Consider the following 49863-nt stretch of genomic DNA (forward strand, 5'->3'; position numbering starts at 1 on the left):
GTATCAAAAGTAGTGGGGGGATAGTTAAAATTAGCTTTGTTAATAATCAATACTTGGCACATGTAACTATTGATTATTAACAAAGTTTTATATTTGATTTGTTCAACAGTTTCGCACCGCGAACTAGACTAGGCAACAAGAAAAGACTCAGCAACGCTGAGTTGAAAAGAAACAGACTTCAGATATGAAAATCTACAGCACTAAGCAGATTCTGATTGCTCTTTGCGAGGCTTGGTTGTAGTTTTTTTAACTATGGGGTAGCGAATTCTACGTTCAATACTTTTCGGTTAAGAATTAAGCAGTATTAATAATGGCAAAATTGAGTGGCTGGCGTTGAGTACCAGTGCCACGATGAATAGGCTTTTTGGATGGAAACTTGGAACGAGTTTTTTTGACTAGTCGAGGATTGCTTCTATCTTGTCGAGGCGGAATCTTCTCAATCCTTTATCTCCACGATCAACCATGACCAAAAAAAGGGAGTTGTTCGCTGGAGAGATGCTGAAACTCAGGAATTGCAGCACGAATGACCTTGAGAGTACCAGTAAAACCCAAGCGCAGAGGGGAGATACCTGCTTGCTGGGAGGCTTGGAACATTAAAGACCGTACAGTACATACTCTGTGTTAGGCGAAAAGCAAATATTGACCCGCTTCATTGCAACTATGTTTTGGCTCAAATCAGGCGAAACTACCAAAAAGGCTGAAAACTATACAGGGCAGGCTTTTTCAGATTATCTTGCTTAAAATTACACATATCTCGGCTCAACCTCTAGTAGAGTGCTTTTACTTTTTAACTAGTATTTTTTCGGAATCGCCTTTTTTACATTTGTAGATTTGTGTGAGAATTACCTACAAAAATATCAATGTAAAAAATGCACATTAGCATCACGGATGACTTGAAGAAGCGGTTCCATGCCACCTGTGTCATGCGGGATAAGAAAATGAGCCAAGTAGTAATTGAGCTAATCGAGCAATGGCTCGAAAGCAACGAGTGTTCCCCAACTGGGAAGACAAAGAGCTAAGAAGCTAGTACCGAATTGATTGTCTTGCTACTAAAACCAGTTGAGTAAGAAAACTTTGTCAATTTATATAATCAGGTGCAACCAAAAAAAGTTATGTCCATATCTATATCACCCACTGGGCCTATAGAAGTTTTCTTCTCCTCCCCTACAAATGATTGTCATTCTTGTAAATGGTGATTTTATTGCTTGGAAGTCCCTAAAGATCAATCATGACGACATTTGAGGATGCATCGGCGGCAACCTCCGCATCCATCGTAAATGCCTGCGCCTTAAAGTGTTTCATTGCCTCCTTACTTATGCCTTTGCTTTGCTTGCCACTTTCGTCTGGGTCTAAATCGGGCTTTGTGTGCAAGCTAAACCTGGTATTAAAGAACCCCTCGCTATCTGTGTAGGTTTCATGCACCCAACGTTGGTCAAGAAGATTCCACAGGTCTACACTTACCCTCTGGTTGGCTAGGGCTGGCTTAATTGAACCAACCAAGACAACAGTCTCTTTAGAGGCTTCTCGTAGCCTAAGCTGGACTTCAACCCGTTTCATCACCGTCACACGAGCTGAAACACCACCAATGGGCAAACTAGTTGATGCTACAGGGTTTTTGTTAGCTAATAAATCGGTATACTGCCGAGGGATGTCACCAACAACACCAATTTGGGCGTGCGGTTTGATCCACTTATTCTCCTGTTTATGATCGCGGTAGACGCGATCATAATAGGCATAATCTTCAGTTGGCACGATAGTGAGTTGTAAATGCTTCTCACCCAAACCAGGTAAGATGACCCATCGGTGTGGAAAATGCACTAGAAATCCTTTGGGCACATTACGAACACGGAGCCAGATCAGTCTTTCTTCTTTGTGCGGATTACGAACGGTTACGGGGAGGATAATCGGGTCAGCAGGGCTACCGGACGCAGCTTGGAAGTCAAAGACGTTTTCTTGGGCGATGTTGTTGCCAAAAGAAATCTCGCCGAGTTGAGCTTCAGCGTAGAGCTTCAAGCAGGTATGTTGCCCTAAAATGGGTACCCAATTGACCATTACATCGGCGAAGTTGCCGTGAGTAATGGAGGAAACAACCTTGGTTTGCAGTGGTGTCCAGTTGCCGTTATCCCCAACTCCAGGAGGTGTCACTGTGTAGAAGGTGACTCGAACATTTTGAGCATCGTCACTCCCGTCATTGTGAACCCGTCCGATCAAGTGATTAATCGCCTTTACTTTGGGGCGGTCGCCATTGCCCTGTGGACGACCTTGGCTATCTAACGGCTGATCGAAATTACCAAATGGAATCCGATCAATCCAGAGATCAGGGGTTTGGTAGCTGGCATCCCACGGATCAATTCTCAAATCAAACCGACCACTTGGATCTGGGCTGAGATTTTGTGCCCACTCTACACGCACTCTACACACCAGAGGACTGGCTTGGACATTGTCATTCACCACAGAGATATTGAGAGTACGGGCTGGGTCGGTCGCTACGTCTCCCTGTTTCAACACCACCGAGTCATGCAGCAAGCTGATAAACCGCATTTGTTGATTGTTGTTGATGGTATCCGAAATGATTTTATAAACCACAATTCCACCTTGGTTTGGTGCAGTACCAACTGGAATATTCGGATCAAACACTTGACTAGTACTACCAGGGCGCTGGCGCACTTCGATGTAGTAGTAAAGCCCATTGGATACTCGAATACGAAGCATATGGTAGCGAGCGCCTGCTGTATTTTCACTCGTTCCATGCGCGACCAATTCGTATTCTCGACTGAAGGAATTGCGATCCCACTGTAAGTCCAAAATGTTTGAACTGTTGTACCAGCCAAGTTTGTCTAAGTGGTACGCCGAAAAGCAGGGATGAGAGTCGTGGTCGCCCATTATTTCAAATTTTTGGGCACTGGCGGCAGCGGGGTCTACGAGATCGGAAGCATAGACATCCTCGCCTAGAGTGGCAGCAGCATTTCCGATAGCAGTGAAGTTGGGCGATCGCACCAGATTGTGCCCCGTTTCATGGGCAAAGCGTCCCCAATCTGCCGACTCTTGAATCCAGACCAAGTTGACTTCATTCGTTGTTGTGATGTTGATGTGGGTATTGGTAGCATCATCATCAAAGCGGAAGTTTTGCGATGCCCCACCGCCCCAAGCTCGAATAAAATCACCATTGAGGCAAATCACCACACACATAATGCCGTAGTTATTGAGATTGAAGCCCTCATTCACAGCTCCTTGAGCGGCTTCTGCGGCAAGACGATCGCGCTTATCGGCGGCAATGTTGTCGATAGAAGCGTCAATGTATGTAGCTTTGTTACCTAGCAGCGGATTCCAGTTTGCCGTGACATCCACCTGCACATTCAGGCGGTTGTAACTAGTCTGTTGATAAAAGGTGCTGACGCTGCTCCATCTATTCAACAAATTCTGCCGTGCGGTTGCGCTTGGTGTGACATCCGATGGAGTCACTAAAGCGACTAGAACTCTAAGCGTACCTGTCGAGGGTTGATCACCTTGGGAGGGTAGTCCTGTTCCCTCAAAGCTAATCGGAGGTCCATCTTGCCCTGCACTTGCTTCTGGATAGGGCAGAATGGTAAATGGGTTTGTACTGGTTGCTGTTCGTGTCCCAACTTTGGCACTGACAAGTCCTGTTTTGGTTTGCGAACTTGTAATCACCATTAGCCGATTGGACTCAGCCTGAACAACAACTGCCGCTTCACCGCCGACCGTAACTTCATTTTCCCAGCGGGTGGTGGAAAAGTTGGTTCCATTGATTTCTAGCATAGTGCCCGGTAAGCCTGCCATTGGCGAAAAATCGGTAATGGATGGTCCGAGTACAAAAGGTATGAAATCGCGAAGATATTTCCACAATTCTAAGGGACTATCTAGGAGTTTTATGGCACTCTCTTTGAATTCAGATATTGTGGATATTTTTTTTTGTTGCATATGTAACCTTTTATTTCGAGTGGGTTAATATCTAACGATTCAACTGATTAATAAGAAAGTCCCTCAAATACTCAGGGCAAACGCACCTAATTTCTGAAACCATTGCTGGACAAGGATATTGATGAAAAAATAGCCTAAATTCTGGAACGCCCAAACCCTTGCTATTAAAGGATTCTTATACTTTAGATGCGTTTGCCCTGGATGAAAACCGGGATGAATATATTGAAGCAAGGCGCACGCAAGTTCACCGCGCCCGACTCCGACATAGACGAGGAGATCGATATCGTCTTTGCTACACTGCGCCTCATCCAAAGCCTGATTCACTGCATTGCAGAGAATTCCAATCGGTGTTTCACCGTGTAGAAGTTATTACTTATTTGTATTTGTTTAAAAGTATATTTAATAGTACCCTCAAGGGTACTATTGTTGGGGTAGTAAGTAAGCGGCAATAGACAGAGTTCACAATGTAGGTAAAAGTCTGCCATTTCTCCTTAAAAATTCTGTAATTAAATAGACATATCCTTAATATAAACAAAGTGGGATAATGAAAAACGGAGTAAAAATCAATACTTTTCACACTCCCTTTTTCGCGGACACCGGACATGAGACACCACAGACACTAAAGCTCCAAACCCTTATATAGTATAGACATCAGCAGACACAATCCCAGATACCACCGAGACACTTCGTGTCTGATACGTGTTTGCTAGACACCAATAATAAATCAGTCAATAAATAACCTCTTATCAGTTATCAATTTTTAACATTTTTACTCCAAAAATCATCAAGATCCCAATCATCATAAAAGACAAAATAGTGATTGTGGTGTTTGCACCTAAGAGAAAGCTAATGTATCCCGCTAAGGCTAAACCCAAAGAGCGAAAAGTGAATGACAGACTTGATTGGATTGCGAATACACGTGATAAAAATTCATTGGGTACTTTTTTTTGTAAAATAAAAGTCCAAATAACCTCAAATATTCCTACAAAAATGCCTTGAAAAAAAGCAACTATAGCTATTAAAAAAATATTCAATTGAAGAGTATAAAAAAGAGAAAAAACACACAAAAATATCAGGCTTATAAATACAGTAAATCCTGTTAGTTTCCAAGATACATAATTAGTGAGAACACTGGCACCTATTAAAATACCACAAGAGAATAGTGAAAAATATGCACCAAGAGTTTCTGAACCTAAATTACTATTACTGATAAGAACAGGAACGAGTACAGACTGAGGGGCAACTACCAGTAAATTTACTAGCGTCACGACTATAATTCCTGCAAACAGCCAACTCTTGCTACTAATTACTTTAAAACCCTCTACTATTTCAAGAGTAAATGAAGTTTTAGAGTATATGTTTGCGAGATGATCTACTTTGGCAGGCAGAAAAAATAAAGCAGCAAATAAAAAGGATAGACAATTTAAAATAAAAAAGCTTTTCGCACCTATCCAAGGGATAACAACACCAGCTAGCATTGGAGATACTATCTTTATAAACTGACTACTTGAGAAGCGCAGAATATTGGCTTGTTGTAAGTCATCCTTATCAACTATTGACGGTATTATTGAAGTAGAACTAGATTCAAATAAAGAAGTAGAAATACCTGCAATAAAAACAAAAATCAGTAGTCCTGAATATGAGAGCAGATTAAATGTAGAAAATAACCATAACAGGAAGAATATTAGACTGGAAATAAAATCACATATAATCAACATTTTTTTTCGGCTATATCTATCAGATAAAACTCCGCCGATGATTCCAAAAATAGCTTTGGGTAATGATGATATTAGAAGAACGATACTAATATATGCACTATTATTGTTTGATTCTAAAATATACCAGATAAGAGCAGTGCTATATGAAAAACTACCAATATCTGAGACTAGTTGTGAGAGCCAGAAACGAAAGAATTCTTTATGTTTAAGAGATTTAAATAAACCTATCATTGTCTCTTTCCTTAAAAAATATAGAAAAGCCAGGAGAAATATTATTCTCCTGGCTCGCATTTTATCTGCCGATATTAGCTTTCCTAGAGAGATTCTTTATCTGCACAGTAAGCTTTATGAAGGAGAGGAGGAGAAACATAGTTGAGGTTAGCGGATTTCGTATTGATGTACTTATCCTCTGAAGTAGCTGCCATAGGTATCTCAACTACTATGACTTCCTGTTGATAAGTTTCTGAGATTGTTTCAGATGTAGATACGGTCTTTGTAATTTCTGACATATTTAGCTCCTTTCTATGCTGTATGTAAAGGAATAATTTCCTGGCAATTTTCGTGAATTTCTAATTTTTTCTGTCGCCAATCACCTCCTCTGCTGTATCTAATAAAAACTTATAGGAGTTGAGAGTAGAATCAAAGCGTTTTATTAAGCTCCTATAAAAATCTTCACGGTAACTGCTAGGACAATCATTTTGTTGCATTATTCTTGTATGTATAAAATGATTGAGATGACATTTGCCGCCACAAAGATATTTCAAATCGCAAGTTCTACATAGTGGCAATCGCTCGACTGATGCATCATCAGCTTCCTGTGCGATTGCCTCAAATAGTTCTCTAACTCCATTTCTTAGAATATTTCCCCTTATAAACCGTGGTGAAAGACAGGGGGAAACATCCCCATTGGCATACACGGCAAAAGATTTTCCGTATCCACAATTTGAGCGTTTGGGTGTCGGGAAAGGCTTCCATTTATTACGTAGAAAAGGCTCTACAAGATGACTTAAAATTTCTCTGAATTCAGATGAAGATAATTTTTCGTCAGGATTATCTTCTCCACGCCCCTCAGCTACATAGTCTCCTAAGTTAACATCTACTTCAAAATTGAATGAGGATACTAGACTGTGCAAATGTTGTACTAGATCTTCTTTATTACGTTGCATTACAGTAATATTGAGAGCAATCCTTATTCCAAAGGAATTCATCACTTCTATATTTCTAATAGTCTGCTCAAAAGTGCCACGTCCTCTAATCGCGTCGTGTATTGTGGCACTCGCCCCATCTAAACTAACAGCAGCAAAATCTAGATATGGAGCCAAAGCCTCAGCTTTTTGTTTCGTCCACAATAAACCGTTAGTAATGATTGCTGTTTCAAAATTGTGCTTTTGTTTAGCAAAGACTAGCAATTCATTTAACCAAGGAACAGTTAATGGTTCACCACCGCTTATCGTTACGTGTACTTTCTCAAATTTTTCACGCATGACATTGAGAATGTCTTTGCACTCTTGTAAACCTATTTCATAAGAGAATGGTTTACCTGAAGATACGTAGCAGTGTGGACAACTTAGATTGCATTGGTTCGTTAAATGAAGTTGTACAACTCCATATTCTGTCTGCTCTTTTTGCGATGCATCTTGAGTGAAGTCAAAAGCAACTAATAATCGCAGGAGTGACTTTAACTTCTTCGTAGCTGCCTCATTCTCGAAACCATAAGATTGAAGAACATAAAGCGAATCTTTTAGATTTGCTCCCCTGTGCATACGTGTAATTACTTCAGTAAATACATCATCTAAAACGATCCAAGTCGGTACTGTGGTAGCGATAAATAAATGTCGATTATCAATAAAATGATGCGTAATATCGCTTGGAATAGGAAAGGTTTGGTTCAAATCTAAAGTCAATTGATTGGTTATCATATACTTATTAGCACTTAACTTTTAAGGTTTTTAGGTTATTTTTAGGGAGAATTAATAGTAAAATACTAGTTTAATAAACTGCGTAATCGAAAATTGCTAAAGTTACAAAACCCCTATCCTAATCTTTTAAGTAACTTGAGGTGATTATTCATTATTTCTAAAGTAACACTCGTAGTTTTACCGTCGAAATAACCGACATTGTGGTTTTGTGTTTGAGATTTAGCCTGTTGCAGCAAAAACAGATTTTTTACCTTGCTTTAAATATAATTAAGGCAAAAGTATTTGGATAAATCTTCCATCACTCATTGGTACGCGGTCAGTAATCTTACTGTTGAATATGAGTTATACATTAAATTAGAAGTTAATGTTACACATCCACATTTTCTGCATATTTGCGTGCAGTTTTCATACCTGAAGAATGCACAAAAGTGATCGCCTGATTGCAGAAAACTGCATAATTAGCGGTGGAAGCTGTTGTCTACAGTTGATATCACACACTGATAGCAACAATTTATCAACCGAGGGTATAGAAGCGAGTGTAGACAATTCGGCCGCAACAGGAGCAAAACCCCAATATCCAGGCCCCCTGTGCTAGATAATGTGTGTGGTATTGGAAAATTCCTTTTTCAATACCGTAGCCTGGGTCTGACTTTTCACGGGATGTGGAAAAGGAGAATTGGTTCGCGGATATTATCCGCGAACCAACAAGAGAGAAAAATGACTTGTGATTTTAGATATTGTCGTGGTCTGACTTTTCACGGGATGTGGAAAGTCAGTGAGGCTGAGTCTCTTGTTCTGGCATTTTTTTAATATTGTAATTAGTTTGATGGCGATCGCGTTTTAGGGTGCGATCGCCATTTTCCTCTAAGAAATTGCCTGTTCTACTACATCAAGTAACTTTCTTGATAGCTCTAACCAACGCTTTACCCTTGGATTTGTTTCGACTGCTGAGTAAATTGTGGAGGGGTCAACTTCCCAATTCTCATAGGCTGCAAGTTTAACAACAAATACATGCTCTAGTTGGTGACGTTGTTCTGAAGTGTACATTTTAGTTGAGTGCAGCTGCGATCGCATAACTGTTGCTCATGGTAACTTGCCGCGATCAACAAACTCACCAGCAGCCAACGAAAGTTCAAGCCTTTTTTTCCGAGCTTGATACTTTAACCAGCCCAAAATTTTTAATTCAACGTAGTTGGCTTCGACGTTGTGCTGTTTACATAAGTTTTCAATGTAAGCGTCGTAAATTTGATTTATTCCAGGATTATTTGCAAATAAATTCAAAGCATAAGTCAGCAAATCTGATTCAGTAAAGCCTATCTCTTTAGCTTTTTGCAAAGCTAAATCATAATTGTTCCCTGGCACAAAGCAAGGAAACTCAGTGGTATACCATCCTGGGTCTGCTGGCTTAGGGATAATCTGCCTACTATAAATCGATTCGTCTGTCAAAAACAGAGTTAGCGCAGATTCCGCTATTTGGGATTTGGAATAGGTTAAGACTGTTCCTCTAAGAACTGCTTTATAGTAAGTATCTTTAGGAACAAAAATATTAGAAAGCTCTATTGTGTTCTCTCTGACAGAAACTACTTCTTCTCCATTAATTTTTCCGAAATCCTCGTGAGTTTCTAGAAAATGTTGTAGTTGCTCAATAGTTCTGGGTACAGGCATTGTGTTATTCCTTGCGATATTTCCTTGTTGGCAACTTACTCATTATTTTTAGACTCATTCTCTATGCGTTGCTTTCTTGTCCGGCGGTAAATTTCTACTTTGTTCCGGCTTTCTGCTTCTGCATAAGCTCCAGCCTTTAAGCAATCAGCAGCCATAGACGAAAGCGACTGCCCACTATCAGAGGCTAATTCTTCCAGCAATTTTTTCAAGTCGTCCGATATGGTTACATCGATTTTTGCCATTATTATTTTAATCTACCGTCATTCTACAGCTTATATGCTTCAATATGATTAATTGTGCCTCAGATTAGCAGTACAGTGCTAAGATAGTCCACAAAAGTTAAAGCGATCGCACCCCTGACAAGACTGCGATCGCTCCCGCTCGTAAGCAGTTCCCCCAAAAGCACTTGGAGGCAGTTTTATTATGGAACAAAATAGCGACTTTATTGTAAAAGCCTTATCATTGCAAGATTTCCTCATTAAGCACCCAATGAAGCATGAGGATTTGGCAAGGTTGTTAGGCGTATGTGTTGATGCAGTCAACTCCTGGTCATGTGGTAGAAGAACTCCACGACCTCAAATTTTGACGCATTTAGCAACACTGGATGAACGATTTATAGAAAATCCATTGATGAGAGAAAAGTTTATTAAATCTGTACCTTGTACAGTTTCTTAGAGGATTAAATCAAAAATTGTACATTGTACATTGCTGTCATAAGACAGCTTTTTTATTGTTAAAGCAGTCTAGAAATAGAATTGCTTATGTCATTAACATTCAGAGAGGCAAAAGCCCAATTAGAGGCTAATAATGTTGGAGAACTCCGCGCAATTTTAGAACAAGTTGGTAGACCAACTACTGAGCCAATTTCTACAGAAGATTTTGAGATGTTGAGGGCAATCTACCCCAAAACTTTGCAGGGTGTCACTGTACAAGATGCGCTTAACTCATACAATGAAACACCTCAAAATAATGTACCTGCTGTCAATGAAATGCTCAACACTTTGAGACAAGAATTTCTTGCAAGTGGTGTGGAGGATGCTTTACGGCGAGATGCTAAAAGCTTTTATATGCTCTACTTTCAGATGTGGGGCGACGCTGTGAGAAGCCCAGAGATCCTAAACGATCCAGATATTAAAGCAGCTTATAAAGGTGCGACAATTTCCACCTTAGAAGCTATGCAAGAAATTAATCCTACTTTTTTGATGAGCTTCAGAAACAGGCTAAGAAACAAAGGCTTTCTACCATCAGTAAATCAGCCTCAACTGATAGAGGCAGGGATAGATATTCAGGAGGCGGCTTGATGGAATTTCTAGTTATTAGTGGTGCGATCGCTCTCTCAATTATTCTTGTAAATTACATCATGACCAAGCCGCAGGAGGCGCAGCAATGGCAGATACAAAGCTTAATCAAATAAGCGAAAAACGCGGTCTTGGGGTTTCCCCAAGTGGAGCGATTTTTCAAGAGAAGTTAACTTACACAGCTGTAGACTTGGCGAAAGAATTGGGAACAAGTGACACAAATATTAGAACTAACTGGCTTCCCAAACTTGAAGAGGTTTTCTGGTGGAAGGTCGCAGACTTAAAAGATAGTGACAGGTTTACTGCCTGGGCTAGAGAAGAATTCTTCAATCTTCAGGCTGCTATTAGTCCTAAAGTTCCTATGCGATCGCCTGACTCCATTATCCTCCGTGATGATAGTGGAAAACCTCTAATGAAGTCTAACTCTGACCGCATTGGCATTGAGGCATATAAACAGCAGATTTGGGAACGATACAACCGCCGACCTGAAAAACGGGTGGACGCTCCGGCTGAAATTGTACCTGTAGAAGTGCTTGATGCTGACATCATAGAGCGTGAAGAAACAGCACTTACTAATATTGACAGTTTAGGTAACTTTCTTGACTTAAACCTCTCAAATTGCATGCAATCCGGCAGGGCTTTAGGCAATGAGATCGGGGCAATTTTCTTAGAGGAAACTGCGAAGTCCGCAGATGAAACTATTAGAAACGGGTTGAATACTTTGGGAAAGGCTTTAAACCCACGCTCCCGCCGCAAATCTTAAAGTGGTTTTTCTTACAAAGTTGGGCGCACGGAAACCGTGACACACCCACTTTGCGCTCTGCTCACGACTTTGTGCTTGCGATCGCACTTGGTCTTATTTGGTTCTGTCAATTCACCATCTCAGGTTACTTACACGCCTGGGGTCAATCACTTTATAGGAGTTACGAACATGGCTACAGCAAAAACTCAGACTCAATCAACTCAAACTGAATGGATTGATGAAATGACTTATCAAGCTGGTGTACATATTGAAAAGGGGAAACAGCGCTCTAATACTCTTCGTGGAGAACGTGCCAAAACTCGTACAACTCAAGTTTGGGCAGATAAGCAGGAAGTGAAAACTGAACGCCAGGAAACTCAACTTAAAACTGAGCAAACTAAACTGCAAACTGATAAGGAAAAATTAGCGATCGCTCAAACTAATCTCAAAGGTACTCAGGCTGCGGGTGTACTCAACGAGATTGGATGGCGACAAAGATTAGTTAAGAAATCCTATGCAGTTGGGATAAATCCCTGCTCTATGGCGAAAGCGATCGCTCCTACTACTGCTGAGGTGATTGATTTAGTAGGAACTGTAACAAGTAAAACCAAGGTTAAAGAAGAAGTTAAATAGCGAAAAGTCTGCCGGGGGGATACTCCCCCCGGAGAACTTTTCAAGACAAATCTTCTGTAATGAAATGAATCCTACTTTATATGTGGTGGTACTAACCACCACTTTCTTAATGCTTGCATCCTTAATATTTGATTTATTTACTTGGGTATCACTAACTAACAGAATGCTGCTTATCTCCCTGATTCCTAGCACAATTCTTATAGTTTTAGGCTTGATTATATCGCTTAAGAAATGACTATAAAGCGACTATTACAGTACTTCCTAGCCTCAATCAATATTGCTGCTGCTGTTGCTCATCCTATTTTGAATGAGGAGTACAGTATATATACTCGTGGTTTAGGAGTATTGTGTGGGTTGTTGTATTGGAAAACTTCACCCAATATATTTGAAATTATTAATAATCTTAACAATCATCATTCTAACCTCAAGAAAGATATTAAACGGCTTAATTCAGAACTAGAGATATTACCTCGAAAGCTTGATGATTTAGCACGTATAAAACAGCAAGAATTAGATAATAAGCAAGCTGCTATTATTGCTCGTGAAGAACAGTTACACTCATCAATAGAGGCAGCTAACAGAGCATTAGCTAAACGTGAACAAGAATTATTAGAAAGTATTGAGGTTACTAATTCTGAATTTGAAAAGGATAAGCAAAGATTCTTAGAGGAAACGGATGTTGCGATCGCTTTGGGTCAATCTAAAATTGACCTCTTGGAATCTGAAATTGATGAACTGCGATCGCTTCTTGCACAGTATGAGGCCCCAGCGCTGCCAGAAGGTTCCAGCTTTGAAATGATTCTTGTCCGTCACTGTATGGAACTATTACTTAATAAGCGGGTGGTTTGTGAATTTAAGGGGGTATCCCTTGACCCTGATGGCTATGTAGTGGCACGGCTTAAGCCCCAGGATGGGGGACAGAAAGCAATTGAGAAATGGGCTAATTATTTGCATATTGAAATGGAACTCGCCGAAGCTCCCAAGTTTGCAACTCTGCGTGGGGCAGTGCAGATATGGCTAAAACCGCAAGAAATGGTCAGGCTACCATCTTTACCCTTCGACGGAGAACCCCCAAACCCTTCGCCGAACCCTCCACCGAATCCCCCAAACCTTCGAGTAATAAAGACTGAATCTTATGATAATTTTGCTCAAAGTCCTATGCAGCAAACATTTACACAAAGTTCGCCCCAACCCAATAAAGAGTTCGATGAAAGGCTGATGGGGTTCGTAGAACCAAAGGCGAAGCTTCCCCCCTATGGAGCAATCAGGCAAATAGAGCGTGATTGGGTCGGTTATTTGTGGTGTTTCCACGACCCAGTTATCAGAAACCAAAAGGAAATTATCTTCAGGACTTGGGGTTATAAGTCGGGCGATGGTGATGGCTTCCAATCGGCGCGGGCGCGGCTGCACCAGATTTTGAGAGATGCAGGTATTCAACCAAAGACACGAGACAGGAGGATTATTAATGAATAGTTTAGATTTTTGCGATCGCTATCTCCCTGATTACTGGGCAGAACGAGATTTACAGCTGCTTATTCAAAAACGGCTACAGCGTTGGTGGTTTCTCGCTGCCCCTGATGAGGTGAGGGTCAAAACTCCTGCATCAACAAGGCGAATTGACATCAGCACTTGGTTAACGGTCTATGAAATTAAGAAGTGGTTGACCCGTGACAATATTTTTCATGCTGTAGCTCAAACTGAGCTTTACACTTTCTACGGGCCTAAACTGATGTGGGTATTTCCTAAACGCCGCGTAGTTGTAGGTCTTGCACCAACAGACGAGTCAGAGTATGAGCAAGCCTCACGGGTGGCGCGAGATTTCCGACGTATGGGTGTAGAGGTTATTTTCCTCAATGAAGTGGGGCTAGGGTTTGAAGTGCCGGAGATTGGAGGAGCATTGTTAATTGCAGGAATAATTATTTTAGTAGTTGCGATCGCAATCTATTTTCTATCGGGAAAACTAAGCTTATAAACAATTAGTTATTAATACTATGACAACTGCATTAGACCTTTCAAAATTATTATACTGCCGCAATTGCGAAATGAAAACCCATCATTACAAGGATTTAAAATATGATTGGGGCTACAGCTGTCGCATTTGCCAAACTTGGCAACATCAGAGTCAATTGATATCTATTCAACTTTCTTTATGCAGCTAAAGCAATTATTGAGGCGATAGGTAGTGAATATGTTAATTACTGTGACGGCACATTAGAAGAGTTTATCGAAGCTGCCCAAGCTTTAGATATGGAATATGATTATCAAAAAACTATCGACGGGTACGATTTTAAGGCATGGTATCCAGGTGATGAAGATAATGAAGCCAAGATATGTTTTTAACTAATTTCTAATTTCTTTATTCCAAAGGAAAGGTAAATAACTTGTTAATACTAAATGAAAAACAACTTGAATTTTTGATAATTGTAGATATGCAGGATGATTGGCATCCAGCCTACTTTCTTGAAAAAGTTGCAGAACATTATGAAAATAGTGAAGAAAAACCTTTTGATAGACCTGACTTTGAAAATATGATGACAAGGCTAAAAACGCTCACGACAGAAAGAATTGTTAATCTTCAAATTGCACTGTGCGCTTTTGGAAATATATGATCGAATTATCTGACGCCTTAACAATTCTCGCAACCAGCCCAGTCGCTAAGGATAGAGAAGTGATCGCAATTTGCACCACATATAAATATCCATATCAATATAAAGAAGAAAGCCCATGCTTATATGATGGAACAAGATATGTCGGCAAAACTAAGAAGCAATTAGCGATGTCTACGGCGGGCTGCGCCTACGCTACTCCTCACTTTTCCTCTAAGAAAATATGAAAGCACGAACGATAACAGCAACATTTAAATACTGCAATTCAGGTACTCAAGAAATTAAAACAGTTAACTGCTTATTTACTGACAGAAATGAAAAGTATGAACTGACAAAGGTTTTTGTAGTTGAATTTGGATATGAAGTATTATTTTCAAAGGATGATAATACATTTTTAGTTAATGACTAGTTGTAGTGCGATCGCTCTACCAAAGCGTTCGTTACTCATCCTCTAAGAAAAACGACACAGCACACTATTACAATCTTCTATAACATCTTCGCCTTCTGGCTTGAAGACAATTAGATACCAGTTAAAGTTTCCCTTCTCTCTGTAGCACTCACAACGAGCAGGAAACCATTTTTCTGATATCAAAACTTCCAGACAATCACCTGCATGGATAGGTTTATCCATCAAATAAAGGCGGCTTCCACCGCTTTCTTGCCGTAGCTCTAGGTGTTCCATAATGCGTAGTTTACCACCGTAGGTATCGCTCCTCCTTTCCTCTAAGAATCTTGGCATGAAAAAGCCTGATAGCATTGGTTATGGTCTACACAAGCGATCGCTCCTATCTTTGCTGCCCTGCTATCCGGTTGCAAGGAAAGTGAGCTTTTATTTAAAAGGGCTGGGAATTGAGTACCAGTTCCAAAAGGGGACTTGTCAGCTTCCCTCAAATCAGCCACAGAAGTAGGATGACGTAATCATCAAGATGCAAGCGCGTAGGCGTAGCCCATCGAAGATATCGCTTCTCATTCTTAGAGGATGGAGAGCGTAGGCGCAGCCCGCCGTAGGCATCGCTCCCCCGATTTACAAGCGAGGAAAAATACTGAGTGCGAATCATCCCGTCAGCAGTACGATTGTGGATTACTTATCAAAATATTACTGTGCGAAACATGGTTTCCTAGAATGCCTATTTTGATAAGTGATGTCTACTAGTACCGTTGCACCATTGGTTTTGAGGATTCCGCCACCACTGACGGAACACCCAGCGGGCGTTTACCTTTCTTCACTTTCGCCGGGGTCGGAACCGACGATGAAGCGATCACTCTCCCTAATTGCTCAACTCTTGACTAATGGTGAGGCTGATTACCTAACTCTCGACTGGGCAGAATTACGCTACAAACACACCGCCGCCATTCGTGCAGCACTTATCAAAAACTATGAACCCGCAACGGTTAACAGGGTGCTTTGTGCGCTGCGGCGAGTTCTCAAAGAAGCGTTGAGATTAGAGTTAATGTCACCCGTCGATTACGCCAGGGCGGTAGACATCCAGAGTGTGAAGGCTAGAAAGGAGTTAAGGGGACGGGCATTAAGCCAGGACGAGATTGATTCTTTGATGACGGTTTGCTTTGGCGATCGCACCCCTGCCGGATTCCGTGACGCTGCCCTGATTGCCATTCTGCGCGGTGCTGGTCTGCGTCGGTCTGAGGTGGTCAAGCTGGATTTAAAGGATTTCAAATCTGATGATGGGGAAATAAAGGTTAGGTCTGGTAAGGGAAAGGTTGACCGGACGCTTTATTTATCCCCAAGCGCGGCTGCATCAGTTGATGATTGGATTGAAATTAGAAATAAGGCAGCTGGCCCACTGCTGTGTCAGGTTAATAAATCTGGTCGTGTTGTTCAGCAACGACTCACGCCCCAGGCGGTGTTATTCATCTTGCAAAAGCGGGGTGAAGAAGCTGGTGTAGAGGCATTCTCGCCCCACGATTTACGGCGCACATTTGCATCAGATTTACTAGATGCTGGAGTGGATCTTGCTACTGTTCAAATGATGCTTGGTCATGCTACCCCAGCCCAGGCTGCACGATATGACCGTCGGGGAGAGGAAAGAAAGCGCCGTGCAGGTGCTGTATTGCAGATTTTAGAGCGGGTAAGGGCAGTTTCTTAGAGGAAAAAGGCGCAGTTTACCGCCGTAGGTATCGCCGATTTATTCAGTACAAAATGTTATTTTACCGGATGGTAAAGTTCAGTTCTAGCATCCCATTCCCACCCCACACTCATCGGGTCACGGTTACGCGACCAGCTGATAAATTCTTTGGGGCTTAATTTTTCTGTTTCTACAATCAGGCTTTGGGGACTAACAGCAAGTCTTGGGGCAAGACTTGAGCTTGTCCTGGGTTGTAGTTCAACTTTGGGCTGTTGGTTAAATAAAGCTTGTCTCTTCGGTCTGGCGCTGTTATATCTACCAGAAGCTATCGCCCGTTCCATTTGTTCGAGCTTCTTAGTAATCACCTCTAATTTGGTTTCTAGCTTCTTCTCCAGCTGCAAAACCGATTTACTGCTTGGGGCAACATCGATATCAATATTGCTATCAAATTTTGATATTAATTCTTCTAAACCTTGCAGCAAGGCAATTGTATACCCTTGGCGATGCAGCCGCGATAGTTCTTTGACTACTGGAATTAGGGCAGTAGGGACGCGAATCATTTCGCTTGGTGGGGTCTTGTCGTCAGCCATTTGATATCAAATTTGATAGCAATGAAATAATTGTAGAGCCAAAGCGATGTCTACTTTAAGGGGCTGCTCGGTGACGCTATTTTCTTAGAGGAAATTTGAGCAATAGGGGGAGCGATCGCTCTTGTATTGAAAAACTGGACATCCCCTCCAAAATGGTGATGATTAATTTAATCTGCGATAGTAGCTAAAATTTATGCGTTTAATCAATCATTTTTGGGCTTTGGCTGTTGCCACTGGGCTAGTTGCTCTGTTGGGGTGTTCGCCAGCACCAAGCCAGCCACCAACATTAACTCAGTCGCCAACACCGACAACAGAAAAACCATTACAGCCAACGCCGATTGTACCTACTAAATCCTCAATAAGCCCTCACCTGCTGTTGGGAAATCCCAGCAGTGCAACTCCCACAAAGCTTACGCCTGATAATTACCTCATGGTAAAAAATCAATATGCGCTCTCTTACAACAACAGTAAGGGAACTGCCAACTGGGTGGCTTGGCAGTTAAATAAGTCATGGCTGGGTGATGCAGAGCGCCAAAATAACTTTCGTCCTGATAATACTTTGCCTGCGGGTTGGGTGCGGATAACTCCTTCTATGTACTCTGCTTCTGGATATGACCGGGGTCACATTGCACCATCGGGCGATCGCACCAAAACGGTAGAGGATAATTCCTCAACTTTCCTGATGACCAACATGATGCCGCAGACACCGGACAACAACCGAAACACTTGGGGGAATTTAGAAGACTATTGTCGAGAACTGGTAAGTCTTGGAAAAGAACTTTATATTGTAGCTGGGCCTGCGGGAAGTCAAGGTGAACCCCTCAAAGGTAAAGTGACGGTTCCTCAAACTACTTGGAAAGTCATTGTTGTATTAGACACCCCAGGCTTTGGGCTTAACGGCATTACTGCTAATACTCGTGTCATCGCGGTTAACATCCCTAACCAGGAAGAATTAAATAATGATTGGAGAGCTTACAAAGTAAGTGTTGATGAATTAGAAAAACTCACAGGCTATGATTTTATCTCTAATATTTCCCCAAATATTCAGGAAGTTATTGAAAGCAAGGTAGATTCGTAAACAACTCAAGTTTCTACAATTTGTGTAGAAATTCCTGCTAAATTTCCTGTCGGGGTTTGGCCAACTACATAAACATCAATCTCTTTGTTGCCGAGGCGATACACCTGCAAATTAGTCAGGTTTTCCTTAAGTGTCTGCACAAGAGCTTGAAATTTGTTGACGGTTGCTTTTTCTTCTTCGCCGTGCCATTCTTCAGGAGTTGTCACCACTTTAAAAAAATCGTCAACCCCCACAATTTTAATGGGTGTATCTTCAGGGTGATTTGTCTGTTGTGCAACTTTCTCTGGTGTAGCAGGCGGTGTAGCTGACCATAAGAATGCTTCTAAGGGGTACTCCGACTCACTCATCATAAGTAAACCATTCGCTGCTGTACGAAGCTGGTCTAAGATTTCTGAATTAGTTTTAGTCATAAGCACTTAATAGAGCATAGTTTACCGCCGCAGGCATCGCACATAAAATAGTATCCATCTCGCCGTGCATCCACCACACCCGTAAGCCGCATTTAACCGAGGCGATCGCTGCTTGGCAGATTTACAGATGAATTACTGACTCATTGGGAGGTAAATAAAACTCTACGGAATACGTGCCATCATAAGGCAGTTTTTATCCATGCCTCTTAATCTACCATCTCTATGTACCTAAATTTTTCGGTAACGTTTTAAATCCTGTGAACGGTTACAAATCTTTTACTGCAATCCTGCTATACTTTCCCAAGTTTTTCCTGTACTCAAGTTATTAGGAAGTCCACAATGTCAACATCTAGTGATGCACAGCAGCAGATGTATGAGGCTTATGCTTCGTCATATGCCATTTTTTTAAAAAATTGGCAAACCCAGCGACAAGCAGCTTTAGATATGCTTGAGAAGCATTTTAAAAGCAACCTTTCTAAGCAAACTGAAGTTTCATCGGTGCTAAGTGTTGGCCCTGGCCCTGGAGAGTTCGATAAGCAACTTATCCACTTCCTTCAGCAATATATCCCTAAAGGGCAAACTTTAAAATATGTAACAGTAGAGCCTAATCATGTTCATCGGCAGATATTTGAAGCAACGATGCAATCTGCTGGTCTTGGTGAAGTGGACTTAGAAATGCATCCAGTTACTATTGAGGATTTTCATACTTTGGAGCAGTTTGACTGTATTCATTACACGCATTCTCTTTACCATATGCCTGGGTTCGAGAGGCAATTAATCCTTGAGTCGCTTAATATGCTCAAAGACAGAGGAGTTCTTGTCATCACTCTAGACACAGAAGAAGCAGTGATATTCAAATTGATTGCACAATACGCCGAAGTAGTTGGTAATCAGGAATACTGGCAAGGGGATTCATACATAGAAGCAAAGAAGTTACGTAAAATCATAGATGACATCGGTCTGTCGTATAAATTTGAAAGTTATCCCGAATATTTGGATGTTTCTGCTTGCTTTGAGCAGAATTCCTCTGAAGGTAGAGTGTTGATGGATTTCCTCTTTCAGGCTAACTTACGTAACGCTTCTTGGGAGTTGAATCAGCGGCTACTTTCCTTGGTTGACGAAGTGGCGTTTGAGCAGAATGGCCGCAAAATGCTGTATTTGCCGACTGGCACATTTTTGATTCCAAAGCAATAGGCCAAGTGCAAAGCACACCGAATGTGGTAAGCGCAGCTAGCGGGAGCAGGCAGGGCGATAGCACTTCCCTTATTTTCGGTCCTGAAGGGGTGAGCGCTTCGCGTTATTGGTTCGCCCTACACCGAGTCATCCAGAAAGCCGCACTCCGGGCTGTGTAGTCGCGGTCAAACTCATACCCGCACTGGGGACACTTGCCAGTAAACATAGGATGGGTATCTAGCAGTTCTAGCTGTTGCTGTTGCGTCCGGCGCTGTTGTGGTTGGGCAATCAGTTCGCCGTTATAGTAGGTTGCGCCTTCTGGCTCCCACAGTTTCTCTGCTTGGGCGTTTGGGTCTTCTCGAAAGTCTAGGCAACTGTTACCATCTACCCCACCAGGATGGACAAGACAGACAATGTGCGGGTTGTGAGTGTAGAGGAGGCAGCGATGCCTATGGCGGGCTATTCGGCGTCGCAGTCTGGAATTTTCATAGTACCAGTGTACTGAAGAAGGGGCAAGCGATCGCTCGTGTGCAACTTTGACTCTAAGAACGGGCGGGAGCGATGCAAAAGGTGGACTGCGCCTACACCTTACAGTTGTGACACGTAATCTGTTAACAGTGACATCAATTTGTTAAACATGACATCAATTTGTTAACAGTGACAAATAATTATTTAATATATGTTTCGGCATATCACCAGTTTATCCAGTACAAGTAGCGATCGCATATTTTTCCTCGCTTGAATTTTGTGTGGGCTGGAGCCTTATGACTAACTGATGCCTTGGCAATCCGCAGTAACTATTGACTATGGACTGTTGACTATGGACTAATGACGGCAGGACTAATTACCATGTGACCAATGACTAACCGCTCAATTCATGTTGTAGCTCCTGAATGTGGCAATACCTAATAAAGTAGAACAACTCAAAGCAATATTATTGGGACTGATTGAAGAAACTTTACTTGAAGCAGGTGTGATTAAATATGAACTTTTACAAAATCAATCAGATCCAACAGATTTTACTTTTGTAGAAGAGTGGGAAGGAGCGGCAGCACTGGATACTCATTTAGCGTCACCCCATCTGCTCTTCAGCAATAGCCAAGCTAGAAGGATTAATAGCTGCGCCACTAGAAGATATCCGCCGTTATTCTATTTTGGCTGCGATCGCCTAGTATCCAAGGAGTGGAATCTTGAAATGGTTGCAGACAGGACAGTTGGTTCTTTAATTCTTCTCACCGGGGCAATAGGGCGATGCCTCCGGCGGGCGGGTACGCTATCGCTCCTCGGTTCTGGGGGAATTGCGGGGGCGATGCAAAAGGCGGTAAACTACGCACCAAAGGCAATTTTGACTCGCTTGATTTCCAGAGGTAAACTACGCCCTATTATTCCCCATCCTTAACCTCTAACTGATAAATCCGCATCGATGGGTATTCGTTCATCATCCGCCAGTAATACCCAGTAGGCAGCGACGACACCCTACCACCGCAACGGTACAAAAAGATTGGCTCACCCCGGTGCATAGCTTTTTTCATCACTTGCTCTAAACTGGGGTCTGGGCGATCGCTGTTGTACCAAATAATATGCGCTTTTCCCAAGTAACCCGCATTTAGCAGACTAGCAAACAGCCATTCCATCAGCGATTGAATTTGCTCTTGGCTAACGCCGCAGCTTTGTTGTCCGTAGCTATCAATTGTTGGCTGGGCTGGTTTGGGTTTGAGGAAGTTTAAGAATTTCATGAGGGTGAGAAACGCAACTATTACCAGAGTTCCCATTTGTTGAGGCGATCGCTTCGCTCTTAACTGACTTTCCCCTAGAACTAGCTGCGATCGCTATCCTTCTTCTTTTCTACTCTAGTTCTGCCTCTAATTCCTTGAATTCTTTGTACTGCTTATCTTTGTGCTGCCAGTATTTATTTACTGTTTCTTTAGCTGCAACTGCACTTTCATATTCTGTTCCACCTTGGAGAGTTAATCTTTCTCTTACTTTTTTCCGAAGGTCAGAGATGATTTTACCGTTAACTTTGCGAGTTTTAGCCCAATCTAAAATAGTTTGTGGATAAGAACTAGTGCCAATATATTTACCTTGAATAATTTCTGGTAGACTGTAACCTTTTAGTTCGCTTACCCAATAGTAAATAAATTTAAGTTTCTACAGCATTACCTTCAAATAATATTAGTTTGCTGCCTAATTTTTGTAAATTACTATCTAGATTTTCTAAAGACTCAAACAAAAACCGCACCCGTGCTTTACCGACATCAACCCATTGATAAAACCAAGGGTCAATAATGAAGAATGGTAAAACTGCGGCATTATTAGCAGACGCTAAAGCAACAATTTCGTTGTCAGTCAAACGTAAGTCTCGACGAAACCACAGAAGGTGCATAACTCAATTTTCTATATCAATTAATAATACAATTGTACTAACAAATTTTAGTGGTGGAACTAGAACCATGACCTACGCCTACAGTATGAACGATGCGGTGCAGGTAGCCAATCAGGCGGCTACTGACGTTGAGGCGTGGTTGTGGGGAAAGTCAGAAACAAGGAGCGTTGTTAATGTTGAAGATGACCCAGACTACCAGCGCAGAGATATTGACCTCATTTGGACAACGCACAGTAGCGAAATTTTGATTGAGATTAAGGGCGATAGGTGGAATAAAACTCGTAACCTGTTCTTTGAAACCCACAGCAATTTAGAGAAAGGAACCCCCGGCTGCTTTATGTACACTGAAGCAGATTGGCTATTTTATTACTTTGTTAATACTCGCCAACTGTACAAGCTACCGATGCCAAAAACGCGGGAGTGGTTCTTGATTACTATGCGGCGGTTTCGGGAGCGCTCGACTACAACGCCCGTGGGGGGCAGTCACTACACGACTGTGGGGCGGCTTGTGCCGATTACTACGGTGATGCTGGAAGTGGCGGGGATTAAGATGGAGCAACTGTAGGGGGCGAGGGGGCGATCGCTATTGCTTGTATAAGTTCTCTTACCAAACAGCGTAGGCGTAGCCCGCCTTCGGCATCGCTTGCCTCCTGCCACTGTTTTATATAGTACTGTTGTATCAGCAAAGCTGCTTAGAGAAACCTTATAGTCCCCACCGATTAAGTGTGGGGATTTTGCTTTGTTGGCAAGGGTGATAGGGTTAAGTTGCATTCCATACCTTTTGATTGGACGAAATTGCTTTAAATTTTGTTAACCCAAAAAATTTACGAGTTTTTGCGGAGAGCGCACAAGCCTGGGTGTAGTTAAGATGTGTCAAATGATATATCATCTGCTACGTCAAGTTTGTTCTTTGGGTTCACAAGCTTAATGACCACAAAAAAACCTTTGGAAATAAATCAGTCAGAAGTTGGCAAGTTCATTCGTGAACTCAGGCTATTGACTGGGTTGACGCAAGAACAGTTTGCAGCTGCTCTGGGTGTCACTTATCCCACAATCAACCGTTGGGAGAATGGACGCGCTAAACCATCGCCCTTGGCGATGAAGCTGATAGAGCAGAAGCTACGGGATTTGGGTGAACCAGGTCAGGATTTAAAGCAGAAGTATTTTGGTGAGCAAAGGTCAGGCCGTAGAGCAATAGGAAGCAGAGATTGACGATAGGGCGGCTCATCTGTATAAGCTGACGGCTGAAGAAGTGAAGATTATTAAAAGATAAGACTTATGCAATATATTGAACACAAAGTTGGCGAATTAGTTGTTAGCCAACGTAAATCAGATGGTTATATTAGCGCAACAAAATTAACAAAAGCGTATGAGCAACAAGTTGGCAAATATAGAAACCCTAATCAATGGTTTGAAAAAGATAGAACTATTGAGTATTTAGAACTTTTATTTAGTAAAACTGGAATTGAGGTTTATGACCTTGTGCAGAAGAAAGGAGAAGGTAAGAGCAGGGAAGTTTGGATTCATCCTAAGCTTGCTGTTTCCTTTGCCATGTGGCTCTCACCTGAGTTTGAAATGATGGTATCTGAATGGGTAGAGCAATGGCTTTTCACTGGTCAAACTCCCACTCAAGAACCTGTAAATTTACATCCTTACCAGCGTGTTTGGTATGAACGCTTAATGATGTTTGAGCAAAAGACAACATTACCAAAGGGTACATGGTGCGTTTTTGAAGAAATAGGCAAACTAATGAGGAAATTAGAGGCTAAAGGAGCGCCTTTACACGATAGAGCTACTGTTGATGGTTCAGTAGGTAGAACGTGGTGTCATTGGCTAAGAAAGAACGGAAGTGACACTGATTTTGAGCAATATATTCATTGTTACCCAGATAGCAGGGGTGAGCAGCTTGCAAATATTTATCCCTATGAATTATTAGGAAAATTTCATGAATGGTTAGAAGAAACTTACATACCTGAAAAGTTCCCTGAATATGTCAGGAAGCTTGTTAGTCCAGAAGAGTGCAAGTTAATTTCAGAAGCTATTGGTTATGAAATTAAACCAATTATTAAAAGGCTTAAATCAAGTAATTCCTCAGATAATAATAATTAAATTTAATTCTTTATGTATAGCAATGAACTTAACTCTCAACAAAGTGCGATCGCCAAACATACCAAAGGCTCAATTTTAGTACTTGCTCCAGTTGGTACAGGCAAAACCCGTGTTTTGGCAGAGCGAGTTCTATGTGCAATAAATAGGGGCATACCTCCTCAAAGGATTCTGTGCCTAACGTTTACGAACCGAGCCGCTAAAGAAATGAGTGAGCGGCTATCTCAGTATTGTCCAAATCAATTATGTGATTTGACAATTAAAACTTTTCACGGTTTGTGTACCTCTATGCTGCGGATCGAGGCTCGTCAGCTTGGATTACCAGCAGATTTTGTAATCTACGATGATGCCGACTGTATTGAACTAGTCAAGGAAGTTTTCGATCTATCGAGTGATAAAGATGCTCAACAGTTATTTTTTAACTTGGCTAACTGCAAAACTGTGGCTAGCGATCGCCAATTATCCCTGGATTATCCATTAGAAAAACTGTATGCCCCATTAGGCTCTAACTATGATGCCAAACGTGCTGCTCAGTATCAATCTGTTCTACAAAAACGTCACGCTTTAGACTTTGCTGATCTGGTGTTTTATGTCCGGGTGATGTTACACCATGAACCGGAGATTAGCCAACGTTGGGCAGATAAGTTTGATTTTGTCCAGGTTGATGAAGTTCAAGATACTCATCTTTCGGAGTACGGCATCGTTAAGCATCTAGCAGCTAACAGTGGTAATCTGGCGATGATTGGAGATTTAGATCAGACCATTTATGAATGGCGAGGATCTGAGCCGGATAAAGTAATTGAGCAATTTAAGCGTGACTTTAACCCCGCAGAGTATTCCCTAACCTGGAACTATCGAGCAACAAAAACACTGCTAAACGCGGCTTCTGGGTTTGCAGATTCATTTGAACACCGAAAAACAAAGATTACACCTGCTCCTGATTGTGAAGTAGGAGAACTGATTCAAGTTCATTTAGCGAACAATGAGCGAGCAGAGGCAGAGTGGATTGGTAGACAAATCCAGCAACTAGCAGCCAATGGGAAGGATTTTGTCTACAGCCGAGTAGCAATTCTTGCCCGCAGTCATAAACGCACAGAAGTTGTCAGTCAGATGTTGGAGCGCATGGGTATTCCTTGCGTCACAGTTGAGCGATTCCAATTTTTTATACGGCAGGAAGTTAAAGATGCACTTGCTTATTTGCGTCTTATCTTGAACCCTTTTGATGCAGGTTCGATGCGTCGAATGTTGCTTCGCCCCAGTCGTGGAATTGGTGACGCAACCATAACAGGAGTAATTGAAGAAGGAAAGAAATGCGGCTTTAATTTGACTGATATGGCATCGAGCCGGACGTTTATTAACGGTGATCCGTTCAGTGAACTTTTGACAACCTATTCATCTAGTACAGTAGTTGTTTTTGATGTAGAGACAACAGGATTTTCGGTCAGCAAGGATGAGGTTGTAGAAATTGCCGCAATCCGTCTATTTGAAGGGAAACCACAAGCTGAGTTTCATGCTTATATTGCTAATACTGTCAGTGTTGGTGACTCAGAGCAGATACATGGACATAGCGATCGCTTTCTAGCAGAACACGGTAGACCTGCTAAAGATGTTTTCTGTGAGTTCTTCGAGTTTGTCGGGAGTTCCATACTGGTTGGGCATAATGTGGGCTTTGACATCAAGATGGTGACTGCCCAAGCCCAAAAAGCTGGTATCACTGCTCCAAAACTGCAATGGGAGGACACGCTAGATATAGCAAATCGCTTTATCGAATCTGACCGTTACAACCTAGAAGCATTGGCAAAGCATCTAAATCTTGCACACCTGCCTAGTCACAAGGCAATGGATGATGTGCGAACCACAATTGACTTGCTAGCAGTACTAATTCCACTTATTGAGCATAAAGCCGATTACCGTCAGGCATTGGTGTATCGCTATGGAGAGGCGTTTGAAGGATTCGCCGAACAGATAGATAACTGGCGGGATGCTAGCCAAAGGCTACGACCTTCATATCTACTGGATAAATTGCTTGTAGAATCTGGACTCTACAGTTATTACCAAGTAGAAGAAAAACACCTCAAAAACCTTCTCCATCTTGTACGGATTTTTCAGGAACGGGATGAGCCAGATTTGCACCCTGATACGGCTTTACGTAGCATCCTTGAATTTACTGCTCTGGCCAAAAATTTAGATCAAGTTTCTCAGGACGATAACCAAGTTCCTATGATTACGGTTCATCAGTCCAAAGGTCTGGAGTTTGACAGTGTTTTCATTGCAGGTGCTACCGAGGGTGAATTCCCTAATTTTTTCAGTGTTCGTGACAATAAGTTAGAGGAAGAAAGGCGGTTATTTTATGTCGCAATGACGAGGGCAAAGCAAAAGTTATTTATATCAGCTTACTCAAGAGATACAAGAGATTTTCAGAAAAAAACTAGTAGTTTTATAAGTGACATACCAAATCTTTTGCTCCGCTATAGCTAATTTTTAAAAAGTCTTTATAACAATTGACATAATATAAAAAAATGAGCCGTACACCTAAAGAACACTTTCAACGCACAAAAGAGCTTGCACAAGCACTTACTAAATCAGATATCTACAATTGGTTAGTAACTAAAGGCTATTTTCCAGAATCTTACGTGCTACCACCGTGTTTTACCGTGACTAAATCTCCCACATTTGGTAAGGTTTACTTTCCATATACGGAGAAAAAATTTAAACCAAAAATTTCTGAATTCCAACAAGTACACTTCCCGAAAACTGAGCTAACAGATAGAACATTTGGAATCATAGACCCAGAAATTCATTCAGATATTGCATTTACGATTGCTGACAACTGGGATGATATAGTAACTTGTATTTTCCATAAAGACAATAAGGTTTCCTCTTATAGTTTTCCGATTCCTGTAGACGATAAAAAACCAGGAATGATTGGTGGACTTAGAAGCGGGAGAATGATCTATGAGTTTATTGAAATGGCAGAGAATGATGTAGCATCCATTGCATTTCGATACAAGTATTTGATCAAAACAGATATCAAAAACTTTTATCCATCTATCTACACACACAGCATACCGTGGGCATTACACGGTAAATGTTTGATTAGAGACCCAAGTAATCGACAAAACTACGATTTTATTGGAAATCGCTTAGACAAACTATTTCAAAATGCTAATGATGGATGTACTAATGGAGTGCCAATTGGCCCTGTAGTGTCGGATATAATCTCTGAACTGGTTCTGTCAGGAGTAGATAGACAACTATCAAAATTACTCAACAATGATGTGGTCGTAGTTAGGTTTAAAGATGATTACCGTATTCTTGCAAAGAAGGAAGCTGATGGTCGTTCATTCATTAAATCTCTTCAAGCAACCTTAAAGGAGTATCGCCTTGAACTTAATGACGGAAAGACTGAAATCCATCGTCTACCAAATGGTCTATTTAGAAATTGGGTATCAGAATATCACGCTGTGAATCCTCAGCCAAAAAAATATTACGAATTTAAGCGTTTCAAGGAAGTATATTTATCAGTTATTGAAATTGATAAAAATAACATAGGCTGTGGAGTTATTGATAGGTTTTTGGCAGACATTACAACTAAAAAGTACAAAATTCGTATTAACAAACTAGATACTAAATCACTAACTAAAGTTATCAGCCTACTGCTTATGCTTGCAGATTTACGAACAAAGTCATTTCCAAAAGTTTTAGCGATTATAGAAGCTATTTTAAAGTCTTCTTTTGGTTCAAAGCATGTAGACTCAATAATTGAACATCTTGAAGAATTTCTTCAAGATTTAAATCAGCATGAAATGAATAACAGATACTTAATTACTTGGATTATTTATTTTATCAAATCAAATTATCTTGAGGATAGGCTTAAGGGTACTTATAATTTCAGTGATCCAATAGTTTGTGCAACTCATGAAGATCAATTCACCATGTTTGATATATGTCAATATTTTAAGATATTCTCGGATGTGCAAATAGTTGCAAAAAAAGTGACCATGCTGCAACACCTTGATGTTTTTAAGCCACAATAATAAGTTTAATTATATCCATAATTTATGTGAAACCTCTTGTTTACTGTAACTACAGAATTAGGTAAAGTAGCAGCCAAAGTAATTTAATTGATAGTCGAGCGCTCGCTCCCCCAATTCTTAGAGGAAAAAAGAGCGATCGCCCCACCCAATTCTTAGAGGAAAAAAGAGCGATCGCCCCACCCAATTCTTAGAGGAAAAAAGAGCATAGGCGCAGCCCGTCGTAGACATCGCATACAAAAAAGCCCAGTCATCTCATAACTGGGCTTTCATTATCTCAATCAATCATTGGAGGTAGAGTAATTTCAGACTATACAGCAGGTTGTTCTAGATTCACCTTGACAACTTTGTTCTTTTCTTGCTCAGTTTTTGGCAGTGTCAAATTCAATATGCCGTCTTTATAATCTGCGGTGACATTAGTATTTTGAATCCGAGCAGATAGAGGAATTACACGTTGGAATTTACCGTAGTAGAATTCGCTCTTGGTAGTGCCATTGTTTTCAGTTTTAGTTTCAGACTTGCGCTCACCACTAATGTGAACAGCATCTTCTGTGACTTGAATATCTAAGTCTTTAGCTGACAGTCCTGGCAGTTCAAGCTTTAGATGAATCGCGTCATCAGTTTCTTGTAATTCAGCAGCCGGAACTCTGATAAAGCCTTTTTCCAACCGTGCAGATGGTACTCTGGTATCTCCAAGTAAGCCGTTGATGTGACGTTCTAAAGCGTTCAATTCTTGCCAGGGGTTGTAACGAACTAGTGCCATAACTCTTTCTCAGATTAATTAGCTTCTGTTTAATTGTTTTTGCACTTGGTTTTGTGCTTATGTATTCATAATAAGTATGGTTAAAACTCCTGTAAATTCGGTTCTCATCACCTAATAATATGATGATTACCGCACTAAAGTAGAACTAAAAAAAGATTACGGTTTACTCTAATGTTGCGGTTCGGTAAACCAGAATAATAACTATTAAGACCAATAATAATCAACTAATTATTCTGCTAAGAAAGTCTCAACTCCTCAATAAGATTTGCTACTTTCTTCATTAGTTTGCAATATTTGTGAGACTTTCTTTAACATGTGCAGTACCAATGCTTCTCTATTACTGTTCCCCTTTAATTTTTTTTAAAAAGTTTTTCCTATTCCATTTCTCTTTTTTTACTTGCTTTAGCACAAAAACAAGATCCTTGTAAAAATCTGTTTGTTCAAAGTGAGCGGTATGAGCTTTACTAACAGATTTACCGCTATCATACAAATCATCAAATACTTCTTCAAAAAAAGGTTCAGCAGTAAAACTTAGGTAATCATTATCATCCCACAGATTCCACCATATATTCAAATATTTATCAGGGAATGGGATTTTTGTTTTAGCAGGGTTATTGCTGTTAGCACGGAAAAGCTTCATCTCTTGAAACAATCCAACTTGTGATGCAGCGGCACACCAAAAATCAATATGTATATCTTTTATATCTTTAATGGTAAACCTTTCTCCTGTGCTTGTTTTAAATTCAGTATTTTCCGGCATCTCGGACATTTTGGGGAGAAAATAGCTAACGACATCATAAACAAGTTGACCACCCATACTATGACTGATTACAATTAGTTTCTGTTGATTATTTCCTTCCTGTTGATTTTTATGTGCTTTACTTAGAGCATTAAGAAGGTTTTTAGTGATTTCTCCAGGCTCTTCTGGCGTTCCTCTTTTATCTAAATAGGTGAATATATCACCAAGAAACAAAGTTGCTTGTGCATTTAAAGACTCTCGACGTGAATCTACTACTCTTGTAAGAAAGTAACCTACTACATCTTTTAACCGCCCAAAAGTATCTGGTAAAAAATCTTCATCAAATTCCCTAGCTATTATCTTACGTAATATCCAACTTTTCTTAATTTCAAAGATTTTTTCGACTTGCTTGTTATCGGGAATACTAAGTTTTATACTAGGGACACCATCATCTCCCCAATAGGCTTCCTCAATCCATACCTGATCATGAATGCTAGCTATCTCTGGAGCAACACGCTCTTTGAGTTTTTCTTTAATAGTTGCCCAAACCTTATCATGGCCTCCTTCTAGGCGAGAGGCAACTCCATGTACAAACACAATTGGCATAAGTTTTCTGATAAAAGATTGATAACTCAACTATTTGTAACTTTTAACCTTTTAATCTGTCAATGACGAACAGGGGTAATTGTAGCGACCTGCAATACTAATCGCTCAAACCTGCAATCAAGGTATTTTAAAGCCAGGATTATTTGCAACCAACCTGCAATGATAGGTTTGAGCCAGGATTACCTGCAACTATAAAGTTAAAAAAAACGAACGTTTTCTTAACTGCCGTACTGGTGAGCCTTAGAGAACCTGAAACCGTATGTTTTCTAGTTAAAAAAGCCGGTAAAGAATTCAAAGTTAACCTATCAAATTCACCAGATGAGTTTTTTAACAACCTCTATCAGTCCTCACAGCCTAGTATTGATGATTACCGCCAGATTCATTCGGGGGATTATCAGGTGTAGGAAACTGCAAAATTATTGGTTCGGTAAACCCTATAAATGCTAAGAATACAGCAATATTTAAGTTCTCTTTGTCCTACCCAAATGGTTACCCCCAGCGCTCCCAGTTTTCTTTATTGAACGGCGATCGCCACTTCAAAATTAAACTCAACTCCAACTCTTGCCGTGCGCGTCGGTCAACCGGAGCATCCCACCAAAACGCGGCGTTTACTGCTGTCTTCATCCCATAGCGATAATGTAAATCCTGGTAGCTGGCGATGTAATCTTTGCAGCCGTGTATACCCTGCCACCGCTTGTTACTACGGCAGGTTTCCCCCACATACAAAATTAAGCCAGCCGCCGAGTCAACAACAAAGTACAGACACGCATCGCCGGGGCTGTCTGCTGGCATCCTCCAGAACGAAAGCGATGCCTACGGCGGGCTACGCCTACGCACTGACAATTGCAACGGATCAATCCGGTCAGGGTCACAGTGGTTGGGTGCAATATTTTTCTCATGTTTTGATTCAAAGTACATTTTTTCCCCCTCATATCACTCAAGACAATTTAAACTTTTTAGAAATTCTTCTAAGAAGAAATCTATGTCACCTGGATTCAAAGTCCCATGAAAAAATTTGATGCTGCAAGGAATCTGAAGTCGTCCTTGTAGCAAATCTCTGAGCGCATATTTTTTTTTTATAAAACCGGATTTCAATAAATTCAGAAGTAGGTTATTCAATGAATATTTATTTTCGTCAATAGTTTCAACAGTTTCAATAAGTTCAGGAAAAAACCTTGTTCCAGGAAAATATCTTTTACCAAAGTAAAGAGAGATATTTCCTACCCAAGTCCCAGGAAACCAATGCAAATGAAAGGATTCAAAGGGCTGGTTTGGTAAATTTCCAAACAGATGGGACAAGCTATAAATATATGGTGAAACGCGATGTGTTGAACCGGAACGAGTCTGTTTCACTGTTTGTATATAAATATCCATCCATTGTGATAACGTTTCTATTTGATAAACATTGGGAATAATAGCATCTTTTATATCATCTCCACTGAGCAGAAAAACTGGTATGATAATTGTGGGATTGTTAATAATGTACCAATTGGTTGCAATTTTTCTAAAATGGAAAGCTTTAAATACCCTCTCTGGTCTTTTTAAGGTTTTGATAAGATGCCATAACAAAAAACCAAAAAAAGTGCTTTCTTGTTCAGGGTTTTCTCTTTTCCATTTTGAATAGGATTTGTAGCCATGATGCACATCCAAATGCTGACTGAGATTTAAGTATCCATTACCTGAGGGATTGAGAAAACCATCAGCCGCAAGCTTGTGCCAAGAAGTCCAAAATACATCAGATTCTGGGTCAATCATTTTTGCCTGAAGTTGCGTTAAAAGATTTTGACCATATTCCGAATTTACCCATTCTTCTGTAAGAGGGTTATTCCAGTCTTCTGTAAAAGTAGAAGGCTTATTAATTTCTTCACTGAATTCCACAGATTTTACTCCTTAAAAAAACACTAATGTTGAGCCGTATTTATTACTACTAATCCAGACCTAAAGCACGCTTCACCTTTGGATTATAAGTCAGCAATTTTAATATCTCCGTAACTGGAACCTTTGCCTCATTCAGTTCAATTACCCGCTCTTTAAGATGCGATCGCACATAAGTTTTTCCCCTTACTCCCCTATACTCCCATTCAAAATAAAGTTGTTTGATGGCTTTTTCTTGGCGCTATTAGCATTTGCTCCCGCCCCAGGAGAGATTACCCTTCCAGCGCTTGTTAGAGCGGCACGTCTCACCCACATACAGCACAAGAGAAGCAGCAGAGTCAATGTTGAAGTACAGACACGCATCACCGGGGCAAGAAGCTGGCATCCTATGAAACGACATTGGCACAAGCCGCAGCAAGAGCGGATCAATCCGGTCTGGGTCGCAGTGGTTGGGTGCAATGTCGAATAACGTCGCCTGCTGCACTGGCTTGGTTTCCCTCACCCGTTGCTGATAGTCCAAAATTTGCGCTTTCCACTTCAGCAGGGCATCAGCACCCATCACCAGCGCCTCTGTCAAAAGTGCTGGTGTGAGGGGTAAATCAAAAAATAGGTTTAGCTGATTGGGTTCCAAGGTATTACGCCTAGCTTACCGACTAGCTGATTATCCCCCAGAACTGAAATGCAAGAAACCTGTTAGCGGGTTTAGGAGTGCGTAGGCATCGCCACACTTTACTTGTTTATTGATATTAGACGTTAATGTGCAGCAGGCTTGTTGTAAATATATGAGTATCAACTGATGTAGAATCCAACAATTAGGATTGCTAAAAATGGACTTCGACCAGATTAAAGATTTAGAGATTGTTGCTCATGTCATGACAATTGCTAAAACTCATAAAATTAGTGCCAAGGAAGCTTTAGAGTTCTATTTCAAAAAAAGGGAATTTGAACTAGAACAGCACAAGGAAAAAAATACAAGTTTATCTGACAGTTTAAAATCAAGCTTAAGTCCCCAAAATTGGGAATCAGTGATGAATTATGTACGTCATCATCTCACCAATGAAGAACTTTCTCAAGCATACTACCAAGCTAAACAAGAAGGAAAATTGAAGCCAGCTAAACTGTTAGTGGGTGGAGATTTTTATTTTAGAAATTCTGATTTTGTAGGTAGTAAGTATCTAGAACCAGGCATTATCGTTGAAGCAGAAGTGTACGATAACACAATTGGTCATGTTTGGCTATCTCCAATTGAGTGCGAATTTGTTTTTATAGATGAACTGGAATTTATTTAAGATTTGCTCGATACTACTTACACCAGACATAGACTTTCTGGAGCGATCGCTCCTCATTCAAGCGAACGCGCAGAGCGCGTCTCGTAGAGAGGAAAACGGGAGATCAATGCCTATGGCGGACGGGTACGCCATCGCACTCATTTATGAGAACACTATTTGCCCTATGCTGAAGCGGAAAGTAAAAACAACAGCTATGAAATTTGCACAAAATCTCACCCCCCGCCAAGGCTTACTGAAAGCCCTGACTCTAGCAATCCTTGTATTGGCATCTGTAATGCCCCCAACTGTTCTAGCCAACGAGAGCGAGAAAGCGACATTCAACAGCACAACCACGCTCCAAACCATACTCACCAGCAGTCATCGCTCAGAGCAGAATCGCCTCCGAGACAAGTACCGCCACCCAACCCAGACCCTCGAATTCTTCGGTCTGCGCCCCAACATGACCGTGGTTGAATTATGGCCAGGGGGCGGCTGGTATACCGAGATATTAGCGCCGTTTCTAGTGGCAAAGGGACAACTCATAGTTACTAACGGGAGCAACGCGAGTAAACCCGCTTTGGCTTTCCAAGAAAAACTAGCAGCTAATCCAGAGGTTTTTGGTAAGGTCAAAGTCGCCCAAATCAATCCCCCAAATGAACTGACCCTGGCCCCAGACAATTCTGTAGACCTAGTTCTTACCTTCCGCAATATTCACAACTGGGTCAAAGCTGGCTATGACGAGCAGGTTTATGCGGCGGCTTATAAAGCACTCAAGCCAGGGGGCATTCTGGGAGTGGAAGAACACCGGGCCAAACCAGATATTTCTTTGCAAGAGAGTATTAAAACTGGCTATATGTCTCTTGATGGGGTAATTGCTGCTGTGGAGAAAGTCGGCTTCAAGTTGGTGGGCAAATCAGAGATTAACGCCAACCCAAAAGATACCAAGGACTATCCGAGCGGAGTTTGGACACTACCTCCAACCTTGAGCCAAGGTCAAAAGGACAGGCAACGCTTCCTCACCATTGGAGAGAGCGATCGCATGACCCTCAAGTTCGTCAAACCCAAACCCAAAGCCTCCTAAGAGGGAGATGAGGGGATGGGGAGACAACTGTTGCCTCCTGACAATGACTAATTACTATTGACTGCTGAGGCGATCGCACGAATAGCAGCTTGACTCGCTTGAAAGCACAGGAGCGTAGTTTACCGCCAACTCTTGGAGACGCTCCGCGTAGCTTGCTTCCACGAAGTGGTACGGCATCGCCCTGTGGTTTGTGCTTTTTATGCTCCAGATAGCAGCCAAGGCAACCGCTTAGTTTTTCAAGCGAATCAACTTGAGTTTTAAGCTTTTCCTCTAAGAATTTTTCTAGTATCTATTCATACAAACAATACTCATCCTCTAAGATGAGGAGGGAAGCAGATCAAGGGGCGACAATGGAGCGAACGCATAGTCTGCTGCATGAGACATACCACTGAGAAATTTGTATTGCTATACCTCCAAATACTCTGCCACTGCTGCCAAATCTTCCATTGCCCGATTCAGGCGATTTAGCAAAGCTTGGGCTACTTCCGGTTGAGCGCTGACAGTTTCTAGCTTTTCTGTTAGATGACGGTCTAGGGCTTCTATCCACAGTGACAATTCTGTGTGACGAATTGCTGCCAGTAGCCCCATATTTCTTAAAACAGCTAAATGAAACCCAAGTTGGTTTTGGGAGCCGTAGCCCAGGTATCCGTCCCACAGTTCCAACTTTTCTGGAGTAAATTCTACATACTGCTCAAATGTAATTCCCGCTCTTTCTAGTTGAGGTTGTGGCAGTGGAGGTTGAGAGTTAGTCATAGTAATGTTTCCAATAACTGATATCACTTTTACTTACTACTCTAAATTCTCTAGACCATCTACATTAGGACACAAGTGGTGTGACTCGCACCTTACTTTTTAGCGATGGACTGAAACTCGCTTACCTGGGTCTTGCTTTCTTACCCACGCCAAAAACTTTTGCATTTGCGGCTCATTACTGAGTTTTTCTAGAGTATTGAGTTCTCTAGCAAGTAGTTTGTTGTCAAACAACGCATGAATCTGACGATGGCAGGCAGAACAGATATTTGCTGTTGGGCCTGGGTCTTGTTTTTTGCGTTTGGTATTTTGTCGCGGAACTAAGTGATGGACAGTTAAATGTTCCATCTCTCTGTGGCACAGTTGGCATTGCTCTTGTTGGTTGTTAGACACCTGCTAAAGCTAAAACCCTATCTAAATAGGATAGCTATTACTCAATACATTCTGCACGCGATCGCCCTTTTTCCTCTGTTGAAACTGGAACTGGGGGGGCGATCGCCCTACCCATTTAGCGCTGCTCCTCATCTACTGAAAAGCTTGGAACAGTTCTACTATTTTCGCTTTGAGTGCTGAAATTGCCTCTTCTAAAGTATCACTTGGTTCCGTATCTACTAAATGGGCATCGCCTACATCAGCGCTCGACCACAAATAGCTGGGTTGCCCTATCGTTAAACATCCTTGCCACTTGGATTCATAAGTATCGAGTGTAATAAAAAAACGTCGTGGCATTAGTTCTTCGGGGTTAACAACTAATTGTCCCCAAATAGAGAAGCCGAAATACTCCTCATTTTTTTCGTTATTGTATTCCCAATCAGTCAAGTTGGGAAAAGCAACTTTAACTTGCTCTAAAACTTGTTGAATTTCCGGCTCTGTTAATAGCATCGCCCCTCATCCTCTAAGAAAATATCAATATAAAAACAGGGTGGCTTGGCACATAACCACCCTTTTGAATTAATTTAACTTTATCCCTTCTAGAAACTCTACCTGTTGCGGCGTTGACGGCTTGATTTCATACACTCCAGGCGTGAACCTCATGTGCCAAATTTCAGCAGGCATGAAACTCAACCCGGCTGCGATCGCTGCCTTCTCATCCTCGTCTCTATCGCCTATCATCCACGACTTAGTTAAATTTAAAGCAAAATCAATACTTGCTCTAAATATCATCCCTGCCCCAGGCTTACGGAACTTAAATTTATCCTCTAAGAATTTACTATCTAATGTGTAATCAGCTACTTTTACAACATCATTTCTAGTGACTTGATAACATATAAAGCCTTTCATGTCTGGACAGAAATAAATTGCTTCTAGTTGAGGGATTAATTTAAGAGTGTAGCGTTGTTCAGCGATGCCTGCGGCGGTAAACTACGCATCCTCAATACTCTTCAACGGTTTTCCAGTATCACGGTTAATAGTGTCACACCCACCTTGATTAGTTACACCAATGATTGTGTAACCTTGGGCTTTGTGGTGTGCGATCGCATCTTAAGAGCGGCGACAACCTTGCGATCGCACTACAAAAACCCATTTTCAACACCAATAACCTGTTTTTTATATCAAAATCTGGAATATCCCATACCAAATCTGTATGAAAATGTAAGTCAAGACACCTTACTTTAAAAATCATGCCCCAGGACTTCTCTGCTAAAAAACTTCGAGGGCGCAACTTTGCGAGACAAGACCTTACTGGAGCAAATTTCAGCCATGCTGATATTCGAGGAGCAGACTTCACAAATGCAATTTTAAGGGGAGCAAACTTTAGAGGAGCAAAGACCGGTTTGCAACAAAGATGGAGCTTAACACGGCTGTTTTTCTTACTATTTCTTTCGCTTACTGTAATGGATTTGACAAAATTTTTCTACTATAACTCGTTTAGTGACTTTCCTTTAAATGTTTCTAGTTGGATTGATTTTGTTTTTTTAATTGCACCTGCTTTTATCTTTTATACGGTTTTGTTTTTCACAATTATTAAACAAGGTTTTACTGTTCAATGGTTTAGAAGAGTCTTGAAAGTTATAGCATCTATTTATGCAGTAAAATATTTGCTTTCAACAACAATTAACTTAGGCCCAATCAGATTGGGAATTCCTCTTTTAGGCGATGTTAATCTTGCCTCAGTTGTCATAGCAGTCACAAGCATAATTGTTCATGCAACTATGATTGTTGTTTTAGTGGCAATTATTGGTGTCAATCAGGCTATTGTTATTGGGGTATGTTTAATTGAAATAGCTGTATTTGTAACTTTTATTAATTTTCAATTATGGGCTAATAATCATGTACAGATAAGTTTAGCCATACTATTGAACAATCCTTTACTATTGTTTAATATATTCCTTTCAGCCTTGATCATATTAGTAAGTGGTTATATAGGCTGGCTTGCTCTTAATGGCAATGAAAGATTTAAAGTAATTCGTACACTTGGCATGATAATCTCCTCGATAGGAGGTACGAACTTTCATGGCGCAGATTTAACTGAAGCAAACTTTCTAGGAGCTTTGTTGAGAAATACTGACTTTGATGAAGCAAATCTTACTCGAACTTGTTGGTTTAAGGCAAGTAAGATTGATTTTGTTATTCCTGGAGAAACTTACCTGAAATTTGCAAGTGTACGAAACTTAGTCACAACTTTAGAAGGGACATCTCAAGATTTTGCCCGAAAAGATTTAAGAGGTATCAACTTAAAGGGAGCAAAATTACAAAATGCTAACTTTATTGATACTGACCTAAGTCAAGCAGATATACGGGATGCTGATTTATCAGGAGCCATTTTAGTACATACTCGACTTGAACAAGCAGACTTAACAGGTGCAAATTTAACAGGAGCTTGTATTCAAGACTGGGTAGTTACAAGAACTACTAAGCTTGAAGATGTTAAGTGTGATTATGTTTTTCTAAAATATGTAAATGGAGGTAAGCGTGACCAAATGCCGCCAAGAGACAATTTTAAACCTGGAGAATTCACAATTTTTGTTAAAAATGTTTTAGACACTATCGACCTTTACCATGACCCTAATATTAATCCAAGAGTTGCTCTTCAGGTTATTGAAAACTTATCTAAAAAATATAACGCCAGACTGGAATTAGTAGGAGTAAAAAGAGCAGAAAATGCAATAACTTTAATAGTAAAATCTTTCAACTCCATCGATGAAGAAAAATTCCAAGAAGAATACTATGATGAATATAATCAAACATTAAGCTTGAATTTGGTAGACCATCACCAAATATTACCACACTATGAAAAAATTATAGAAAAAGTTACAGACATGGTAGAAGACGTAAAGATTCGTCCTACAAATCATATTGAATATCTTGATAATAAAGGACTATTTGTCGGAGGAAATCTTTCTTCAAATGAGGTTATAAATATGCCAAATAATTCCGAATACAATTTCAACAATGCCAAATTTGGTGGTGGCTTCGCTGGTACTGGGGGAACCCAAATAGGTGGCACTTTCTATGACTACTCCTTAAACCAAAACCTAACTGAAGCCGCAGCCCAAATTCAGCAGTTACTCAAGCAACTAGAGGAAACGAACCCCACTACAACCGAGACAGAAAAAATGATAGTTGCGGCTAAGGCTGCTGATGAAATTAAGAATAATCCAACATTAAAAGCACGGGTTATCGGTGCGCTCAAGTCTGGAGGTAAAGAAGCGTTTAAAGAGGCAGTTGATAACCCACTCGTTAACGTTTTGATAGCAATTATCGAGGGTTGGCAAGAAGCACAATAGTCTGGTAGATGTTGGTGCGTGCATGGGCGATGATCGGTCATACTCTGGATGTGGCTACACAGCAAGTGTGCGATCGCTTTTTTCACGCCTATGATGCACTTCGTTCCTTCAACTCCCTTTCTCAATCCACTCCCGCCCCGCCTTTTCTGCCGCTTCTGGCGTGTAATAAATTTTACGGAAACCAAACACCGCACCACCAGGACTAATCACCCGAAACTGCCAGCAATGGGTATCAGTGTAGAACACCACTAAAGTACAATCCTGGGTGCTGACGACTAAGTGAACTGTGGTTTTAGTCATGGTGCGGGTGTCGCAACGGTATCATTGTGTTGCTTTTTACTCCACATTCAGCACTTCATCTTGTAATACACAAAGATTTCCAATATTTGGCTAATGGTGGTTAGATAACAATGCCAATCTTTCCTCGCTTGAAAATTGCTCCTTCGATTTTCGCGGTGAAATAGCGATCGCCTCTCCTCCTTGGATTCAGAATCCTTTGGGTGATCGCCCGTTGCTCCCGTTTCAAGCGAGGAAACTTGAGCAATAGGGGGAAGAGCGATCGCACTTGGGCAAGCGAGGAGAATAGCGCGATCACTCTAGTTTCATCCTTTATTCTTTGACCGCTTTATAAATCCGATAATTTCCTCAATAGGCACTCCAGATTTTTGCATTGATTGAATAAGGGCGATCGCTCCTAATGGCACCGAGCCAATACTCCGCCCCTTCCACTCACCGTCTATCTTCTCTTCCCAGTTAAATCCCCACCTCCAATGAGTAGGATTATCAGGATTGCGGTGGCCGATAACACGAGGGTAGGAAGTGATCGCTCCACTCTTCAACTTCTTATTTTCTAAGTATTTGTATAAACAGCCCTTACGCTGTCTGCGTTTAGATGAGGGTGATCGCTTCTTATCCTCTAAGAAAATCTCTGGTGTTAATTTATCGGGCGATTGAGTTAAGGTAAAGGATTCTTCTAAGCCCAATACTGGCGACTTTCCAATCAAGGGCGTTTCCGAGGGCTGCGCGGCGATTACGCACAACTCCATTTCCGCTACTAACTCCAATGCCGATCTGTCGTCCTGTGGGTCTGTCCAACCAATAGGCAGATTGAAACTGCTCTCTAGAAATTCCGGGTTGCAGACTTGCCCCTTGTGTAAAGTTCCTTTCTTCTTCAACTGCGCTTCTAACTTGCCCTGCCCAGGATTGCGGCTGTTCTTTGAACTTAATGCGCCTGGAGAATCCAACCAGCAGTAGCCTTTCTCTACGGAAGGGACTTCCAAGCATTCCGCTTGATACGGTGAGCCATTCGACATCATACCCGCACTCGGAAAACTGATTAAGCAGCCAAGCGAAGTAGAAAGTGTTGGTTCCTGGTTTAAATCTACAGTTAAGGAGTCCTGGCACATTTTCGATTGCAAAGAATCGGGGTTGGTACTCGGCGATCGCTGCTGTAATGAAGGGGAAACAGTCTCTAAGGTCTGCTGCTCCAAGTCGCAAGCCTTGGATAGTAAAGGGCTGGCAGGGTGGTGAAGCAGTAATAATTCCGTCTCGTTTAAGTCGGTCAAACCAGTAGTTTGATGTTCTTCCTGTAATGCCTTGCACGTCTCCGTAATTGCGGGTGTTGGGGAAACGCAAGTTGAGGATGTTTGAGCAATACTCATCTGTTTCAGCGACTCCCCAAAGCTTGAATTGCTTAAGCATAATTCCAGCGAGGGGGAATCCTGCCCCAACTCCTGAGCAGAGGTCAAGTTGTTGCATTCTGCGATCGCCTCCTCATCCTCTAAGAATTTCACTTGATTGGGAAAAACCCTGATTTGTAAATCGTAATTATCCAATTTGACCCAAAATTCGGGGCTATCTTTTGTGTGATATCCAGACAAATAACCTTTCTCACCTAAGTACTTTTTATGATTACTAATCTCAAAGCGATCGCCTACTTTAAAAAGTCGTTCCTCTAAGAAATTGAAATTGCCATAAGGTGAAAATACCTGCCTAAATCTCGACTGATTCTTACCCCAATAAATTAAGCAATGTGATTGCCTAGCAGGCATTTTAGGCTGATATTTTGTATCTAAAAACTTAATTCTGCCCTTCCAAAAGCAGATTAAATTTGATGCAATTAATGGGTGAAACCATTTAGTATCAGTTGCAGCTGGGACAAGTGCGATCGCTTCTTCTACTCGTCCACAATTGAATTCTTCTTGTAATTTAGCAATCCATACACCAGGGTAACTATAAGGCGGATTCATGAAAACTCGCCCAGACCATTGCTGAGAAAGCCCATCATCATTAGCAGTAAAGTGGTGACAAGCTTCGATATGCTTGCCATCGTCGGCGCAAGGATCTAATGTAATTCCACTTAAACATTTTTGTACTAAATCAACAATTTGAGGCGGTGTATACCAACAATCAGAAATTTTAGCTTTCATCTTTTTTTACCCTATTTCAACAGATTTTTGAACTGAGTAAACTGTGCATCAAACAGCAGTTTTATCGTTCCTGTTGGCCCACCCCTATTTTTGGAAACAATTACCTCTGCAATACCTCTATCAATCGTATCGGGGTGGTAATATTCATCCCGGTAAAGGAGCAGTATTAAATCTGAATCTTCCTCAATTCGCCCTGATTCGCGCAAATCTGACATCATAGGACGCTTGATAGTGCGGCTCTCTACACCACGATTTAGCTGCGACAACATGACAACAGTTGTGTTGCACTCGCGTGCTAATTGCTTTAACTGTCGAGTAATTTTTCCGATTTGAAAAGCTAGGTTGTAGCTATCACCATCCGTCCCTTCCATTAGTTGCAAATAATCAATACCAACGATGCCGATGCGGCCGTGTTCTGCAACAATTCGCTTAACTTTTGAACGAATTGAATTGACAGTTATCACGGGTGAATCGTCAATATAAACGGATAACTCGCTTAACCTACCGATTGATTGTGCTAAAGGTTCCCACTGGTGTTTGTTAATCTTGCCCTGTTGCAAATAGCTTGAATCAATTCTTGCATCTTGGGATAAAAATCTATCTCCCCATTCTTCTTTAGTCATTTCAAGACTAAAAATAAGAGTTGGTAGCTTTTCAAGTTCAGAAATATTGAAGGCTAAATTGCCTACAAATGATGATTTTCCCATTGCGGGACGACCAGCAATTGTTATGAGCTTTCCCGGTTTAAATCCTCCTATCATTGCATCTAGGTCATAAAATCCAGTTCTAACCCCAGATGGTGATATACCCATACTTTTTTCTTCAATGCTAGAGTAGGCATTTATCAAGATTTCGCTCAGAGGGGTTGGTTCAGATATTGATGCGATCGCGCTGTTATTTATCTCTAAGATTTTTGATTCAGCCGTCTCTAATTGTTTGTTAATTTCTTCGTTTTGGTCGTGTGCTAAATGGTAAATCTCACTTGCTGCCTTAGCTAATTGCCGACGGTAATATTTTTCCATCACCAACTCGGCTAAAGCGTCAATGTTCACAGCTGACACTGTGCGGTCTACCAAAGTTGCTAATTTATTTCTCCCGCCAATGCGAAATAGTAAATCATGGTCAGTCAGCCAACTGGTGACAGAAAGTAAGTCTGTGGGTTTACTCTGTTGGTGAAGGCGCAGCGCTGCTTGATAAATATCTTTGTGAGCGCTGATGTAAAATGCTTCGGCAACAAGGGTATCGCTCACCCTGCTGATTGCATCTGGGTCGAGCAAGATACCACCCAAAATGGCCTCTTCTGCTTCGATATTTTGGGGAGGCAGCTTGTTGCTGTCACCAAAATTTAGATTCTCAGACATTATTTGCTCTCGCTTTTGCTGGATTTTATGTAGGTATCGGGTTGCTTGCTAAAAATTCGCGCACGTCCTTGCGGGCAGTTTTCGCCCAATTGAGCCAGCTACTGTAAAAGTCGTCTTTTAAAAATTGTTCGAGCCTCGGACTGTCGCCCGATTGAGTAGCCCCGCAAACTAAAGCTTGTAGTTGCCCATACCACATTTGATGCTGCGGTTCACTGTAAGCCGCAAAATTGTACTTTTGGTTTTTTTCATCGCGGGTTTGGAACCACTGGTCTGCTAACTCTTCCCAATTCTCCTTAATCCACTTTCTTGGTAACTGAATTGGTGGATTTTTCAGCTGTGCAGCCTTCTGTTCCCCAAATTTTAAAAAATCCTCTCTCTCCTGTTCTGAGAGAGAGTCTTTAAAGTCTGAATAAGTCTTATTAATCTTAGAGTTTTCAAACGCTTGTACAGTATGCGTTTCAGCCTGTGTTGACGACATCTGTGACGCTTCGGCGACATCTGTGACGCTTCGGCGACATCTGTGACGCTTCGGCGACATCTGTGACGCTTCGGCGACATCTGTGACGCTAGGCGACATCTGTGACGTTCTCTTACAAAGTTGCTCCTCTCCTATCGGAGACACTACGCGAACGGCGGAAGCCGTCAAGACCGCACTTTGCGCTTTTCTTTTGACCTTGGCCTTAGTAAATTCGACCTCGAAAACTTCATTTTCTTGGATCGTTTTTAAAGCCCTTTGGACGCTGCGACGACTTATTCCAATCTCTTCAGCCAGCTGTGATGTATCAATCTCTAATGCCCTACTGTTATCAAAAGGCAGATGGACACTTAGCCAGCACCAAACCTTAATTTCTGATTCGCTAAGAGAGAAAATCAAAGGTAGATCTGCCTCTGATAATTTATAAAATTTCATAGCTGTACCTCAGCTACAGCTAGCACTTGCTTAAAGTCTCGAATTGTCATATCATCCTTATTAGGTTTAGAAATCGCCCCGAACAGAGTCACATTTGTCGGGGCTGTTTTATTTGGGTTAGAATTGGAATCTAATCAACCTGGTAAATTGATATTATTTATCTAATAGGCAAATTATACAATAATATTTTATCTAGTAGACGTAACAGCAGGAAATAAAAGTTTATGCAAATTTGCCAGCTATTCAAAGAGGCGATGGACAGATACGGCATTCAAGGAAAGGAACTAGCCGCGATCGCTGGTATAAGTCAAAATCACCTGTCTCAGTTTCGCTCTGGGCACAAGTGGGTCAGCCCAGAGGTACTTGCAGCGCTCTTGGAGGGGATGGATCAGTTGTCCCCAGGTTCCCGCGCTTATTTTTGCCAGCTGCTAGCGCAAAAACCTTTATCAGAAAAAGAAGATTCTGGCAGGCAACTGATAGAAATGATTGAAAATGCGAATGATGAGGAAATGGAATTAGTTTTACTAGCAATTGGGCGTAAATGGAAGAATGTAAGTCAAAAGCCTGCTATTTCTAGTAGATACAGCACAGAGTTGGATAGTGCGATCGCTGTCTAATCGTTTACAAGCAAGTATGATCGTTAGCTATCAACTATCAGGCTGTATCTTTTTATGTTGGAAGGAATTAAATTTGTGTCGCTCGACGATGTAAGGAGAATGCTGGATAGCTTGACACAGGAAGAAAAAGAGGCTTTGTTGTCTGAGCAGATTAAAAAGCTATCAGCAGAGTCTAAGGCACGAGTTCTAGGCTTGTCTGAGTCTGGGCTGACGGTAATCACAGGTTCGTTTGTCAGTCTCAACTCTGATGTATCAATTAACATCCAAAATGCCTCTGGGTTTGATGCAGAAGCGGTTTTTAAGGCATTGGTAGATTTTCGCAAGTCTGAGCGAGAATCGAAGTAAAAAATTTGTCTGTTGGATTCTTAGAGGATAAAGAGCGATCGCTCAACACTCAAGCGATCCCTACGCGGGGCTACGCCTACGCAGTATTTCTATTCTCCACTGATTAAATTAGCTTTAATGTACACTCGATACAGCTTAGATTCTCCCCTATTGGCATAGGGTTTACTCTCCTCTACAATCTCAATAATTTTGTCATCATCTTGCAGTTTATGAAATAGCCACAGCCAAACTTGTAAATCTATTTCAGAGGCAGTAATGCGAATTTCAGCATAATGATTAGTCACAATTCAATCTCCATTTTTCAGCAAGTAAAATACCTTGCCACTACGCTTGTGTCGATGATGGAAACTCGTTACTATCAACTACTCCTCCTTGATTGGGAAGCTCCACAGAGGAATAGTAATTACCGCTTTCTATTGAGTAGATATAAATCCAGCAACCTTTGTACTTTAGAGGAATACTACACATTTTCTTAGAGGATGGCGAGTAATTCTTTAGCTAAATCTTTTGCTGAATTAATACCCTGCAAAGTCTTACGTTTACCCTTTAATACAAGTTCAATTCGCTGCTGTTTTTGAATCAATAGGTCATCGATCGCTCGATCGATATTTCCAAGCTGCAACCATGTTGCAAATACAGCATTTTTTTGTCCCAGCCTATGACATCTATCCTCAGCTTGCTCACAGTCTCCTGGAGTCCAAGCCCGATCAACTAAAATAATGTTGCTAGCAGCTGTTAACGTTATGCCAACGCCACCGGCTTTGATAGTGCCGACAAACACTTTATTTTCACCAGCTTGAAATTTATCTACTAATCCCTGGCGTTCTTCTGGTTTTATGTCTCCGGTCAGGAGTAAACCATTAAGTTTAGATGCGATCGCCTTCGCTGACTCTACAAATTCAGTGAAGATTACAACTTGTTGACTTTGTTCTAGGAGTTCTTCAGCTAGAGCGATTGCGCTATCAACTTTAAATTCACTCCCTACCTTCCGCAAGATATTAATAGTTACTAAAGCCTCTGCTTCAGGGTTAGCAGGATTGTAAGCCAACACCCAACTAAACCAAGCTTTTAGGGATTGAGATTTTAAGAGTATTGGTAAATTATCTTTGAATTTCTGACAGTTAGCCCGTTGTCGATAGTCTTCTACCAATAATTGCACTGTTTCTTGGTACTCAGCCGCAAGTTTTGCTTCAAGTTCGGCGTGTTCAAGAAGTCGGGTTTTATCGGGTAATTCGGTTAAACATTGCTGTTTAGTTCGCCTCAAGATAACATCCTCGGTCTTTTCGGCTAACTCGTCCAGGTGCCCTGCCCCGGTGTTATCCCAGACAGTTTTTCTGCCTATCGATTTTTGATGAGCATTGCAGTAATGACGTTCATATTCCCATTTATCAGCTGCTAGTGGGTGATTAACTGCAAAAAGTAACGGGTAAAGGTTAATTGGCCTACCATTTTTGATTGGTGTCCCAGTCAATAGCCACGCTGTTAAACAATTCTCGTGGTGCGCCAACTCCAACATTTTCTTAGTCCGTTGACTATTAATGTTTTGTGCATAATGCGCCTCATCACAAATTAGTACATATTTCTTAGTCTCAAGTGGCTTGGGCATTTTAGACCAACTGAAACACTCGATTTTGACTTCCGCACGAGCAGCTTCCTTTACCCAATTTTCCATTACAGATACAGGAGCAATCACAAACACCGGACAATCGTGTGTACACTGCATTGCTCTGGCTGCTATCAATGCTTCAAGCGATTTGCCTAATCCCATGTGATCTGCAAGAATACCCCCGGTGTAGATACCACCGCGACGGTGAGCAAGCAGCCACTCAACACCTTTTTTCTGATAATCCCGCAGATACCAGCCATTGGCCAAAGGTGCATCTAGATTGGCTTGTTTTACTAAAGTTACTATCCCGTCAGCTGCTGCCAGCGCTGCGGCCTCCTTAGCTGTTTCTTCTTCCTGGCGTTGCTGTTGTGCCAGGGCGATCGCACCTTCTACTTCTGGTGCAAAGTGAAACTCTTTATCTGTAAGCTTTTCTATCACTTCCTCAATCATCAAGAGAGGAAAGCGCCAGGATTTATCCTCACCTTCAAACTTATATCCTTTAATAGTCTTACAGTCGCGCTGAAATTTACCACTCGAATCATAAGGAGTGTACACAGCAATCCTTTCGTCCTTAATCTCAAGCCTACGCTCTGGGAGTACGTCTACCTCATCATTTTGAATAATTATTTGGGGTGAATTTTTGGGGTATTGGTGAGCGATCGCATCCCATAAAGGCAGTGATAGTCCTGCTCTATTCAACTGCTTACTATACTTTTGAATCATTTTATATGCAGCCTGGGCGTGTGCCTGGAGTAGTTGCCTTTGCTGCTGAATTTGATTTGCTAACCAATGCCCAAAGCCGGAATCAGCTTTGTTAAAACCTTGACCATCTATTGAGCTTGCACCATCACACTGCGACGATAGATGACAAATTGCCCTTTCTAAGCGGCGATCAGCTGTTTCCTCTTTCTTCTCATCAATGATTACAGGCAATTCTAACTGGAGTTTGACAACATCCTCTAGTTCCCAGGATCTAACCGAATTGAGGACAAATTCTAACTTTGGTGCTTGCAGGCGTAGCTCGTCGTAGACATCGCTATCATCATCACTATCGCTATCATCATCACTACATAAAGAGCTTACAGCCAGTTTTAATTGCCCCAATTCATTCTTACTAAGTCTGTCTAATGCAGAGATGACGGAATCAAGAGGACTAGAGCCATTATCCAGCGATCGCGCGTAAGCTTCAATTTCCTCTAAGAATATCTCAGGCACTCTTATCGCTTTAGTTGGTAGATGTTGCCACGCTGTTTTCTGCTTAGGTAGATGCTCGGTTTTAGGGTGATAGTTTGGCATAGTTTTTGGTCGGATACTATTACTAAATAATATCATGTATGAAGCGTACACAGCATATAAATAGTTAAAGTATATTTTTTGGGAGGTGCGATCGCCTTCTTAATCGCTTACGCGAAATAAAGAAATAAGGTTGCTTCGCAGTTTTTTCATTGACTCCCTCCTTTGTCGGTCGATGTCCCCCCCCGCCCCAAGGGGAGCGCTCATCGCCGCAGGGCTACCCCAGCTTTTCCATTATGGCTACGGGCATCAAGGGTAAAATGCACGCGGCTTGAGGTTGCTTCGCATTTTATATTGGCTCCACTTCGTTCCGCATTTCCGCGCCCTTGACCCCCTCCGCTTAAAAAAGGGGGCTGGGGGTTTCCCGGTCATGTCCTTTCGTTGGGAGTTTCGGTTATGTCGGTTATTGCTCGTCGGTCATTCGTCGGTTGTCCCGCTCCTGTGGCAGCTGAGGTTGTCGAGTTGGCCCGCTCGTTCCCTGGCCTTGGGCTTGCGGTGGTGCGGCCATCATCTCGTGCGTTTTCTAGTTGGGTGTGTGTGTGTTCGTTCGCGTCTGAGTTGGCGGCGGTGCGTTTTGCGGCGGCTGCGGCTGGCCAGTTCTTCGGGCCTGGTTCCTTCTGCGTCGTTCGTTTTACAGGGCGGCGTTGGCGGGTGTCGGTTCCGTGTCTTTCTCCATCTGTGGTTGTGCGGGTGTGTTTGGGGCGGCCTCGGTTGGCGCGTCGGTTTGGCGGTCGGTTGGTTCTCGCTGGTTAGTTTGTTAGGTTGGGGGCTTCGGCCCTCTTTTTTTGGGCATTTGATCATTGACTCTCCATTGGATCTTCGCAGCCAATACCGAGCGATCGCAACTGGGTTTTAATGTCTTCCCTGCTTTGTCCGCAATAGTAGTAAGTTTTATGTTTTAAGTTGGCTAAATAAAAGCCGGATTTTCCACCATTAATCCGAAATAAATCAATAACAACTTGCTGTTCGCTAATGCCGAAAAGGCTAGCAATATCGTTATTTTTAATTGAGTTAGTTCCTATGAAAGCATCGGTATTTTTGATAAACCAACGTCCCGATCTACACTCAAAAATTCGGAAGTAACTTGGATAGATAATAGTGACGTTATCCATGTTTGCTAAATTTGGTAAAATGTGTTTAACGAGGAAAACCCCTATTGGGGTAGGGGTTTTCGCTATGGATTAACCTTTTTGAGGTTCATCCTCAGAACTGTCCAGTTCAGGCGGATTGATTTCGATTTCCCTCTCGCCTGTACCAAGGTTCTCTTTAAACCACCTTTGGTCTTCGGTTTGCGGGTTTTCGTTTTCAATCCTCTCGTAGATGTTAATGTCGGACGGCTTAACGTCCTCTTTTTTTCCATTACCATCTTTTGATTGACTCATTCGCTTCACCTCCTGATGAGGGTTAGTGTTTTTATCCCTCATCTTTAATGATATACCGTGGGGACATGGATTTTAAAAGAGTTTTAATAAATATTTTGCATTTTTTAGCTCCTCATTATCATAAAAGCCTATACCACGGGGACATGGATTAGATAGATAATAGACGTAGCTAGAGGTGAGTTATGCAAAAAACACGAGATGAGCAAGGGAAATTCACTACAGATAGACTAGAGCCACGAGATGCAAAGTTGAGCTTAAGAATTGAAGCATCTGTACTGGCAAAAATTCAAGCTATTCCAGATTGGCAAGAGAAGGTGCGATCGCTTCTTTATGAGTTAGTTAAGCCAGAATAGCGATCATCACTCCTGATGAAAAGGAACCAGCCAAAAACGCAACTTTCCCTGCGCCATCCCCCAGAGCTAGACACAGCAAAGAAAAAGAAACTGCTGCGGAAACGCGGCGGTTATAAAGGTTAGCCCAATTTATCGCCTAGTTGCATTTTTGATTGGTCAAAATCCTGCATTAGTCATTAGTCATTCGTCATTGGTCATTAGTCATTTGACATGATTCATAGGACAATTGGACTTTGGACAAATGACTAGCTTGCAAGTGCTTCCTGAATGGCATTGTTATAAATAACGCGACCAGGAGTTGTGTATATATACTGATAAAGTACATTGCCTTTAGCGTCAAGTCTTACTCGACGGAACTTATAGAGTAACGTGCGGGTAC

56 protein-coding genes and 3 pseudogenes are annotated in these 49863 nt (G+C 41.5%); 26 read left to right on the forward strand and 33 right to left on the reverse strand.

What is annotated here, in order from left to right; genetic code table 11:
- Positions 1-456: 456 nt before the first annotated feature.
- The 9 genes and pseudogenes from LC653_RS28685 to LC653_RS28725 all read right to left on the reverse strand — a co-directional run.
- Positions 457-609 (reverse strand): annotated as a pseudogene (locus LC653_RS28685) (IS4 family transposase); the annotation flags it as partial.
- 606 nt (positions 610-1215) lie between these two features.
- The gene (locus LC653_RS28690; RefSeq protein WP_229498050.1) at positions 1216-3939 is read right to left on the reverse strand and encodes an IPT/TIG domain-containing protein; all 2724 of its coding nucleotides are present in this window, start codon (positions 3937-3939) and stop codon (positions 1216-1218) included.
- A gap of 63 nt (positions 3940-4002) precedes the next feature.
- Positions 4003-4263 carry a hypothetical protein gene (locus LC653_RS28695; protein WP_229498051.1) on the reverse strand — a complete coding sequence of 87 codons (261 nt, stop codon included), beginning with the start codon at positions 4261-4263 and terminating at the stop codon, positions 4003-4005.
- Positions 4264-4685: 422 nt separating this feature from the next.
- A complete protein-coding gene (locus LC653_RS28700) occupies positions 4686-5888 on the reverse strand; it encodes an MFS transporter (RefSeq protein ID WP_229498052.1) in 1203 nt (400 codons plus the stop codon).
- Positions 5889-6226: 338 nt separating this feature from the next.
- Positions 6227-7576 (reverse strand): radical SAM/SPASM domain-containing protein, encoded by a 1350-nt coding sequence (locus tag LC653_RS28705; RefSeq protein ID WP_229498053.1) that lies wholly within the window; start codon positions 7574-7576, stop codon positions 6227-6229.
- 65 nt (positions 7577-7641) lie between these two features.
- A pseudogene (locus tag LC653_RS28710) lies at positions 7642-7773 on the reverse strand (transposase); the annotation flags it as partial.
- A gap of 667 nt (positions 7774-8440) precedes the next feature.
- On the reverse strand, positions 8441-8650 hold the full coding sequence (locus LC653_RS28715) for a hypothetical protein (RefSeq protein ID WP_229498054.1): 210 nt from the start codon (positions 8648-8650) through the stop codon (positions 8441-8443).
- Positions 8651-8659: 9 nt separating this feature from the next.
- Complete coding sequence (locus LC653_RS28720; protein ID WP_229498055.1) at positions 8660-9241, reverse strand: hypothetical protein; 582 nt, start codon at positions 9239-9241, stop codon at positions 8660-8662.
- A gap of 35 nt (positions 9242-9276) precedes the next feature.
- Entirely contained in the window at positions 9277-9483 is a 207-nt protein-coding gene (locus LC653_RS28725) for a hypothetical protein (protein WP_229498056.1), read from the reverse strand.
- 181 nt (positions 9484-9664) lie between these two features.
- Between LC653_RS28725 and LC653_RS28730 the strand changes: the two genes are divergently transcribed.
- From LC653_RS28730 to LC653_RS28760, 7 genes are all read left to right on the forward strand, one after another.
- Complete coding sequence (locus tag LC653_RS28730) at positions 9665-9916, forward strand: helix-turn-helix domain-containing protein (protein WP_229498057.1); 252 nt, start codon at positions 9665-9667, stop codon at positions 9914-9916.
- Between the two features lie 86 nt (positions 9917-10002).
- Positions 10003-10542: a hypothetical protein gene (locus LC653_RS28735; RefSeq protein ID WP_229498058.1), complete on the forward strand. Its 540-nt coding sequence runs from the start codon at positions 10003-10005 to the stop codon at positions 10540-10542.
- A gap of 85 nt (positions 10543-10627) precedes the next feature.
- Positions 10628-11302 carry a hypothetical protein gene (locus LC653_RS28740; protein WP_229498059.1) on the forward strand — a complete coding sequence of 225 codons (675 nt, stop codon included), beginning with the start codon at positions 10628-10630 and terminating at the stop codon, positions 11300-11302.
- Positions 11303-11470: 168 nt separating this feature from the next.
- The gene (locus LC653_RS28745; protein WP_229498060.1) at positions 11471-11914 is read left to right on the forward strand and encodes a hypothetical protein; all 444 of its coding nucleotides are present in this window, start codon (positions 11471-11473) and stop codon (positions 11912-11914) included.
- 231 nt (positions 11915-12145) lie between these two features.
- Positions 12146-13387, forward strand: a complete 1242-nt coding sequence (locus LC653_RS28750; protein ID WP_229498061.1) for a hypothetical protein — start codon at positions 12146-12148, stop codon at positions 13385-13387.
- On the forward strand, positions 13380-13886 hold the full coding sequence (locus LC653_RS28755; protein WP_229498062.1) for a hypothetical protein: 507 nt from the start codon (positions 13380-13382) through the stop codon (positions 13884-13886). The genes LC653_RS28750 and LC653_RS28755 overlap by 8 nt, the downstream gene beginning before the upstream one ends.
- Positions 13887-14295: 409 nt before the next feature.
- The gene (locus LC653_RS28760; protein ID WP_229498063.1) at positions 14296-14523 is read left to right on the forward strand and encodes a hypothetical protein; all 228 of its coding nucleotides are present in this window, start codon (positions 14296-14298) and stop codon (positions 14521-14523) included.
- Positions 14524-14971: 448 nt separating this feature from the next.
- Here LC653_RS28760 and LC653_RS28765 read toward each other — a convergent pair whose 3' ends face one another.
- The gene (locus tag LC653_RS28765; RefSeq protein WP_229498064.1) at positions 14972-15259 is read right to left on the reverse strand and encodes a DUF5348 domain-containing protein; all 288 of its coding nucleotides are present in this window, start codon (positions 15257-15259) and stop codon (positions 14972-14974) included.
- Here LC653_RS28765 and LC653_RS28770 point away from each other — a divergent pair.
- Both LC653_RS28770 and LC653_RS28775 read left to right on the forward strand, forming a co-directional pair.
- Positions 15258-15428: a hypothetical protein gene (locus tag LC653_RS28770; RefSeq protein WP_229498065.1), complete on the forward strand. Its 171-nt coding sequence runs from the start codon at positions 15258-15260 to the stop codon at positions 15426-15428. The genes LC653_RS28765 and LC653_RS28770 overlap by 2 nt on opposite strands.
- A gap of 234 nt (positions 15429-15662) precedes the next feature.
- Complete coding sequence (locus tag LC653_RS28775; RefSeq protein ID WP_229498066.1) at positions 15663-16625, forward strand: tyrosine-type recombinase/integrase; 963 nt, start codon at positions 15663-15665, stop codon at positions 16623-16625.
- Positions 16626-16681: 56 nt separating this feature from the next.
- Here LC653_RS28775 and LC653_RS28780 read toward each other — a convergent pair whose 3' ends face one another.
- Positions 16682-17194 carry a hypothetical protein gene (locus tag LC653_RS28780; RefSeq protein WP_229498067.1) on the reverse strand — a complete coding sequence of 171 codons (513 nt, stop codon included), beginning with the start codon at positions 17192-17194 and terminating at the stop codon, positions 16682-16684.
- Between the two features lie 193 nt (positions 17195-17387).
- On the opposite strand from LC653_RS28780, the gene LC653_RS28785 reads away from it, so the two are divergent.
- Positions 17388-18272 carry a DNA/RNA non-specific endonuclease gene (locus LC653_RS28785; protein WP_229498068.1) on the forward strand — a complete coding sequence of 295 codons (885 nt, stop codon included), beginning with the start codon at positions 17388-17390 and terminating at the stop codon, positions 18270-18272.
- A gap of 5 nt (positions 18273-18277) precedes the next feature.
- On the opposite strand, the gene LC653_RS28790 is transcribed toward LC653_RS28785, so the two are convergent.
- A complete protein-coding gene (locus LC653_RS28790) occupies positions 18278-18682 on the reverse strand; it encodes a nuclease A inhibitor family protein (protein WP_229498069.1) in 405 nt (134 codons plus the stop codon).
- A gap of 339 nt (positions 18683-19021) precedes the next feature.
- Between LC653_RS28790 and LC653_RS28795 the strand changes: the two genes are divergently transcribed.
- The 3 genes from LC653_RS28795 (at position 19022) to LC653_RS46985 (ending at position 21254) form a co-directional block, all read left to right on the forward strand.
- On the forward strand, positions 19022-19876 hold the full coding sequence (locus LC653_RS28795; protein ID WP_229498070.1) for a methyltransferase domain-containing protein: 855 nt from the start codon (positions 19022-19024) through the stop codon (positions 19874-19876).
- Positions 19877-20131: 255 nt separating this feature from the next.
- Entirely contained in the window at positions 20132-20395 is a 264-nt protein-coding gene (locus LC653_RS28800) for a hypothetical protein (RefSeq protein ID WP_229498071.1), read from the forward strand.
- 355 nt (positions 20396-20750) lie between these two features.
- The gene (locus LC653_RS46985; protein ID WP_308189154.1) at positions 20751-21254 is read left to right on the forward strand and encodes a putative quinol monooxygenase; all 504 of its coding nucleotides are present in this window, start codon (positions 20751-20753) and stop codon (positions 21252-21254) included.
- On the opposite strand, the gene LC653_RS28815 is transcribed toward LC653_RS46985, so the two are convergent.
- Both LC653_RS28815 and LC653_RS28820 read right to left on the reverse strand, forming a co-directional pair.
- The gene (locus LC653_RS28815; RefSeq protein ID WP_229498073.1) at positions 21238-21627 is read right to left on the reverse strand and encodes a hypothetical protein; all 390 of its coding nucleotides are present in this window, start codon (positions 21625-21627) and stop codon (positions 21238-21240) included. The genes LC653_RS46985 and LC653_RS28815 overlap by 17 nt on opposite strands.
- A gap of 368 nt (positions 21628-21995) precedes the next feature.
- Complete coding sequence (locus LC653_RS28820) at positions 21996-22238, reverse strand: deoxyribodipyrimidine photo-lyase (protein ID WP_229498074.1); 243 nt, start codon at positions 22236-22238, stop codon at positions 21996-21998.
- A gap of 67 nt (positions 22239-22305) precedes the next feature.
- On the opposite strand from LC653_RS28820, the gene LC653_RS28825 reads away from it, so the two are divergent.
- The 5 genes from LC653_RS28825 (at position 22306) to LC653_RS28845 (ending at position 28381) form a co-directional block, all read left to right on the forward strand.
- Positions 22306-22803: a hypothetical protein gene (locus LC653_RS28825; RefSeq protein WP_229498075.1), complete on the forward strand. Its 498-nt coding sequence runs from the start codon at positions 22306-22308 to the stop codon at positions 22801-22803.
- Between the two features lie 362 nt (positions 22804-23165).
- Positions 23166-23450, forward strand: a complete 285-nt coding sequence (locus tag LC653_RS28830; RefSeq protein WP_229498076.1) for a helix-turn-helix domain-containing protein — start codon at positions 23166-23168, stop codon at positions 23448-23450.
- A 66-nt stretch (positions 23451-23516) separates the two neighbouring features.
- Positions 23517-24347, forward strand: a complete 831-nt coding sequence (locus tag LC653_RS28835; RefSeq protein WP_229498077.1) for a KilA-N domain-containing protein — start codon at positions 23517-23519, stop codon at positions 24345-24347.
- A gap of 12 nt (positions 24348-24359) precedes the next feature.
- Positions 24360-26822, forward strand: a complete 2463-nt coding sequence (locus tag LC653_RS28840; RefSeq protein ID WP_229498078.1) for a 3'-5' exonuclease — start codon at positions 24360-24362, stop codon at positions 26820-26822.
- Positions 26823-26863: 41 nt separating this feature from the next.
- Positions 26864-28381: an RNA-directed DNA polymerase gene (locus LC653_RS28845; protein ID WP_229498079.1), complete on the forward strand. Its 1518-nt coding sequence runs from the start codon at positions 26864-26866 to the stop codon at positions 28379-28381.
- A gap of 307 nt (positions 28382-28688) precedes the next feature.
- Here LC653_RS28845 and LC653_RS28850 read toward each other — a convergent pair whose 3' ends face one another.
- The 5 genes from LC653_RS28850 to LC653_RS28870 form a co-directional block, all read right to left on the reverse strand.
- Entirely contained in the window at positions 28689-29141 is a 453-nt protein-coding gene (locus LC653_RS28850) for an Hsp20/alpha crystallin family protein (RefSeq protein WP_229498080.1), read from the reverse strand.
- A 337-nt stretch (positions 29142-29478) separates the two neighbouring features.
- Positions 29479-30486, reverse strand: coding sequence for a hypothetical protein (locus LC653_RS28855; protein WP_229498081.1), 1008 nt, complete (start codon positions 30484-30486; stop codon positions 29479-29481).
- A gap of 489 nt (positions 30487-30975) precedes the next feature.
- A complete protein-coding gene (locus LC653_RS28860) occupies positions 30976-31278 on the reverse strand; it encodes a hypothetical protein (RefSeq protein WP_229498082.1) in 303 nt (100 codons plus the stop codon).
- Between the two features lie 141 nt (positions 31279-31419).
- Complete coding sequence (locus LC653_RS28865; protein WP_229498083.1) at positions 31420-32364, reverse strand: hypothetical protein; 945 nt, start codon at positions 32362-32364, stop codon at positions 31420-31422.
- 241 nt (positions 32365-32605) lie between these two features.
- Positions 32606-32992: a hypothetical protein gene (locus tag LC653_RS28870; RefSeq protein ID WP_229498084.1), complete on the reverse strand. Its 387-nt coding sequence runs from the start codon at positions 32990-32992 to the stop codon at positions 32606-32608.
- Between the two features lie 196 nt (positions 32993-33188).
- Between LC653_RS28870 and LC653_RS28875 the strand changes: the two genes are divergently transcribed.
- Positions 33189-33650 carry a hypothetical protein gene (locus LC653_RS28875; RefSeq protein WP_229498085.1) on the forward strand — a complete coding sequence of 154 codons (462 nt, stop codon included), beginning with the start codon at positions 33189-33191 and terminating at the stop codon, positions 33648-33650.
- Positions 33651-33762: 112 nt separating this feature from the next.
- Positions 33763-34710 (forward strand): class I SAM-dependent methyltransferase, encoded by a 948-nt coding sequence (locus tag LC653_RS28880; RefSeq protein ID WP_229498086.1) that lies wholly within the window; start codon positions 33763-33765, stop codon positions 34708-34710.
- A 405-nt stretch (positions 34711-35115) separates the two neighbouring features.
- On the opposite strand, the gene LC653_RS28885 is transcribed toward LC653_RS28880, so the two are convergent.
- The 4 genes from LC653_RS28885 to LC653_RS28900 all read right to left on the reverse strand — a co-directional run bounded on the left by LC653_RS28885 (position 35116) and on the right by LC653_RS28900 (position 36741).
- The gene (locus tag LC653_RS28885) at positions 35116-35463 is read right to left on the reverse strand and encodes a hypothetical protein (protein ID WP_229498087.1); all 348 of its coding nucleotides are present in this window, start codon (positions 35461-35463) and stop codon (positions 35116-35118) included.
- 99 nt (positions 35464-35562) lie between these two features.
- Entirely contained in the window at positions 35563-35853 is a 291-nt protein-coding gene (locus tag LC653_RS28890) for an HNH endonuclease (protein ID WP_229498088.1), read from the reverse strand.
- Positions 35854-35985: 132 nt separating this feature from the next.
- Positions 35986-36342: a hypothetical protein gene (locus LC653_RS28895; protein WP_229498089.1), complete on the reverse strand. Its 357-nt coding sequence runs from the start codon at positions 36340-36342 to the stop codon at positions 35986-35988.
- Positions 36343-36411: 69 nt separating this feature from the next.
- Positions 36412-36741, reverse strand: coding sequence for an HAD hydrolase-like protein (locus tag LC653_RS28900; RefSeq protein WP_229498090.1), 330 nt, complete (start codon positions 36739-36741; stop codon positions 36412-36414).
- A gap of 54 nt (positions 36742-36795) precedes the next feature.
- Between LC653_RS28900 and LC653_RS28905 the strand changes: the two genes are divergently transcribed.
- Together LC653_RS28905 and LC653_RS28910 are read left to right on the forward strand one after the other, a co-directional pair.
- Positions 36796-37077: a hypothetical protein gene (locus LC653_RS28905; RefSeq protein ID WP_229498091.1), complete on the forward strand. Its 282-nt coding sequence runs from the start codon at positions 36796-36798 to the stop codon at positions 37075-37077.
- Positions 37078-37082: 5 nt separating this feature from the next.
- Positions 37083-39188 (forward strand): pentapeptide repeat-containing protein, encoded by a 2106-nt coding sequence (locus LC653_RS28910; RefSeq protein ID WP_229498092.1) that lies wholly within the window; start codon positions 37083-37085, stop codon positions 39186-39188.
- A 108-nt stretch (positions 39189-39296) separates the two neighbouring features.
- Here the strand turns inward: LC653_RS28910 and LC653_RS28915 are convergent, their stop codons facing one another.
- The 6 genes and pseudogenes from LC653_RS28915 to LC653_RS28935 all read right to left on the reverse strand — a co-directional run bounded on the left by LC653_RS28915 (position 39297) and on the right by LC653_RS28935 (position 43888).
- On the reverse strand, positions 39297-39488 hold the full coding sequence (locus LC653_RS28915; protein WP_229498093.1) for a hypothetical protein: 192 nt from the start codon (positions 39486-39488) through the stop codon (positions 39297-39299).
- 100 nt (positions 39489-39588) lie between these two features.
- Positions 39589-39783: a hypothetical protein gene (locus LC653_RS28920; RefSeq protein WP_229498094.1), complete on the reverse strand. Its 195-nt coding sequence runs from the start codon at positions 39781-39783 to the stop codon at positions 39589-39591.
- Positions 39784-40127: 344 nt separating this feature from the next.
- Positions 40128-40946 (reverse strand): DNA cytosine methyltransferase, encoded by an 819-nt coding sequence (locus LC653_RS47510; RefSeq protein WP_372478236.1) that lies wholly within the window; start codon positions 40944-40946, stop codon positions 40128-40130.
- A 293-nt stretch (positions 40947-41239) separates the two neighbouring features.
- A pseudogene (locus tag LC653_RS47515) lies at positions 41240-41617 on the reverse strand (DNA N-6-adenine-methyltransferase); the annotation flags it as partial.
- Positions 41618-41628: 11 nt separating this feature from the next.
- Positions 41629-42978, reverse strand: coding sequence for a replicative DNA helicase (gene dnaB / locus LC653_RS28930; protein WP_229498096.1), 1350 nt, complete (start codon positions 42976-42978; stop codon positions 41629-41631).
- Positions 42979-43003: 25 nt separating this feature from the next.
- Complete coding sequence (locus LC653_RS28935; RefSeq protein WP_229498097.1) at positions 43004-43888, reverse strand: helix-turn-helix domain-containing protein; 885 nt, start codon at positions 43886-43888, stop codon at positions 43004-43006.
- 224 nt (positions 43889-44112) lie between these two features.
- Between LC653_RS28935 and LC653_RS28940 the strand changes: the two genes are divergently transcribed.
- Together LC653_RS28940 and LC653_RS28945 are read left to right on the forward strand one after the other, a co-directional pair.
- Positions 44113-44505 carry a helix-turn-helix domain-containing protein gene (locus LC653_RS28940; RefSeq protein ID WP_229498098.1) on the forward strand — a complete coding sequence of 131 codons (393 nt, stop codon included), beginning with the start codon at positions 44113-44115 and terminating at the stop codon, positions 44503-44505.
- A gap of 75 nt (positions 44506-44580) precedes the next feature.
- Positions 44581-44850, forward strand: coding sequence for a hypothetical protein (locus LC653_RS28945; RefSeq protein WP_229498099.1), 270 nt, complete (start codon positions 44581-44583; stop codon positions 44848-44850).
- Positions 44851-44939: 89 nt separating this feature from the next.
- On the opposite strand, the gene LC653_RS28950 is transcribed toward LC653_RS28945, so the two are convergent.
- Together LC653_RS28950 and LC653_RS28955 are read right to left on the reverse strand one after the other, a co-directional pair.
- A complete protein-coding gene (locus LC653_RS28950; protein WP_229498100.1) occupies positions 44940-45134 on the reverse strand; it encodes a hypothetical protein in 195 nt (64 codons plus the stop codon).
- A gap of 188 nt (positions 45135-45322) precedes the next feature.
- Complete coding sequence (locus LC653_RS28955) at positions 45323-47752, reverse strand: DEAD/DEAH box helicase (RefSeq protein ID WP_229498101.1); 2430 nt, start codon at positions 47750-47752, stop codon at positions 45323-45325.
- Positions 47753-48247: 495 nt separating this feature from the next.
- On the opposite strand from LC653_RS28955, the gene LC653_RS28960 reads away from it, so the two are divergent.
- A complete protein-coding gene (locus LC653_RS28960; protein WP_229498102.1) occupies positions 48248-48502 on the forward strand; it encodes a hypothetical protein in 255 nt (84 codons plus the stop codon).
- A gap of 44 nt (positions 48503-48546) precedes the next feature.
- Here the strand turns inward: LC653_RS28960 and LC653_RS28965 are convergent, their stop codons facing one another.
- Together LC653_RS28965 and LC653_RS28970 are read right to left on the reverse strand one after the other, a co-directional pair.
- Positions 48547-48861: a hypothetical protein gene (locus LC653_RS28965; RefSeq protein WP_229498103.1), complete on the reverse strand. Its 315-nt coding sequence runs from the start codon at positions 48859-48861 to the stop codon at positions 48547-48549.
- A 69-nt stretch (positions 48862-48930) separates the two neighbouring features.
- On the reverse strand, positions 48931-49131 hold the full coding sequence (locus LC653_RS28970) for a hypothetical protein (RefSeq protein ID WP_229498104.1): 201 nt from the start codon (positions 49129-49131) through the stop codon (positions 48931-48933).
- Positions 49132-49313: 182 nt separating this feature from the next.
- Here LC653_RS28970 and LC653_RS28975 point away from each other — a divergent pair, with 182 nt between their 5' ends.
- A complete protein-coding gene (locus LC653_RS28975; protein WP_229498105.1) occupies positions 49314-49484 on the forward strand; it encodes a hypothetical protein in 171 nt (56 codons plus the stop codon).
- Positions 49485-49863 lie beyond the last annotated feature (379 nt).

Source organism: Nostoc mirabile CHAB5784 (genome assembly GCF_020829645.1).
GTDB classification, from domain to species: Bacteria; Cyanobacteriota; Cyanobacteriia; order Cyanobacteriales; family Nostocaceae; genus Nostoc; species Nostoc mirabile.

What these genes read in the sequence shown, in the direction of transcription:
- LC653_RS28755 (WP_229498062.1), top strand. Translation starts at nt 13,380, where the DNA reads ATGAATAGTTTAGATTTTTGCGATCGCTATCTCCCTGATTACTGGGCA.
- LC653_RS28880 (WP_229498086.1), top strand. Translation starts at nt 33,763, where the DNA reads ATGGCGGACGGGTACGCCATCGCACTCATTTATGAGAACACTATTTGC.
- LC653_RS28705 (WP_229498053.1), bottom strand. Translation starts at nt 7,576, where the DNA reads ATGATAACCAATCAATTGACTTTAGATTTGAACCAAACCTTTCCTATT.
- LC653_RS28830 (WP_229498076.1), top strand. Translation starts at nt 23,166, where the DNA reads ATGACCACAAAAAAACCTTTGGAAATAAATCAGTCAGAAGTTGGCAAG.
- LC653_RS28790 (WP_229498069.1), bottom strand. Translation starts at nt 18,682, where the DNA reads ATGACTAAAACTAATTCAGAAATCTTAGACCAGCTTCGTACAGCAGCG.
- LC653_RS28855 (WP_229498081.1), bottom strand. Translation starts at nt 30,486, where the DNA reads ATGCCAATTGTGTTTGTACATGGAGTTGCCTCTCGCCTAGAAGGAGGC.
- LC653_RS28965 (WP_229498103.1), bottom strand. Translation starts at nt 48,861, where the DNA reads ATGGATAACGTCACTATTATCTATCCAAGTTACTTCCGAATTTTTGAG.
- LC653_RS28840 (WP_229498078.1), top strand. Translation starts at nt 24,360, where the DNA reads ATGTATAGCAATGAACTTAACTCTCAACAAAGTGCGATCGCCAAACAT.
- LC653_RS28825 (WP_229498075.1), top strand. Translation starts at nt 22,306, where the DNA reads ATGACCTACGCCTACAGTATGAACGATGCGGTGCAGGTAGCCAATCAG.
- LC653_RS28850 (WP_229498080.1), bottom strand. Translation starts at nt 29,141, where the DNA reads ATGGCACTAGTTCGTTACAACCCCTGGCAAGAATTGAACGCTTTAGAA.
- LC653_RS28900 (WP_229498090.1), bottom strand. Translation starts at nt 36,741, where the DNA reads ATGAAAGGCTTTATATGTTATCAAGTCACTAGAAATGATGTTGTAAAA.
- LC653_RS28715 (WP_229498054.1), bottom strand. Translation starts at nt 8,650, where the DNA reads ATGCGATCGCAGCTGCACTCAACTAAAATGTACACTTCAGAACAACGT.
- LC653_RS28845 (WP_229498079.1), top strand. Translation starts at nt 26,864, where the DNA reads ATGAGCCGTACACCTAAAGAACACTTTCAACGCACAAAAGAGCTTGCA.
- LC653_RS47510 (WP_372478236.1), bottom strand. Translation starts at nt 40,946, where the DNA reads ATGCAACAACTTGACCTCTGCTCAGGAGTTGGGGCAGGATTCCCCCTC.
- LC653_RS28915 (WP_229498093.1), bottom strand. Translation starts at nt 39,488, where the DNA reads ATGACTAAAACCACAGTTCACTTAGTCGTCAGCACCCAGGATTGTACT.
- LC653_RS28860 (WP_229498082.1), bottom strand. Translation starts at nt 31,278, where the DNA reads ATGCCAGCAGACAGCCCCGGCGATGCGTGTCTGTACTTTGTTGTTGAC.
- LC653_RS28780 (WP_229498067.1), bottom strand. Translation starts at nt 17,194, where the DNA reads ATGGCTGACGACAAGACCCCACCAAGCGAAATGATTCGCGTCCCTACT.
- LC653_RS28785 (WP_229498068.1), top strand. Translation starts at nt 17,388, where the DNA reads ATGCGTTTAATCAATCATTTTTGGGCTTTGGCTGTTGCCACTGGGCTA.
- LC653_RS28735 (WP_229498058.1), top strand. Translation starts at nt 10,003, where the DNA reads ATGTCATTAACATTCAGAGAGGCAAAAGCCCAATTAGAGGCTAATAAT.
- LC653_RS28775 (WP_229498066.1), top strand. Translation starts at nt 15,663, where the DNA reads ATGTCTACTAGTACCGTTGCACCATTGGTTTTGAGGATTCCGCCACCA.
- LC653_RS28720 (WP_229498055.1), bottom strand. Translation starts at nt 9,241, where the DNA reads ATGCCTGTACCCAGAACTATTGAGCAACTACAACATTTTCTAGAAACT.
- LC653_RS28700 (WP_229498052.1), bottom strand. Translation starts at nt 5,888, where the DNA reads ATGATAGGTTTATTTAAATCTCTTAAACATAAAGAATTCTTTCGTTTC.
- LC653_RS28690 (WP_229498050.1), bottom strand. Translation starts at nt 3,939, where the DNA reads ATGCAACAAAAAAAAATATCCACAATATCTGAATTCAAAGAGAGTGCC.
- LC653_RS28745 (WP_229498060.1), top strand. Translation starts at nt 11,471, where the DNA reads ATGGCTACAGCAAAAACTCAGACTCAATCAACTCAAACTGAATGGATT.
- LC653_RS28770 (WP_229498065.1), top strand. Translation starts at nt 15,258, where the DNA reads ATGAAAAAGCCTGATAGCATTGGTTATGGTCTACACAAGCGATCGCTC.
- LC653_RS28910 (WP_229498092.1), top strand. Translation starts at nt 37,083, where the DNA reads ATGCCCCAGGACTTCTCTGCTAAAAAACTTCGAGGGCGCAACTTTGCG.
- LC653_RS28895 (WP_229498089.1), bottom strand. Translation starts at nt 36,342, where the DNA reads ATGCTATTAACAGAGCCGGAAATTCAACAAGTTTTAGAGCAAGTTAAA.
- LC653_RS28795 (WP_229498070.1), top strand. Translation starts at nt 19,022, where the DNA reads ATGTCAACATCTAGTGATGCACAGCAGCAGATGTATGAGGCTTATGCT.
- dnaB (WP_229498096.1), bottom strand. Translation starts at nt 42,978, where the DNA reads ATGTCTGAGAATCTAAATTTTGGTGACAGCAACAAGCTGCCTCCCCAA.
- LC653_RS28750 (WP_229498061.1), top strand. Translation starts at nt 12,146, where the DNA reads ATGACTATAAAGCGACTATTACAGTACTTCCTAGCCTCAATCAATATT.
- LC653_RS28835 (WP_229498077.1), top strand. Translation starts at nt 23,517, where the DNA reads ATGCAATATATTGAACACAAAGTTGGCGAATTAGTTGTTAGCCAACGT.
- LC653_RS28820 (WP_229498074.1), bottom strand. Translation starts at nt 22,238, where the DNA reads ATGCACCTTCTGTGGTTTCGTCGAGACTTACGTTTGACTGACAACGAA.
- LC653_RS28875 (WP_229498085.1), top strand. Translation starts at nt 33,189, where the DNA reads ATGGACTTCGACCAGATTAAAGATTTAGAGATTGTTGCTCATGTCATG.
- LC653_RS28730 (WP_229498057.1), top strand. Translation starts at nt 9,665, where the DNA reads ATGGAACAAAATAGCGACTTTATTGTAAAAGCCTTATCATTGCAAGAT.
- LC653_RS28955 (WP_229498101.1), bottom strand. Translation starts at nt 47,752, where the DNA reads ATGCCAAACTATCACCCTAAAACCGAGCATCTACCTAAGCAGAAAACA.
- LC653_RS28935 (WP_229498097.1), bottom strand. Translation starts at nt 43,888, where the DNA reads ATGAAATTTTATAAATTATCAGAGGCAGATCTACCTTTGATTTTCTCT.
- LC653_RS28940 (WP_229498098.1), top strand. Translation starts at nt 44,113, where the DNA reads ATGCAAATTTGCCAGCTATTCAAAGAGGCGATGGACAGATACGGCATT.
- LC653_RS28740 (WP_229498059.1), top strand. Translation starts at nt 10,628, where the DNA reads ATGGCAGATACAAAGCTTAATCAAATAAGCGAAAAACGCGGTCTTGGG.
- LC653_RS28815 (WP_229498073.1), bottom strand. Translation starts at nt 21,627, where the DNA reads ATGGGAACTCTGGTAATAGTTGCGTTTCTCACCCTCATGAAATTCTTA.
- LC653_RS28765 (WP_229498064.1), bottom strand. Translation starts at nt 15,259, where the DNA reads ATGCCAAGATTCTTAGAGGAAAGGAGGAGCGATACCTACGGTGGTAAA.
- LC653_RS28970 (WP_229498104.1), bottom strand. Translation starts at nt 49,131, where the DNA reads ATGAGTCAATCAAAAGATGGTAATGGAAAAAAAGAGGACGTTAAGCCG.
- LC653_RS28725 (WP_229498056.1), bottom strand. Translation starts at nt 9,483, where the DNA reads ATGGCAAAAATCGATGTAACCATATCGGACGACTTGAAAAAATTGCTG.
- LC653_RS28885 (WP_229498087.1), bottom strand. Translation starts at nt 35,463, where the DNA reads ATGACTAACTCTCAACCTCCACTGCCACAACCTCAACTAGAAAGAGCG.
- LC653_RS28975 (WP_229498105.1), top strand. Translation starts at nt 49,314, where the DNA reads ATGCAAAAAACACGAGATGAGCAAGGGAAATTCACTACAGATAGACTA.